Below are 49,322 nucleotides of genomic sequence, written 5' to 3'. Positions count from 1 at the left end.
GATGCCGTGCTCGCGGCAGACCTCCGCCGTCTTCAGGCCACGCTCCTGCTCAGCCAAAATCGCGATGATCTGTTCCTCGGTGAACCGTGATTGCCTCATGTCCGTCTCCTCTGTGACGGACTCTCCTATCAGATGAGGGAGTTTTCGGGGCTCAGGTCACTCCATCTGTTCCCTAAGCCCATATGAGCTCCGTTCCCAGCGATCTTCGGTAGGCCCACCTTCCCCACGATGACGTTCAGAAAGTCGTCACGGCGGATGGCAGAACCGTAGCAATAAAAGGAGAGTTAAGAGCGATGCGCGGAGAGCGGAGAGCGCAATTTCGTCATGACTGAAATCGGTTGTTCACTCCCGTCAAGGTAGGCATCCGACCCCTCAAGCGCCAATCACTTCTGGTGGAGTAGGCCTGATCTATCCGGCGGCAAGTTGGCGCAGCACGTATTGCAGGATGCCACCATTGCGGAAGTAGTCCATCTCGTTGTCGGTGTCTATGCGACAGATCAAGTTGCACTCCCGGATCGCACCGTCGGCGCTGGTAATCGTACATGCTACTTCCATACGCGGTGTCAGCCCAGTGGCCAGACCGCCGAACGAAAGTATCTCGCTGCCATCGAGGTCAAGGCTCATGCGGTTATCGCCATCCTTAAACTGCAAAGGTAGGATGCCCATGCCTACCAGATTTGAGCGGTGGATACGCTCGTAGCTCTCAGCAATAACCACGCCCACGCCGAGCAGATACGGCCCCTTTGCAGCCCAGTCGCGCGACGAGCCGGTGCCATATTCCTTGCCTGCCACAACGACCAGCGGCGTCCCGCTTTCGCCATAGGCCATGGCAGCATCAAAGATACTGGTCTGCTCGCCGGACGGCATCAGACGGGTCCATCCGCCTTCCGTGCCTGGCGCCATCTCATTGCGCAGGTGGATGTTGGCGAAGGTACCGCGCATCATCACCTCGTGATTGCCGCGCCGCGCGCCGTAGGAGTTGAAGTCTGCCTGTTTGACGCCGAGGCTAATCAGATAGTTGCCCGCTGAGCTATTGCGGGCGATGCTGCCAGCCGGCGAGATATGGTCAGTTGTCACCGAATCGCCCAGTATCGCAAGGATACGGGCGCCCGTGATATCGCCAATACCGCCGGGCTGCTCCGCCATGCCGAAAAAATAGGGTGGGTTGGCAACATAGGTGGAATCAGGCCAGTCGTAGGTCTGCGCCACGGACGTAGCTATCGCCTGCCAGTCCGCATCGCCCGAGAAGACGTCAGCATATTCGTCGCTATACATTTCAGGTGTAAGTGCCTCGGCTACTGCCTTTGCCACTTCGTCGCGGCTCGGCCAGATGTTGGCAAGCGTCACCGCATTGCCGTCTGCGTCTTCGCCGAGGGGGGTCGTGGTGATGTTCGTGCGCAAGCTTCCCGCCAGCGCATAGGCGACCACCAAGGGTGGGGAGGCAAGATAGTTGGTGCGCACCTGCTGGTGTACGCGGCCTTCGAAATTACGGTTGCCTGAAAGTACCGAGGAGACCACGAGATCGCCATCGTCGATGGCCTTACCGACGGCTGTGGGCAGAGGCCCAGAATTCCCGATGCAAGTGGTGCAACCATAGCCGACGAGATTGAAGCCAAGGGCATCAAGATCGTCCTGCAAGCCGGCGCGAGAAAGATAGTCGCTCACCACCTTGGAGCCTGGTGCCAGCGAGGTCTTAACCCAGGGCTTAACGTTGAGTCCCTTGGCACGGGCCTTGCGGGCCACTAACCCGGCACCGATCATGGCATCCGGATTAGAAGTGTTGGTGCAACTGGTGATGGCGGCGATGGTCACAGCCCCGTCTTCGAGGTCGTAGTCGGCACCCGCCACCGCTGCGCTCTTAGTGCTGCCTGGCACGCGGCCGAAGGCCTCGCTCAGCGTTTCGTCGAATGACGCTGCTGCGGCACTCAAGGCGACCCTATCCTGAGGCCGCTTAGGCCCAGCGAGGCTAGGCTCGACGGTCGAGAGATCGAATTCGAGTACCTTTGTGAATGCGGGCTCGGGTACATTTGCCTCGCGCCACATACCCTGGGCCTTAGCGTAAGCCTCAACCAAGCGGCAGCGCGCGGTATCGCGACCACTGAAGGCGAGAAAATCGATGGTCGCCTGATCTATTGGGAAAAAGCCGCAGGTGGCACCGTATTCCGGCGCCATATTGGCAATGGTAGCGCGATCGGCAATGCTCAGCGTATCAATGCTGGGACCAGTATATTCGACGAATTTGCCAACCACACCTTCAGCGCGCAACATGGCCGTGAGTGTCAGCGCCAGATCTGTCATCGTTGCGGTTTGCGGCAAGGATCCTGTCAAGGCTACCCCGATCACTTCCGGGATCAGCATTGAGATCGGCTGCCCGAGCATAGCCGCCTCGGCCTCAATGCCGCCAACACCCCAGGCTAGCACGGCGACACCGTTAACCATGGTGGTGTGGCTGTCGGTGCCAACCACAGTATCAGGATACGCGATGCTGCGCCCATTCAGATCCTCAGAAATCCAGACGGTCTGCGAAAGATATTCCAGATTAACCTGATGGCAGATGCCGGTACCTGGCGGCACAACACGGAAATTCTTGAAGGCCTGCTGACCCCAGCGCAGAAAAGCATAGCGCTCACGGTTGCGCTGCATCTCTATCTCGACATTCGCGGCAAAAGCGCTGTCGGAGCCAAAATTGTCGACTTGCACCGAATGATCGATGACGAGATCGACCGGCACCAAGGGATTGATGCGCTCGGGATCTCCACCGAGAGAGGCCACGGCATCGCGCATAGCCGCCAAATCAACCACCGCCGGCACGCCCGTAAAGTCCTGCATCAGCACGCGCGAAGGTCGATAGGCAATCTCGTGGCCGGTGCCCTCCCCGCTTGCCAAGGTGCGAATGTCATCTATGCCACCGCTGCCGTCATCGTCGAAGCGCAGCAGGTTCTCCAGCAGAACCTTCAGCGAGAACGGCAGCCGCGAGGGATCGCCGAGACCAGCCTCAGCAACCGCGGGGAGGCTAAAATAATCCACCTCCTGACCATCGATGGTAAAAGTGCGGCGAAGCGCGAGACTATCCCTACCAACACGTGACACGGCAAACCTCCGGGTAGCGCTTGAGGATCGACGGCCCTATTGGTTCATGGAGTCAAAGAATTCCTGATTGGTTTTCGTATTCTTCAGTTTTTCAAGCAAGAATTCCATGGCGTCAGTAAGGCCCATGGGCGTCAGAATACGGCGTAGCAGCCACATCTTCGATAAAGCGCCCTTCTCAACCAGCAGTTCTTCCTTACGCGTACCCGACTTACCAATATCGATCGAGGGATAGGTTCGCTTGTCAGAGAGCTTGCGGTCGAGCACGATTTCCGAATTGCCAGTACCTTTAAACTCCTCGAAAATCACTTCGTCCATGCGCGAGCCGGTATCGATCAGAGCGGTCGCGATAATGGTCAACGAACCACCTTCCTCGATATTGCGCGCGGCGCCGAAAAAACGCTTCGGCCGTTGCAGGGCATTGGCATCGACGCCACCAGTCAGCACCTTGCCCGAAGATGGCACGACGGTGTTATAGGCGCGCCCGAGTCGCGTGATTGAATCGAGTAGGATCACTACATGATGCTGGTGCTCAACGAGACGCTTGGCTTTCTCTATCACCATCTCAGCTACCTGCACATGGCGCGTTGCCGGCTCGTCAAAGGTAGAGCTAATCACCTCGCCCTTCACCGAGCGCTGCATATCAGTAACTTCTTCTGGGCGCTCGTCGATAAGCAGCACAATGAGATAAACCTCAGGGTGGTTCACCTCAAGCGAATGGGCAATATTCTGCAGAATAACGGTCTTACCAGTACGCGGCGGCGCTACGATAAGCGCACGCTGGCCCTTACCGATAGGCGCCACAAGATCAATGACACGACCGCTTTTGTCCTTAACCGTAGGATCGTCGATCTCTAGCGTGATCGCTTCGTCCGGATAGAGTGGTGTCAAGTTGTCAAAGTGGACCTTGTGGCGCGTAACCTCAGACGTTTCGTAGTTAACGGTATTGATTTTAAGCAGCGCGAAGTAGCGCTCCGCATCCTTAGGCTGCCGGATCTCGCCTTCGATGGTGTCGCCGGTGCGCAGACCGAAGCGACGGATTTGGCTCGGAGAGACATAGATATCGTCGGGACCCGGCAGATAATTCGCTTCCGGCGAGCGCAGAAAGCCGAAGCCATCCTGCAAGATCTCCAGCACACCTTCGCCGGAGATTGGTTGTCCTTGGTCGGCTAATTGCTTGAGAATAGCGTACAGCAAATCCTGCTTACGCATAGTATTCGCGTTCTCGACCCCAGCCTTCTCAGCATAGTCGAGAAGCTCCGTTGGAATCTTATTTTTTAGTTCCTTGAGGTTCATCGGTGCCTTGAATGGAGGCGTGTGCACAACGGGGGTGGGAAAGACAGCGGCAGTGATTCGTTTTCCGACTAACGCAGCGCAAGGCTGCCCATGGTCTCGAATCGCTAGCTGAGAGAGATCTTAGTCTGGAGTAGATGGTGCGCCCACTAGCGCAAACCCCGACGGCGCTCTTCTATCCTAGGCACTCAGCTAAGTCAAATCGCGCCTTAGAATGGTTTCGTGATAACGAGTATCACGATCCCGATCATCAATAAAGTCGGGACCTCGTTCGCGATACGGTAGAAACGTTGCGAGCGCTGATTGACATCGGCAGCAAAGTCTCGCCGCCAGCGAGCCATAGTCTCATGGATGACCGACATGGCAATAACCAGCACGAGTTTTACCTGCAGCCAATGCTCACTAATATCTATCATGGGCGAAGCCAGCAACAACAAGCCAAACAACCACGTCACAGCCATGGCCGGCGTCATGATAACCCGTTGCAGCCGCGACTCCATCACCTTCAGGGTCTCGGACAGTGCTGAGCCTGGCTCCGCCGTGCAGTGATAGACGAAAAGGCGCGGTAGATAGAGCATACCTGCCATCCAGGAGATTACGGAGATAATATGCACCGCTTTCAGCCAGGGATAGACGGTGCTGAGAAACTCGCTCATCGGATCCCCCCCGCCCGGCAGATACAACGCGACCATCTTTCTGGACATAGGCGCCCAGCATCCTGCAAGTTCGGCGCATCTACACGTGCTGCGCGCACAAGATTGGCCAACCCCTTGATAAAGGCAGGGTCCGTACCCAAAGCCGGGGCCCGTCTATAAGCAGTTACACCGCTGCTCTCTGCTAAAGCTCGATATTCAATATCAAGCTCGACAACGGTCTCCGAATGCTCCGAGACAAACGAGATCGGCATTACGACAAGCGACACACCGTCATTCCCTGCACGGCGAATTTCATCCTCTGTCGTGGGTCCAATCCAGCGTTGTAGGCCGACTCGGCTCTGATAACAAATTACCCAATCGAGATCGGCGGCACCAATAGCCTTGACCACCGCTCCAACCGTTTGTTCCACCTGCCACTGATAGGGATCACCACGTGCTATCACCGATTCCGGCAAGCCATGGGCGGAAAATAGTACTCGCGGCCTCTCGAGGCCTTCGAGAGCCATCGCAAGTCTCTCTGCGTGGGCATGTACCAAGCCATCCTCGGTCGGATAACAGCCAATAACCGCGCATGGCTGATCAAGGCCGTGACGTTGCCAGTCCACCAGCGATGACTCTGTGGTGGTAGTGGAGAACTGCGGGTAAAGCGGTAGCAATACAATCTCATCAGGTCGCCAGACGGCAACTTCCTTTGCCACAACCTCACTCATGGGGTGCCAGTAGCGCATACAGACAAAGACACGATAGCCGTCACCCAGTGTCTGCTCCAGCGCCTCTGCCTGCGCGCGGGTCAGTTCCAGTAATGGCGAGCATCCACCGATATGAGCATAAATCTCACGTGTGATCGGTGCGCGCTTTGTTGAAATTCGCTTAGCAAGCAGCCGCCTTAGTGGCCCGGGTAGTGAAATAATCGCTGGATCAGAAAAGAGGTTGAAAAGAAAGGGCTGGATAGCCTCTAGCGAATCTGGTCCGCCGAGATTAAAAATAATAACCGCTCTCTTCTTCACGTTGGACTACCCCGCACTAGCGAGATTAATTCAGCAACATTCTCAACAGGCGTGTCTGGCACTACGCCATGGCCGAGATTGAAAATAAAGCTGCGCCCAGCCATATCAGCAAGAATTTTACGTGCCGCCAAGGACATCTGCTCGCCGCCTACGACAAGCGATTGTGGATCCAAATTTCCCTGCACGGTAATGGCATCAAGCGCTGCACCCCATTTTGCCGGTATACTTGAATCCAAAGATAGTCCGTCAACACCTGTTGCCGTCGCATAGCCTTGATAGCCAATTCCAACTCCGCGTGGAAAAGCTATAATTGGCACATCGGGATAACGAGATTTAACACGTCGTGTGATCTCTGCCACTGGAGCCAAACAACAACGCTCGAAAGCCTCAGCCGGAACCACACCGGCCCAGCTGTCAAAAATCTGTAGTGCTTCAGCACCGGCTTTAACCTGTGCTATAAGATGCTCTGTCACCGCCTCGACAAGCAACATAAGCAAAGAAAAAAAACTATCTGTTTCGCTAACGGCCTGGCGCTTGGTAGTAGAAAAATCTCGGCTGGTGCCACCTTCAATCATATATGTAGCAAGTGTCCATGGCGCTCCGGCAAAGCCAATAAGTGTACAAGATTTAGGCAAGGCTGTAACAACCCGACGTAACGTTTCATAGACTGGCTCAAGATACTCGGTAACACTATCGACCGAGAGACTACTGTAGTCATCGATCGGCTTCAGCACTGGTCCCACACCTTCTACAAAACTTACATCAACACCCATGGCATCAGGTATTACGAGAATATCTGAAAAAACGATTGCCGCATCCATGCCATAGCGCCGAACCGGTTGCAGCGTCGCTTCAGAGGCGAGCTCAGGTCGATAACAAAAATTGAGAAAATCTACCGCCTCAGCCCGCAGCTCTCGATATTCCGGCAGATAACGTCCCGCTTGCCGCATTAGCCACACTGGTGGCTGTGATAACACTTCACCTCGTAACGCACATAACAGTGGCTTTCTCATTTTTCCACAGATCCTATGTTCTCTTTCTAGAATCTATTCTTAAATAGTAAGAAATATTGTTGTTGTAGATGGGCGAAAATCATGGGGATTATCTTTTATCCACAGATCTTGAGAAAGATTGGTGAATTGACATAGCTACAGTGGATAGTCCTGTTAGTAAGTGGCTCGAAGTCGCTATATATGTGAGTGTTAATTGTTGGGATAGGATTATTATGAAGCCACTTAACGGTGGGATTATCAACAGGGGGATAGTTTGAGCTATTCATGAGCAGTTTGTGCGTGATATCGGAAAAAATTGCGAGTTGCGCTAATGAGATCTAGATATCCCCAATCTCAGTGAAGTTATACACATGAGCGCGATACCCTTTCATCTGCATTTAATCTCAGATTCGACCGGTGAGACCGTAAGCACAGTAGCGCGTGCATCGATGGCACAGTTCTCAGTCGGTGATCCTGCGGAACATAGCTGGGCCTTGGTGCGTAGCTTAGAGCAGATAGAGAAGGTGTTGCAATCTATACGTTCCCATCCTGGTATTGTTCTCTACACTTTAGTCAAGCCGGAGCTTCGTCATGTACTGGAAGCTGGCTGCTACGAACTTAACGTACCCTGCGTTGACGTACTCGCAGGAGTTATGGACGTGCTAAGTAATACTTTGGGTACTGAAGTACAGCATACCCCTGGGCGCCAGCATGCTCTTAACAGTGAATATTATAATCGTATTGAGGCCATGCAGTTTGTACTTGCTCACGACGATGGGCATGCTATCGATAATCTGAATAAGGCTGATGTGATTCTAGTTGGTGTTTCGCGCACGTCGAAGACACCAACCTGCATCTATCTCGCCAATCGAGGTATTAAGGCTGCTAACGTACCTTTTGTCAGTAACTCGACTTTCCCTGAGGATAGTCTGGCCACGAGTACCGCTTTGGTTGTGGCCTTAACTACATCTCCGAGCCGTCTTGTGCAAATTCGTCGCAACCGTGTTATCGCTCTGAAAGATATGCGTAGTACCGAGTATACGGATCTTGATATGGTGCGACGTGAAATTAGCGATGCACGACGCATTTTCACACGTCATGATTGGCCAATAATTGATGTTTCTCGGCGGTCAATTGAAGAGACAGCTGCAGCGATCCTACAACTTTATCGCGCAATACCGGAAGAGATATGATTACCCTAGTGCTAGCTTCGGCTAGCAGCTCCCGCCACGTCCTTCTAAAAGCTGCTGGTCTTGGTGTAACAATCGATCCGGCGAACATAGATGAAAATTCTGTAAAGATGGAGATGGTGGCAGACGGTAGAAGTGCGGTAGATACTGCTTTGGTTCTGGCCATCCGCAAAGCTGCGGTGGTTTCGTCGCGACACCCTGGCGCCCTGGTTATTGGTGGCGATCAAATTCTTCACTGTGATGGGCGCTGGTTCGATAAACCCGAGACTACAGATCAGGCTAGGGCCCACTTAGTGACTTTGCGTGGTCGCCGACACGCCTTGGCAACGGCTGTCGCTGTGGTGCGGGATGGAGTGATACAGTGGCAGCATTGCGAGAGTCCCTATCTTATAATGCACGACTTTTCTGATGCTTTTCTTGAAAACTATTTAACCGCGGTAGGGGAGAAGGTCTGCTCGACTGTCGGTGCTTATCGCTTGGAAGAATATGGTGTGCATCTCTTTGAATCTATAGATGGTGATTATTTCACTATTCTGGGATTACCATTATTGGCACTCTTATCATATTTACGCGATCAGCAAATAGTAGAGTAATGATATATACGGGAAAAACAAAGCTTGCCGGTGTCATGGGCTTGTCGGTAAGCCATTCACGCTCACCGCGCTTACACGGCTATTGGCTCGAGCGTTATGGCATCGACGGTGCGTATCTACCTCTCGCAGTGTCAGAGGAGAGAATCGCTCAAGCAATTAAAGCACTGCCGGCACTAGGATTTGTCGGCTGTAATGTGACGGTGCCGCACAAGGAGAAGGCTTTTGCCGTGGTCGATAATATGGAGGAGACGGCACGGCGGATCGGCGCCGTCAACACTATTGTGGTTGAGAAGAATGGGAGCCTAACCGGTAGTAATACCGACGCTTATGGCTTCATAGCGAACCTTGGGGATTGCGTCGGCGAATGGCGGAATGATCAAGCCGCTTTGGTGCTCGGGGCTGGTGGAGCGGCCCGCGCGATACTTATTGGACTATTAGAGGCAGGCGTGCCGGCGCTACGCCTCACCAACCGCACGCGAAGTCGCGCAGAAGCTCTAGCGGACGAGCTCGCTGCGGGTATCGAGGTGGTAGCTTGGGACGCGCGCAGCGACGCTGTGGCCGGCTGTGGTCTGGTAGTGAATACTACCACCCTCGGCATGGTAGGCAAGGAACCGTTGGAAGTGTCGCTCGACGCGCTTGATGACGAGGCGGTTGTTGCGGATATCGTCTATGTGCCCCTTGAGACCGCTCTGCTGAGTACCGCGCGCGCGCGTGGGCTGCGCTGTGTTGATGGGCTCGGTATGTTGCTGCATCAAGCTCGCCCAAGCTTTGCTGCGTGGTTTGGGTGTGAACCCGAGGTTGACGAGGGCTTGCGGAACTTCATGTTGGCGGATCTGATGCCGTGAAAGCGCGGCGGCCTGTTGTGCTTGGTCTTACAGGCGGTATTGCTATGGGGAAAAGCCAAGCATCGGAGACTTTCCGCCGTCTCGGTGTAGCGGTGTTTGACGCCGATGCGACGGTGCACGAAATAATGGCGCCATGCGGACGGGGCTATGGCGCTGTGCAGGCGATGTTTCCCGGTGTCGTGGCCGAAAACGGCAGGATTGATCGCAAGCGTTTGGGCGCCATGGTGTTTGCCAAACCAGAAGACCTTAGACGCCTCGAAAGCGTCTTACATCCGTGGGTCAGTGAGGCGCGCGAGTGCTTTTTACGGCGAGCTAGAGCGCTCGGCGTACCACTCGTGGTGCTCGATGTGCCGCTGCTGTTCGAAACTGGTGGTGATAGCCGCTGCGACTATGTGGCGGTGGTCTCAGCGCCGAGCTTCGTACAACGCCACCGGGCCCTACGTCGGGCTGGCATGACCGAGGCCAAGCTCGCCGGCATTCTCGTGCGGCAGACGCCGGATGCGGAGAAGCGCCACCGCGCCGATTTTGTTATTCCTACCGGGCTCGGGCGCAAACTATCCTTGAGTGTGATCAAGCATATCTGCAAGATACTATCCGACCCCGGTCTGCTCAGACGTCTGGCAAGGAAACCGCGCGGTGCGTGAAATTGTTCTCGATACCGAGACCACCGGCCTTGATGCTCGTGGCGGCGACCGTATCATCGAGATCGGTTGCCTAGAGCTGATTAATCGAGCCGTCACTGGTGAAAGCTTTCACCATTACATCAATCCTGAGCGCGAGGTGCCGGCGGAGGCCGAGGCCATCCACGGCATCAGTACCGTTCATCTTGCGGGCAAGCCACTGTTCGGCGAAATTGTCGCAGAGATGGAAGCGTTTTTCGGCGATGCTAGGCTGGTGATCCACAATGCGAGCTTTGATCTCGGTTTTCTCAATGCGGAGTTTGAGCGCCTCGGCCACCCACCCATCGACACGGCACGTGCGATCGACACCCTACAAATGGCACGGCGAAAATTTCCCGGCGCGCCGGCGAGTCTCGATGCTCTGTGTAAGCATTTCGGCATAGACAACTCGGCTCGCACCCATCACGGTGCCCTGCTTGATGCGGCGTTGCTGGCCGATGTCTATGTGGAGCTAGTCGGCGGCCGTCAGGCGGGTCTCAATCTAGCGGAGACAGCTGCTGCCGAACCGGCCACCATAGCAGCTCGCAGCACCCGGCAGCCGCGCTCGCCTCGCTCCCACACCGCCAACGCTAACGAGCTCGCCGCCCATGACGCCTTTATCGAAACCCTGAAAAAGCCCGTTTGGCGACGGAACTGACTTGCGATGTCCTAATAACTTGCGATGTCCTAATAAAGGGACATCAGCTCCATTTTGTGTTTGCAACCTTGCCGATGTAGCTCAGGCATTATTTTGCTGACCGTTGCCGCCACTGGTTTCGGTTGCCGCCGCGTCCTGGGAGCGACGGTAGAGGGCCAGAAAATCGATCGGGTCGAGCATCAGGGGCGGGAAGCCGCCGTCGCGTGTGCAGTCGGCTAGCACCCGCCGGGCGAAGGGGAAGAGGTGGCGCGGGCACTCGATCATGACTAGCGGGTGCAGCTGCTCAGGCGTGAAGCCCGAAAGATGAAATACCCCGGCATAGGTCAGCTCCGCAACGAAGGCGACTTCGTCGCCACGCTTGGCACTGGCCGTGAGGATGAGCTCGATCTCGTGGTCGTCACCCTCCATGGATTTGCCGTTTACCGAGACCGAGATCTCAATCTGTGGGGCCGCGCTCTCGCGCAAGCTGGCTGGTGCGTGCGGATTCTCGAAGGATAGATCCTTCACATACTGGGTACGGATGAGAAGCTGCGGCTCAGCGCCGCCGGCGTGTTGTTGCTCGGCTGCCGCTTCGCTGGTCTCGTCGGCCATGGTTGATTTCCTGTTCTACAGAGGTTGGCGCTGGCTATCATGGATGAGGGAGGGAGACAACCTGATGAGGAGTGGAAAACAGCCTCGACCCTAGGCCACTAGCGTTTAGGCATGAGGGAAATGCGCAAATCGGACCAGGCGGTCGCCAGGGTGAGGTCGGAGGGCTGATGTCTCAGGTTTAGGCACGGCGCTGCACACCAGCGGCTTGATGGTGATCGGAACGTCGAGCGCTGCGGCTCTCCTGCGCCAGCTTGGGATCGCGGATTCTGGGATCGGTCGGCATCACGCCGGCGACGACATTGAGTTCGGATTCGCCATGCGGCGTCAGGATCATGACGAGCTGTCCTTGTCGCTTGGCGTGACGTCGCGGTACTTGCCTTCAAGTATATGCTCGCTGTGCAATCGCGATGCGGCGACACGCCTGCACAAATAGCCGAGCAGCAACCAAACCACTAGATAGCGCAACGGTGGCGCTAAGAGAAGCGCGCCAACCGTATCGCTGACAAAGCCGGGCAGGAACAGCAATATGCCAGCAAGCCCGAGCGCCAGGCCCTCGACTGTCTCGGCCACGGGCTCTTTGTTGCGGGCGAAGGCGGCGCGGATGCGTTTGGCCACGCCGGAACTCTGGATGCGCACGATGGCGACGCCGAGCACAGCCGTTAGTACTGTCACGACGACAGTGGCTGCGGCGCCGATCTCCTCGCCGATATAAACGAATCCTGCGATCTCGACCAAGGGCAGGCCGATAAGAAATGCTAAAAGCACCAACGCCACGCTTGTTCTCCTCTGTGCAAGCCCCCATGTGGGATACTTTACACGCCACCGCCAGTGGCTGGACCGACGGCGGCGGAAAGACTACAGTCAAGCTGCGCTGGCCGATAGCGCCTTAAGGGAGGCGTATTTCGCGCATGGCGACGGTGGCGAAGCCAGGTATGGCATGCAGGGACTACAGTTTTTCGACCTATTTATCTTCGCGATGATTGCGGCGTTCCTGGTGCTGCGTCTGCATCGCGTGCTGGGCCGGCGCACCGGCCACCATCCGCCGCCTGAGCATCACCGCCGTGATGCCGGCGAAGTGATACCGCTTCCCGATCGCAACGGACAGCGCGACGAGACGCTCGAAGAGGAGGGTGCACCGCCGCCGCCGCCGCGCCGCGGGCCGGCCGGTATGACCCAGATCAAGATCGCCGATCCTGGCTTCAGCGAGGGCCAGTTTCTCGACGGGGCGCGCTACGCTTTTGAAACAATACTGGAAGCGTACGCCAGCGGCGACAAACACAGCCTTAAGGCGCTGCTGGCTGGATCGGTCTACGAAGGTTTTGCTGACGAGATTGATCGTCGCGAGAAGGCCGGCGAGAGCCTCGAGACCACACTGGTTTCCTTTATCTTGGCTGATATTGTTGGCGCTGAGATGGCTGGCCGCAAGGCACAGCTGACGGTCAAGTTTCTGACCGAGCAGGTCAACGTGCTGCGCGACAGTGAGGGCGGTGTGATAGACGGCGATGCGGTGACAGTAGCGAAGATTACCGACATCTGGACCTTCGTGCGCGACACCCGCTCGAGCGATCCAAACTGGCAGCTCATCGACACCGACAGTGAGGACTGAGCGTCTCGCGGCATTGGTTCTGGCGGCGCTGCTTGCCGCCTGCACGCTCAAGGACAAGCTGCCGCTTGCCGAGCCTTCGTTACAGCTCACCCGCGTTTCCTTCGCCGCACTCCCCGGCTGGGGCTCTGACGACCAGGGCCAGGCGCTCGGCGCTTTGGCGCGCTCCTGTGATCGGCTGGCGAGCCTGCCTGACGAGCGCACCATGGGTATTGCTGGCCAGGTCGCCGACTGGCGGCCGATGTGTACCGCGCTGGCGGCCGGCCCGGCGGACGGGCGCGTGTTCTTTGAACACTGGTTTCGCCCGTATGCCGCCGCCGACGGCAAGAAACGCAAGGGTTTGTATACGGGTTACTACGAGGCCTCACTCAACGGCTCACTGACGCGAAGCGAACGCTACGCGACACCGTTACACCGGCGACCCGGAGAGCTGGTCATGGTCAACCTGGGTGATTTTCGCAAAGAGCTGGTAGGCGAGCGCATTGCCGGGCAAGTCGTCGATGGTCGCCTCAAGCCTTACGCCGATCGTGCTGCGATCGCCGCTGGCGCTCTCAATGCACGTGACTTGGAGATCGTCTGGGTGGACGATCCCGTGGACGCCTTCTTTCTGCATATCCAGGGCTCGGGCCGCATCGCGCTTGACGACGGGCGCATGTTGCGCGTTGGCTATGCAGCCCAGAACGGCCATCCTTACACTGCCGTCGGCCGCCTGCTGATCGCCCGTGGCGAGGTGACGCGCGAGGCCATGTCGATGCAGACGATCCGCGCTTGGCTCGACGCTAATCCCACCGGGGCTCAGGCGCTGATGAACGAGAACGCGTCTTATGTCTTCTTTGACGTGCTCGACGGCGATGGCCCGGTCGGCGCTCAAGGTGCGATGCTGACCGCCGGCCGCAGTCTGGCCGTCGATCGCCGCTTCGTGCCGCTGTCGACGCCGGTCTGGCTCGATACCACCACACCAGATGGGGCGCCGTTGCAGTCCCTGATGATTGCCCAGGACACCGGTGGTGCCATCCGCGGTCCGGTGCGTGGCGACGTCTATTGGGGTCATGGCGATGCGGCTGCTGATATCGCCGGGCGCATGAAGAGCGCGGGCCACGCATATCTGCTGCTCCCACGCGGGCTGGACGTCGAGTCCGCGCGGCGCTAGGTTCCGCCTCACCCGAGTTACCTGGTAAGGAACCATCGTTATGAACCGCGACGCGGTCGATGTCGGCCTCTTCGTGACCTGCCTGGTCGATCTGTTCCGACCCGGTGTCGGCTTTGCTGCCGTCAAGTTGCTGGAGACGGCGGGCTGTCGCGTGTATGTGCCTGAGAACCAGACCTGTTGCGGCCAACCGGCCTTCAATTCGGGCGACTTCAAGGGCGCGGCGAACATTGCCCGTGATGTCATAGCCACCTTCGAGAACTTCGATTGTGTAGTGGCGCCGTCGGGCTCCTGCGCGGCTCAAATCAAAGTTTATTTTCCCGAGTTGCTGGCGAGCGATCCCGTCTGGTCAGCGCGCGCCGAGTTGCTCGCCGAGAAGACCTGGGAGCTGGTCTCGTTTCTGGTCAATTGCCGCGGTGTTGAGGCGGTCGACGCTAGTCATCAGGGCACGGTCACCTATCATGATTCTTGTTCAGGCCTGCGCGAGCTCGGCGTTAAGGAGCAGCCGCGGAAATTGCTTGGCTCGGTCGTGGGCCTCAGTCTGAGTGAGCTGGAGGGAGCGGAAGAATGCTGTGGCTTCGGCGGCACGTTCTGCGTCAAATATCCTGAAGTCTCGGGCAAGATTGTCGGCCAGAAGACGGAAGCCGTCGCAGCTAGCGGTGCGCAGACTCTGCTCGCGGGCGATCTCGGCTGCTTGCTTAACATGGCCGGTAAGCTCTCGCGCGAGAACAGCGACGTCGAGGTGCGCCATGTTGCAGAGGTCCTGGCGGGCGAGAGCGGTCCGGCTATAGGACGCGGATGATGCAGGTCAACTCGTCCGCTTTCAAGGAGATCGCTCACAAGGCGCTGCACGATGACCAGCTACAGGAAGCGCTTGGCCTGCTGCGCACCAACTTCGGCGACGCGCGTGCCACTGCGGTGGAACGCCTGCCCGAGTTTGGGGCCCTGCGCAACGCCGGTCGTGATATCCGCAACCACACACTCGAGAACCTCGACCATTACCTTGAAGCGTGGGAGGTTAAGGCAACCGAACAGGGTGCCATCGTGCACTGGGCGCGTGACGGTGAGGAGGCACGGCGCATCATTCTGGGGCTCTGCCGCTCGGTCGATGCCAAGCTCATGGCCAAGAGTAAGACCATGATCTCGGAGGAGATTGCGCTCAATCCCTTCCTAGAGGATGAAGGCATCGAGGTCATTGAGACCGATCTTGGCGAATACATATTGCAGCTCGCAGACGAGCCGCCGAGCCACGTCATCGGCCCGGCTATCCACAAGACCAAGGAGCAGGTTGCCGACCTTTTCCGCGACAGCCACGCCGCGCTCGATCCCGCCCGCCGGCTGGTCGAGATTTCTGATATGGTGGGCGAGGCGCGCCAGGTTCTGCGCGAACGCTATTTCGAGGCCGATGTGGGCTTGACTGGCGCTAATTTTCTCATCGCCGAGACTGGCTCCTCGGTGATCGTCACCAATGAAGGCAACGGCGACCTCAGCCAGGGGCTCGCCAAGATGCATATCGTGCTCGCGACTATCGACAAGGTCATCCCGACCCTCAACGACCTCGCTACCGTGCTGCGCCTTTTGGCGCGCTCGGCCACGGGTCAGGAGATGGCGGCCTACACCACGTTGTCGACAGGCCCGCGGCGCACAGACGCGGAAGGGGGCCCCGAGTCCTGCCACGTGGTGATCCTCGACAACGGCCGTACGGGTTGGCTCGGCACGCCCTTCCAGGAGGCGTTGCGTTGCGTGCGCTGTGGCGCCTGCATGAACCACTGTCCGGTCTACGGCGCCGTCGGCGGCCATGCCTATGGCTGGGTCTATCCCGGTCCCATCGGCGCCGTGCTGACCCCGGCTCTGGTCGGCATCGAGCGTGCCCGCCACCTGCCCAATGCATCGACCTTTTGCGGTCGCTGCGAATCCGTCTGTCCCATGCGCATTCCCCTGCCCAAGTTAATGCGGGAATGGCGGCGCCAGGAGTTCGAAAGCAAGATACAACCACTCCGCCAACGCTTTGGTCTTGCCTTTTGGCGTTGGCTGGCGCAGCGTCCGGTGCTTTATCGCTGGGCAACCGCCATTGCCGTGCACGGCATGCGCTTGCTGGCTCGTGACGGCCGCATCCGCCGGCTGCCGCTGGCTGGCGCCTGGACCTCGGTGCGTGACATGCCGGCACCGGCGCGCCGCTCTTTTCAGAGCCAGTGGAAGGGTCGCAAATGAGCGCTCGCGACGATATTCTCGCCAAGGTACGGGCCGGCATCGGGCGCAAACCCGGTACCGACCGCGGCCCGCGCCCGGTGCCTGCTCCGATCCCCGCCCGCGGCCAGGTCGAGGGTGAGGCGCGCCTTGTGCTGTTTACCAAGCAGGCCGAGGCCGTCGCCGCAACAGTCGTGCGTATCCCTGATATGGCGGCGCTGCCGGCGGCCGTCTCTAATTATCTGGCAGGCCAGAACCTACCGGCGGCGATTATGGCGACGGCGGATACGGACTTCGACACCGTGCCCTGGAACACCCAGGCGATGCTGGAGATCACTCGCGGTACGCCGGGCATCGCCGATCAGGTCTGTCTGGCCCAAGCCGCGGCCGGCATCGCTGAGACCGGCAGCCTGGTCATGACCGCTAATGCCGATAACCCGCACATGGCAAGCTTCGTGCCTGAGACAGCTGTGGTGGTGCTGCGTGCGAGCCGCATCGAGGGCACTCTCGATGATGCCATGGCGCGGCTGCGGGTCACCGGCGACCTGCCGCGCGCTGTCAGCCTGATCAGCGGGCCCTCGCGCACCGGCGACATCGCCTTAAAAATCGAGCTCGGCGCCCACGGCCCGCGCCGCGTCCACATCGTGATCGTCGATGAGCCAGAGGCGGCGTGAGCGGGCCGGGCCCCCGCCGGGGCTGAGCCCTGAGGACCTAGCGCTGTGGCGCCGCGTCACGCGCGGCGACATACGCTTACCAGGCCGCGATGGCAACAACGAGGATGAGCCAGCGCCGGCAGCAAAAGGTGGTCGCCCGGCACGCCCGGTGAGCCAGCTGCCACCGGTGCAGCCGGGCCGCACGGCTGGGCTTGACAAGCGCAGCGCTCAGCGCCTGCGCCGCGGTCAGACCGCGATCGAGGCGCGGCTGGACCTGCACGGCCACACCCAGAGCGAAGCCCATCACGCACTGAATATCTTTATTGCCAGCCAGCAATCGGCCGGCCGCCGCTGTCTGCTGATCATCACCGGCAAGGGCGGGCACGGCGAAGGCGTGCTGCGCCAGGCGCTGCCGCGTTGGCTGGCCGAAGCCCCCAATGCCGGCCGTATTCTCGCCATCGAGCAAGCACAACCCCGCGACGGCGGCGGCGGGGCATTCTATGTTCTGCTAAGGAAGGCGTGGTAGTAAGGACGCGGAGGATTAGGGCGAACCATATCCGACTCAGATAAAGGAGCGGATCTAGATGCTTATTTCCGAACGGATTGCGGGTTCGTCAACGCTGGCCTGAAAGGCGACCTCTTAAATGATGCCGGCCGCAATCACAGAGGTAGCTTCGGTCTCGGAATACCACGCGGTGACAGAGCCCCCACAAGGAGTGATCACGGGCGAGTTGGTAGAGAAAAATGTATGCCGACCGGGGCCGGGCACAAGCCGAGGAGCTGCTGCGGAACGGTAATTGCTGGCACGCGCGGACTGCCCGACAGGGCGATATCGTTCGCTCACAGAATGAACTTGGTCAAATCCGCGTTGCGTACCAGGTCGCCGATGTTCTCTTCGACGAAGGCTGCGTCGATGGTGATGCTGGTGCTGGGCTTGTCGGTAGCGCTGAAGCTAATCTCTTCCAGAAGGCGCTCCATCACCGTGTGCAGCCGGCGGGCACCGATGTTCTCCACCCCGCTGTTGACCTCTGCGGCGAGGCTAGCGATGGTTTCGATGCCGTCGTCGGTGAAGTCGAGGGTGACCTCCTCGGTGCCGAGCAAGGCGGTATATTGCCGGATCAGGCTGTTCTCGGGCTCGCGTAGAATGCGCACGAGATCGTCCTTGTCGAGGGGATCGAGCGAGACTCGGATGGGAAGGCGGCCCTGGAGCTCGGGCAGCAGGTCCGCGGGCTTGGCCAGGTGGAAGGCGCCGGAGGCTATGAACAGAATATGATCGGTGTGCACTTGGCCGTGCTTGGTCGCCACCACAGTGCCTTCAATTAGCGGCAGCAGATCGCGCTGCACACCCTCGCGGCTGACATCGGCGCCCATCTTCTCGGTGCGGGCGCAGATCTTATCTATCTCGTCGAGAAAGACGATGCCGTTTTGCTCGACCGCAGTGATGGCCTCGCGCACCACGCGCTCCTCGTCGAGCAGACGGTCGCTCTCCTCCGCCATCAACACCTCGTAGCTCTCATCGATGCGCATACGCCGGGTCTTGGTGCGTCCGCCCATGGCTTTGCCGAGCATCTCGTTGATGTTGATCATCCCCATGCTGGCGCCAGGCATGCCGGGAATGTCGAAGGTCGGCATGCCGGGAATGCCGGCCTCCTGCACCTCGACGTCGATTTCACGCTCGGCGAGCGTGCCCTCGCGCAGCATCTTGCGGAACTTCTGGCGTGTCTCGGCGCTCGCCTTCTCGCCGCAGACCGCGTCGAGTACGCGCTCCTCTGCCGTCGCTTCGGCGCGTGCGCACACCGCGGCACGGTGACGCTCGCGGGTCATGGCGAGCGAGAGTTCGACGAGGTCGCGGACAATAGATTCCACATCTCGCCCGACATAGCCAACTTCCGTGAACTTGGTCGCCTCGACTTTGACGAAGGGCGCCTGGGCGAGGCGCGCCAGCCGGCGCGCGATCTCAGTCTTGCCGACGCCGGTGGGGCCGATCATGAGGATATTCTTGGGTAGCACTTCTTCGCGCAGGTCGTCATCGAGCTGCATGCGTCGCCAGCGGTTGCGCAGCGCGATGGCGACCGAGCGCTTGGCGTCGTTCTGACCGACGATGAAACGGTCGAGTTCGGAGACGATCTCGCGCGGGCTGAATTCGGTCATGCACTTTCTCCGAGGCTTTCGACGACGACTTCGGTGTTGGTGTAAACGCAGATATCGGCGGCGATACCCATGGCCTTGCGGGCGATGGTCTCGGCGTCGAGACCATCGATATCGATTAGGGCGCGCGCGGCGGCAAGCGCGAAAGGTCCGCCAGAGCCGATGCCGATGAGGCCGTCTGCCGGCTCCAGCACGTCACCCGTCCCTGTGAGCACCAGCGAGATCTCGGCATCGGCCACCGCCAGCATGGCTTCGAGGCGGCGCAAATAGCGGTCCGTGCGCCAGTCCTTGGCCAACTCCACACAGGCGCGGGTGAGCTGGTCGGGATACTGCTCCAGGCGGCCTTCGAGGCGTTCGAAGAGCGTGAAAGCGTCTGCTGTTGCGCCGGCGAAACCGGCCACGATGGCGCCATCGCCGAGGCGGCGCACCTTGCGCGCATTGGCTTTGATCACGGTCTGGCCGAAGGTCACCTGGCCGTCGCCAGCGATGACCACGGTATCACCTTTGCGCACCGACAGGATGGTGGTGCCGTGCCAAAGGCCATCATCTGTGGATGTCATTGAGAGCCTTTCCTGGAAAGCCCTTAGATTGGCTGTCCTGCGGCTTGGGTCAAGTGGCGGTTCCTGATACAAGGGCGGCGCGACAACTCAGGAGGCCCTGATGCGAAAGGCGACGCTTGAGCGCGCGACGCGCGAGACCAAGGTTCAAGTAACGCTCAATCTCGACGGCTCAGGCCGTTATGAGGTGGCGACCGGAATCGGTTTCCTCGATCATATGCTGGAGCAGCTTTCGCGCCACAGTCTGATCGATCTGGAAGTTAAGGCTGAAGGCGATTTGCACACCGACCAGCACCACACCACCGAGGACACCGGCATCGTCATTGGGGCTGCCGTGGCAGAGGCGCTTGGCGACCGCGTCGGCATCCGCCGCTGGGGTGAGGCTATGGTGCCGATGGACGAGACCCTGACGCGTGTTGCCATTGATCTCAGCCAGCGGCCCTACTTGGTCTGGCGAGTCGTACTGCCGCGGCCCAAAGTCGGCGAGGTGGACACCGAGTTGTTCAAGGAGTGGTTCCAAGCCTTCGCCCAGGCTGCTGGCGCCACGCTGCACGTGGAGAACCTCTACGGTGAGAACAGCCACCACATTGCCGAATCCTGCTTCAAGGGCCTTGCGCGGGCTTTGCGCGCGGCCGTCGAGATTGATGAGCGGGCGGCGGCCAAGGTGCCCTCGACGAAGGGGGTATTGGGTTCGGGTGCATCCCACGGCTAAGCCATGGCCACACGCCTTTACACTTATCACATGAAGGCCGGTAAAACATCGCCGGGTGAGGCGCTCGCACTGCGCGAGGGCTTTGCCTGGGGCGGCTTCTTATTCGGTGCACTGTGGGCGGTCTATTACAGGCTGTGGCTGGCTGCGTTGGCGCTGGCGGCGGGACACTTGGTGATCCAGGCCGCTGTCGGCGAGGGCTGGCTGCCGCTGGAAGTTGGTGCTACGGCGCTCTTGTTGCTTAACGTGTATGCTGGCTGTAGTGGCAATGATTGGCGGCGCGAAAAATATGAACGTAGTGGCTGGGTGATGGTGGGGTTGGCCTCGGGCCGCGACCAAACCGAGGCAGACCGCCGGTTCTTAGACGCCGTCTTCCAGCGCCGACCTGCACCGCAGATGGTGTTAGGATCATGACCGTCGCGATCATAGATTATGGTTCGGGGAACCTGCGCTCTGCGGCCAAGGCTTTCGAGCACGCCGCGAACGGCGAGCGTATCGTGGTCACGGCAAATGCCGACGAGGTTGCTGTGGCCGACCGCATTGTGCTGCCTGGCGTCGGCGCCTTTGCCGACTGCTTGGCGGGGATCGAGGCGGTGCCCGGCATGCGTGATGTCCTGGAAGAGGGAGTGTGTGAGGCGGGCAAGCCCTTCTTCGGCATTTGTGTCGGTATGCAGCTGATGGCGCGCCGTGGGCTCGAGCACGGCAGCCATGACGGCTTCGGCTGGATTGATGGTGAGGTGGCGCATCTCGAGCCAGACGATGCGGCAATCAAGGTGCCGCATATGGGCTGGAACGCGTTGACAGTAGAACATGAGCATCCGGTCTTCACTGGCATCGACCCGGGTGCTCACTGCTATTTTGTGCATAGCTATGCACTCGATGTTGTCGACGGTGAGGAACGCTTGGCGACAGTCGAACATGGCGGTGCCGTGACGGCGGCGATCGGACGTGATAATATGGTCGGCACCCAATTCCACCCTGAGAAGAGTCAGCAGGTTGGGCTTGCCGTGATCTCAAACTTTCTCGCTTGGAGGCCGTGATGGCGGAGTTATCCGTCAGCGAGGTGGAGCGCTTCGCCCGCGGCGAGCTGGCGGACCTCTGCGCCGCCACGGTTGCGGCGATCGAGGGCGGTATCGGCTTCGGCTGGGTCACGCCGCCGCCGCGGCAGAGCCTGGAGGCCTATTGGCGCGGTGTCATCCTGGTGCCCGAGCGCGTGCTGTTGCTCGGCCATGTGGATGGCTCGGTGGCGGGCTCGGTGCAGCTCATTAAACCGTCAGCGAATTTTGAGGCAGGGCATTTCGCGACGCATATCGACACTCATTTCGTGGCCCCCTGGGCGCGCGGTCACGGCCTTGCCCGACTACTGCTGGAGGCGGCGGAGACCGCGGCGTGCGATGCAGGCTTCCGCGTCATGCGACTTGACGTGCGCGTGATCCAGGAGCGCGCGATCAAGCTCTACGAATCATGCGGCTACGAACGCTGGGGCGTGCTCGACCGCTACCACGAGGTCGATGGCGAGATGATCGCCGGCGCGTTCTATATCAAGAATCTCTGATGGCGCTGACGCTGTACCCGGCGATCGATCTCAAAGACGGTGCTTGCGTGCGTCTCGTCCAGGGGGACATGGACCGCGCTACGGTGTTCTCCGATGACCCCCCGGGCCAGGCTCGCGCCTTCGCCGCCATGGGTTTTCGTTGGCTGCACGTGGTGGACCTGAACGGCGCCTTCGCCGGCCGTCCGATCAATAGCGAGGTGGTTTCCGACATTATCGCCGTGGGCGGTCTCAAGATACAGCTCGGCGGCGGTATTCGCGACCTCAGGGCGATCGAGCATTGGCTTGAGGCGGGTGTGACACGGGTCATCCTCGGCACCGTGGCCCAGCGCGATCCGACCCTGGTGCGCGAGGCCTGCCGGTTGTTCCCTGACCAAATCGCGGTTGGTATCGACGCCCGCGGGGGCATGGTCGCGGTAGATGGCTGGGTCGAGGTGACTGAGACCAGTGCTCGTGATCTGGCACTTGTTTTCGAGGACGCGGGCGCTGCCGCCATCATCTATACGGACATCGAGCGCGATGGTGCTATGAGTGGTATGAACGTGGAGGCCACTGTAGCGTTGGCACAAGCTGTGACGACACCGGTGATCGCGTCTGGCGGCATCACCTCGCTGGCCGATCTCGAGGTGCTAAAGACAGTCGCAGCAACCGGTATCGAGGGTGTAATTTCCGGTCGTGCGCTGTATGATGGCCGCCTATCTCCGCGCGATGCGCTAACGTTCTTAGCACGCTAAATAATGTTAAAAGTGCGCATCATTCCCTGCCTTGACGTCAAAGACGGGCGGGTGGTTAAGGGGGTCAACTTCGTCGATCTGGTCGATGCCGGTGATCCAGTCGAACAAGCGCGTCTCTATGACGCGGCGGGTGCCGACGAGCTTTGCTTTCTCGATATTACCGCCTCCTCTGACAATCGGAATATTATTCTCGACGTGGTCGCGCGCACCGCTGAGCAGTGCTTCATGCCGCTCACGGTCGGCGGTGGGGTGCGCGCGGTCGACGACGTGCGCCGCCTGTTGCTCGCGGGTGCTGACAAAGTCTCTATCAATACGGCTGCGGTCAACCGACCTGAGCTGGTGGCGGAAGCTGCGACTAAGTTTGGCTCGCAATGCATCACCGTCGCCATCGATGCCAAAGGCCGGGGCGACGGCTTCGAGGTCTTCACCCATGGCGGACGTAATGCCACTGGTATCGACGCGGTGGAATGGGCCAGCCGGATGGTCGATCTCGGCGCTGGTGAGATCCTGCTTACCTCGATGGATCGCGACGGCACCCGCATGGGTTTCGACGTGCGCCTGACCCGCGCAATCGCCGATGCTGTACCCGTGCCGACTATCGCCTCGGGCGGCGTCGGCACTCTCGACCACCTCATCGAAGGTGTCACTGAAGGTCACGCCAGCGCCGTGCTGGCAGCGTCGATCTTCCATTTCGGCGAATATTCGATAGCCGAGGCTAAGGCGCATATGGCCAATGGCGGCGTGGCGGTGAGAGAGGTGTGAGCTCGTTTTGATGAGCTTAGAAGTGACGGCTCATTCCTACCAAGAATCAAATGCGACGAGCATATGGACGGACAAAGACGGGTAATTGCTTAGTCTGTGGCAACCATCGACTTATGGTGTAGACCACATTTCGAAATGTGGCCGACTGCATAAAGAAGGGAGAAACGGCCATGTCGCAAGAAACACCAACACCGGATGATCAAGTCGCCAGAATTTTTGAATGGCGGCGTGGTTTCAATGCCATGCATCTGATCGATATCGGCGTCCGCCTGGGGCTGTTCGAGGCGATCGAGGCGGAGCCGGGTATCTCGTCCGGGGCGCTGGCCGAGCGGCTTTCTCTGCATGTGCCTTATGTCGAGACTTGGTCCGTCACGGCCTATTCCTTCGGGCTGCTCGAGGCCGACAATGAGACGCGCAATTGGCGCCTTGGCCCTCACATGGACCAGATTCTCGCCAAGCCTGGGCACCCGCGCTATCTCGGCGCCTATGTGCGCCTCGGCACCGATCACGCGACAGAGGACCACCGCTTCTGCCTCAAGGCCTTCCGCGATGGCGCGACGGTACCCTTTCAGGGCCGCAGCGAGGCCTTCGGCATGGCCGTTGCGGACTCGACTACTGGTTTGCAGGTGCTTAGCACGCGCAAACTGTTGCCTGAGCTAGACGGTCTCAAGGACCGGCTTGACGCGGGTGGGACCGTGCTCGAAGTCGGCTGCGGCATGGGCCGCCATCTGTTGCAGATCACTAAGGCATTCCCCGAGGCTAAATGCGTCGGTGTCGATATCGACCCCACTGGCATGAAGGCCGCGCGCGAGGCTATTACCACCGCCGGTTTGGACGATCGCGTGCAGCTAATCGAAGGCAATGTCGCCACAGCCGTGCTGGAAGGTGCGGCTGATGCGGTGGTCATGGTCGAGGTGCTTCACGAGATCGGGCAACCCATGCGCCAAAGTGTCATCAACGCCTGCTATCGTGCGCTTGGGCCGGGTGGCTGGCTGATGATTATCGACGAGACCTATCCGACGACGCTTGCCGAAGCCCGCGAGAAGGACTTCCTTTTCCCCGTGCAGACCGGCTTTGAAGAGCTCACCTGGGGCAACATCGTGCCTACCCGCGAGGAGCAGGAAACTTTGCTACAAACGGCGGGCTTCAGCGCCAACATCCAGCGCAGTATCATCGGCGAAGGCTTCACGGTGTTGGCGGTAAAAAAATAAGGAAGATGTCTTTGCCCAAGTCCGCGTATTGTTGCCTCTCGGGTAAGGTGCGAATCCGTCTGGTCTAATAGGCCTCTGGTGTACTTTTCCGAACACGTTGCTGGAGACCTTTTCTTACGACGTAGACCAGCCCCCACAAAGCATGGCGCGGCCGGGTGCGTGCGCCAGGGCCGGTATCAGCACCAGGCTGTCACCCGAGCAAGTGGCGTGCCTTGATGCCGACCACACGCGCTTGCTTGCGAACCGCTTCCCGACCAACCCGGTCTCGGGGCTGACCGCGTCTTCGCCATCCTCGCCTGGAGATGACACCCGCAGATAAATCTGTTAGCCAGCCTCGTATGGACAACAGCATACTCGACCGCATCGCTTTCAATGACGACGGTTTGGTTTCGGTGATCGCGCAGCAGCACGACACGGGCGAGGTGCTGATGCTCGCCTGGATGACGCGCGAGGCAGTGGCCGAGACGCTGGCGACGGGGCGTATTTGCTATTGGTCGCGGAGTCGTGGCGCCCTGTGGCGCAAGGGCGAGAGCTCGGGTCATATCCAGCGGCTAATCTCGCTTAGGGTCGACTGCGATGGCGATGCACTACTGGCCTTGGTCGACCAGACCGGCGTCGCCTGCCATACCGGCCGGCGCAGCTGCTTTTTCACCGCGCTTGACAACGGCGCCGCAGAGATCACGCCGGTGCTGGTGCCGCCGGAGACGCTCTATGGCTGACGCGGCGGACATTCTCGCGCGCCTGCAAGAGGTGATTAAAGCGCGCAAGGGCGGCGATCCTGAGACCTCCTATGTCGCCAAGCGCTTCGGCCAGGGCAGGACCAAGATAGCTCAGAAGGTCGGCGAGGAGGCGGTTGAATGCGCTATTGCCGCAGTCTCCAGCGACCGTGAGGCGGTGGTGGCGGAAAGTGCCGATTTGCTCTTTCACCTGATGATTCTGTGGGCTGATGCTGGGATCGCGCCGGACGACGTGCTCGAAGAGCTGGCGCGGCGCGAAGGCGTTTCTGGTATCACCGAGAAAGAGAGCAGAGAGCCCTGATGGCCTATGACGACAGCAATATTTTCGCACGCATTCTGAGGAACGAAATCCCGGCAGATAAGGTCTATGAGGACGAGCACGTGCTCGCCTTCCACGACGTTGCGCATCTGACACCGGTGCATGTGCTGGTGGTGCCCAAGGGTCGCTATGCGGACATGACCGCGTTCACCAAAGAGGCAAGTCCGGCCGAGGCAGCGGCGGTGTTCGCGGCCATCAAGGCCATCGTGGACCAGCACGACATCGCCGAAGGCGGTTACCGGGTGGTCAGCAATTGCGGCGAGCACGGTGGCCAGGAAGTTCCACACCTGCATTTCCATGTCATGGGCGGCCGCCAACTCGGCGGCATGCGGCGCAGCTCGTAAGAGGAGAACGCACTATCTGGCTGCACCCTTGACGGTATTGCCGGTTGCTCACCATCGTAAAAAGGGGCAGTCCGCCACCGCGACTTTAGTCAATCAACTCGCTGACTTCCGTCACCGCCGCACAAAGGCGGGTGATATCGCCAGGTTCGCTGAGGCGGTGATCGCCCGCCTTGACGAGCGTCACGGCGACGCGCTCGCTTTCCAGTGCCTCGGCGATGGTAAGCGCGGTCTGCCAGGGCACCGCCGTGTCCTGCATACCGTGCAGGAGGCGCACTGGAATTTCCAGCGCGATCGGCCCGTGAAGTAGGCAGCGGGCATTACCGTCGTCGATCAGCGCCTGTGTGATGATGTAGGGTCCGTCATCGTACTCAGACGGCATTTCCACCCTGCCCTTATGCAATAATGCCAGGCGCTGCTCGTCGTCGAATTCCTCTTCCACCATGCGCCGTGTGAAGTCGGGTGCGGCAGCGATGCCGACCAGCCCGGCGACGCGTTGACGCCGGGCAAGCGCCGCCAGCAGCATTATCCAGCCGCCCATGCTGGAGCCAACCAGCAGCACCGGTGCGTCGTTAAGCATGTCGATGACAGCCAGTGCATCGTCGACCCAGCGCCCGATGGTGCCGTCGGCGAACGCGCCCGAGGATTGCCCGTGGCCATGATAGTCGAAGCGCACGTAGCCCTGGCCGCGCTCGCGGCAAAAGGCCCCCAGCGCCTGCGCCTTGGTGCCTGTCATGTCCGACATGAAGCCGCCACAGAAGATCACCATCGGTCCGTTGCCAGGGCTTCGGTGATAGGCCACGAAGTGGCTATCCGGGCGCTTCAGTTGATCTGGCTCAGGATCGGTTATGGTCGTAGCTCCCCATGCGGGCTATCTATGGTGTTGAGGAAAGCGCGCGGTTGCGCGCAGGTCAAGGGCAGAGGCGATGGCTGGAGGGCGATGCGTACTGCAAGTGCTGCCGGCGATGGGCGCCGGTGGCGTGCCGCGCGGGACCATCGAGGTGGCGGCAGCGCAGATCGCGGCCCGTTGGCAGGCGCTGGTCGCCTCCGCGGGGGGTCCTGGTGTTGATGCGCTCGAGGCCGCAGGCGCCGAGCACATCGCCTTGCCGCTCGACAGCAAGAACCCTTTTGCTATCGCCGCCAATGCTCGTCGGCTCGAAGCCCTGATCCGCCAGCGCCACATCGACCTGGTTCATGCGCGCAGCCGTGCACCGGCCTGGAGCGCGCTCATGGCGGCACATGGTGCTGGCGTCCCCTTCGTTACCACCTTCCACGGCACCTACGGCCATGCCAACGCTTTCAAGCGTCGTTACAATATTGTTATGACCAAGGGCGACCGGGTCATCGCTATCTCCGAGCACATCGCACGCCACATGCAGAAAATCTATGGCACGCCGCCGGAGCGCATCTGCGTGATTCCCCGCGGCGTCGATCTGTCCGTGTTTGATGCGGCCAAGGTGGCGCCCGAGCGCGTCACCGCCCTGCGCCAAACCTGGGGTGCGGACGATGCCCCAGTGGTCCTGCTGCCGGGCCGGTTGACGGGCTGGAAAGGCCAGACAGTGCTGATCGAGGCGGCTCGACTGGCCAAACAACCCATGCGCATTGTGCTAGCTGGCGATGCGCAGGGCCGCGGGCGCTATGTGGCGCGGCTACGTGAGCAGATTGCGGTAGCGGGGCTTGCAGACAGTGTGGTCATACCCGGCGACGTGAGCGATATGGCAGCAGCTTGCCTCGCTGCTGACGTGGTGGTCTCGGCCTCAATCGATCCGGAAGCCTTCGGCCGCGTTGCCATTGAGGGCCAAGCTGTAGGCCGCCCGGTAATCGCTACGGCCCATGGTGGCTCGCTCGAGTCCGTGGCAGATGGCGAGACCGGCTGGTTGGTGCCGCCGGGCGATGCTACAGCCCTAGCGACAGCGCTTGAGCGGTGTCTCGCCATGCCCGAGGCGGCCCGGGCAGCCATGGGTGCCGCCGGGATCGCTCGCGTCCGGGCGCGCTTTACGGCCGAGAAAATGTGCGCCATGACGCTAGCCGTCTATCATGAGTTGTTGGAAATTTAATTGGTGACAGTTATTAATTTCGTTTCATGCCGCCGAGGAGCCGCCTGTGTCAGCAAACAGTAACTGCTACTAATTAAGTGCGGCGCTAAAACATGGCTGAGAGGATCCTCGTCATCAAGCTTGGCGCGCTCGGCGACTGGGTGCTGGCGACGGGGCCGTTCGCTGCCATCCGCGCGTATCATCCTGGGGCCGAGATCACGTTGCTCACCGTTTCTGCCTTCGCGGGCTGGGGCGAGGCCTGTGGTTGGTTCGACCGGGTATGGTTGGACGAACGCCCCGGCTGGATGCGGCCAGGCGTCTGGCTCGCCATGCGGCGGCGATTGGTGGCGGCCGACTTTGAGCGGGTCTACGACCTGCAGACCTCGGACCGCTCCAGCCTCTATTTCCGTCTGTTTGCCCGCGGTGTGCGGCCCGAATGGTCGGGCATTGCGGCCGGCTGCTCGCACCCGCATGGTAACCCTGAGCGCGATGCTATGCACACCCTCGACCGGCAGGCCGAGCAACTGGCGATGGCTGATATCGCCGAGGTGCCGCTGCCGTCGCTCTCCTGGCTCGATGCCGATATCTCGTTGCCGAGTACGCCTTACGCCCTGCTGGTGCCCGGCGGGGCTCCCCACCGTCCGACCAAGCGCTGGCCGCACTACGCGGCGCTGGCAAAGGCGCTGGCCGAGCGCGGCACCCTGCCTGTGCTGATCGGTGCTGAGGCCGAGCAGGATACCCTGGCTGTCATCGCGGCCGAAGCCTCTTGCGAAATCCAAAACCTTTGTGGTGCGACCACCCTGGACCAACTTGCCCCCCTCGCGCGCAGCGCCGCACTTGCCGTTGGCAACGACACCGGGCCGATGCACATCCTCGCCGCCTGCGGCACGCGCTCTGTCGTCCTCTTCAGCGCCGCCTCCGATCCCTCGCTATGTGCGCCCCGCGGCGAAAATGTGACCGTGCTGCAAATGGCACAGCTTGCCGACTTGCCGCCCGAAAAAGTCCTGGCTGGCCTCGCTTGACAGGGTCGCGCACGGCACCCATTGTCCGCGCCGAGATGGCAACAATTTCCGAATCCACACTCCGAGAGATCGCTATTACTTTGCCGGACGGCTCCGTCCGGGCTTTCCCGCGTCCGGTTACCGCCGGAGAAGTGGCAGCCACCATCGGGCCCGGGCTGGCCAAGGCGGCGATCGTTGCGCGCGTCAACGGTGCGCTCTGGGATCTCAACCGCGAGATCGAGGCTGATGCCGAACTGACGATCGTTACAGCCAAGGACGCGGAAGGGCTTGAAGTGTTGCGCCATGACGCCGCGCATGTGCTGGCCCAGGCTGCAAAGGAGCTTTGGCCCGATATTCAGGTAACTATCGGCCCGGTGATTGAGGACGGCTTCTATTATGATTTCGCTCGCGATGAGCCCTTTACTCCGGAAGATCTGGAGCGCATGGAAAGGCGCATGCGCGAGATCGTCGATCGCGACGAGCCGATAGCACGTAAGGTTTGGCGCCGGGACGACGCCATTAACTTTTACGAAGAGATCGGCGAGACGTACAAGGCACAGATAGTCCAGGAACTTCCCGATGACGAACTCATCACGATCTACAAGCAGGGCGAGTTCACTGATCTCTGCCGTGGCCCACACTTGGCGTCCACGGGCAAGCTCGGAAAGGCATTCAAGCTACTCAAGCTAGCCGGCGCTTATTGGCGCGGCGATTCGCGCAATACCATGCTGCAACGCGTTTACGGCACGGCCTGGACGTCCGAGAAGGAGCTTAAGGCCTATCTGCACCGCCTTGAAGAAGCCGAGAAGCGCGATCACCGCCGGCTCGGCCGCGAGATGAATCTCTATCACTTTCAGGAGGAAGCGGCGGGCAGCGTCTTCTGGCACCCTAAGGGCTGGACGCTATATTGCGCCGCCCGGGAGTACATGCGCCGTCGCCTCGACGCCGCTGGCTATGTTGAGGTACACACGCCAGAGCTCGTCGACCGCGTGCTCTGGGAGCGCTCGGGCCACTGGGAGAAATTCCGCGAACACATGTTCACTGCCGAGTCGGAAGACCGCGTGCTGGCGCTCAAGCCCATGAACTGCCCCTGCCATGTGCAGGTCTTTCGCCAGGGCATCAAGAGCTACCGAGACCTGCCGCTCCGCATGGCCGAGTTCGGCGCCTGCTACCGCAACGAGCCCTCGGGCGCACTGCACGGGCTGATGCGAGTGCGCGCCTTCGTTCAGGACGACGCCCACATCTTTTGCACCGAGGACCAGATTTCGTCTGAGACCGTGGAATTCTGCACCCTGTTGCTCGATATTTATCGCGACTTCGGTTTCGAGGACGTGACCGTTAAGTTTGCCGACCGCCCGCCCGTGCGCGCGGGTGATGACGCTGTCTGGGATCGTGCCGAGACGGCGTTGCAAGAGGCCTGCCGGGTGGCGGGCCTTGAGCCCGTGCCGAACCCCGGCGAAGGCGCATTTTACGGACCGAAGCTCGAGTTCGTGCTACGCGATGCCATCGGCCGCGACTGGCAATGCGGCACGCTGCAGGTCGATTTCGTCTTGCCGGAAAGGCTCGACGCCAACTATATCGGTGAGGACGGTGGCAAGCACCGTCCGGTCATGCTGCACCGGGCGATCCTCGGCTCCTTCGAGCGCTTCATCGGCATTCTGGTGGAGAACTATGCCGGGCGCTTGCCCATGTGGCTGGCTCCAACCCAGACTGTGGTCGCCACCATTACCAGCGAGGGTGACGCCTTCGCGACCGAGGTGCGCGATGCTTTCGCCACCGCCGGCCTGCGCTGCGAGATCGACTTGCGCAACGAAAAAATCAACTACAAGGTCCGCGAGCACAGCCACGCAAAAGTACCGGTAATCGCGGTCGTCGGCGCCCGCGAGGCGGCCGAGCGCACAGTCTCAATCCGCCGCTTGGGCGAAAAAAAACAGGAAGTGCTTGCTCTTGACGATGCGAAATCGATACTTGTCGGCGAAGCTGCCGATCCGCTGACGCGGGCCGGCAAGATCTAACGAGGTGTTTTTGCCCGGAGCTGTCGAAGTCGTGTCGTGGCTCTTGGGAGGGAGGGGCCGCCGGGTTTTGCGCGTGCCTTGATGCTAACAACGAGAGGAGCAGGCCGATAGTCAGATTCCATCCGCCCGTACCCCCGCAACGCGAGGGGCCACGCGCCAACGACCAAATTCATGCCGACCCGGTGCGCCTGGTCGACGATGCCGGTGAAATGATAGGGGTGTTGTCCCTCGGAGACGCCCAAGCCCGCGCCGACGCTGTCGGGCTTGACCTGGTGGAGGTCTCGCCAAACGCTGCGCCGCCGGTCTGCAAGATTCTCGATTACGGCAAGTACAAGTACGATGCGCAGAAGCGCGCCGCAGAAGCGCGCAAGAAGCAGAAGACCATAGATATCAAGGAGATCAAGATGCGTCCCGGCATCGATAACCACGATTACGATGTCAAGATGCGCCGTATCGTCGAGTTCCTCGGAGAAGGCGATAAGGTTAAAGTAACACTACGCTTCCGTGGCCGCGAGATGGCCTATCAAAACCTTGGCATGCAGGTGCTAGACCGGGTCCGTGACGAGCTCGACGAACTCGGCAAGGTCGAGCAATTTCCAAAGATGGAAGGGCGCCAGATGACCATGGTGATCGCCCCGAGATAAGGAGCGTACGCCGGTCTTCGCGTTCCTCTCTTTGTCGCTTATACTACCTCGTGGCGACACGGGATGGCCGGTCTTGGGAAAGTTTACCGGCACATGGCCCTGGCACCACTTATTGGGGATTGGGTCAACCGGTCGGAATTCGCAGCTCGTAAGTGTATCCGAAGACCCCGCCTGAACAGGTCCCGCCAAGGCCAATGGGTGACGGCCACGTGCAAGCTGAAAAGCTTGTGCAAACTTCGTTTGGGGCCTCTGCCGGTGCTTTAAGAATGTCTTGCAGAGGCGCGCTCTGCCAGCTATAAACCGCCGCCTGTGCCCGGCGGCCAGCATGGTCGGCCGGGTTTTTTTCGCCGGCCCAGATTCGCCGGTATAGGCGTTTCGTTGAGGTAAAGAGCAATGCCCAAGCTCAAGACCAAGAGTGGCGCCAAAAAGCGTTTTCGCCTGACGGCGAGCGGCAAGGTCCGCATGAACCAGATCGGCAAGCGCCATGGCATGATTAAGCGCACCAAGAAGTTCATCCGCAACCAGCGCGGCTCGACTATCATGTCAGACTCCGACGCGCGAATCGTCAAGCGCAACTTTCTTCCTTACGGCTGAGCGAGCGGAGAGGGCCCATGGCACGAGTCAAGCGCGGCGTTACCACCCACGCCCGTCACAGGAAGGTGATCAAGGCGGCTAAAGGCTATTACGGCCGCCGCAAGAATACTTTCCGCATCGCCAACCAGGCGGTGGAGAAGGCCGGCCAGTACGCCTACCGCGACCGCCGCAACCGCAAGCGCGCCTTTCGCCGTTTGTGGATTCAGCGCATCAATGCTGGCGCCCGTCTGCACGGCCTCACCTATGGCGAGTTTATGCACGGTCTGACCAAGGCCGGCATCGAGCTAGATCGCAAGGTGTTGGCCGATATCGCGGCACGCGACCCGGGTGGTTTTGAGGCCCTGACCACGGCTGTGCGCGAGGCCATCGCCAAAAGCTAGAACGCCACGCACGAGTCCGCTAGTTTTGGGGGGCGTTCCAGTTGGAACCGCCCCTTTTTCGATGGTCCTCAGGCTTAATACGGGACACGACATGACGATCAGCGAGACCGCCGCACGGGTGCGCGAGGAATTCACCGCCGCGATCGCCGATGCGGTGACCCTGGAGACGCTTGAACAAGTGCGCGTCGCCGCCCTCGGCAAGAAGGGCCCGGTGAGCGACTTGATGCGTGGGCTCGGCGGCATGAGTCCGGAAGAGCGTAAGGAGGCAGGCCCCCTGCTCAACAACCTCAAGCGCGAGCTCGGCAAGGCCATCGAGGCGCGGCGCGGCGCATTGAAAAAAGCGGCGCTTGATGCCCGCCTTGTCGAAGAGCGCATCGATGTGACCGCGCCCGTACGCCCTGAGACTGTGGGCAGCGTTCACCCGGTAAGCCAGGTGCTCGACGAGATCACCGAGATCTTCGCCGACATGGGGCTCGAGGTGGCGGAAGGCCCCGACATCGAGACCGACTTCAACAATTTCACAGCGCTGAACATCCCGCCCGAGCATCCGGCACGGCAGATGCACGACACCTTCTATTTCCCCGAACAAGACGACGGCTCCAAGCTTGTCTTGCGGACCCATACCTCGCCGGTACAGATTCGTACCATGATGGGTGGGCCGCCGCCGTACCGCATCGTCATTCCAGGGCGCACCTATCGTTGCGACTACGACATGACCCACACGCCCATGTTTCACCAGATCGAAGGTCTGGTGGTTGATCGTGAGACCCATATGGGGCACCTCAAGGGTTGCCTGATCGACTTCACCCGCGCTTTCTTCGAGGTTGCCGACCTGCCGCTGCGCTTCCGCCCCTCCTATTTTCCCTTCACCGAGCCCTCGGCCGAAGTGGACATCGGCTGCACCACCTCTGGCGGCAAATTTCGTGCCGGCCACCAAGGCAATGACGATGACGGCTGGATGGAGATCTTGGGTTGCGGCATGGTGCATTCGCGCGTGCTCGCAAATTGCGGCTTGGACCCGGGCGAGTATCAGGGCTTCGCTTTCGGCATGGGCATCGACCGTCTGGCGATGCTGAAATATGGCATCCTCGATCTGCGCGCCTTCTTCGACTCCGATCTGCGCTGGTTGCGCCATTACAGCTTCGCGGCACTCGACCTGCCGAGCCTGGGCCAAGGTTTAAGTCGATGAAGTTGACCCTAAGCTGGCTCAAGGAGCATCTGGAAACGGAGGCCTCGCTTGACGAGATATCCTCGGCGCTGACCATGCTAGGCTTGGAAGTCGAGTCGATAAATGACCGCGCGGCCGAGCTCGCACCTTTCACGGTCGCCTATGTCGAGACGGCGGAGCAGCACCCCAATGCCGACCGCCTGCGTGTGTGCAAGGTCAACACGGGCACGGAAGTGTTGGACGTGGTTTGCGGCGCGCCCAATGCGCGCGCCGGCATGAAAGTCGTCTTCGCGGCCATTGGCACACATATTCCCGGCACCGACATGGTGCTGGAGAAGCGTGCCATCCGTGGAGTCACGGGCTTCGGCATGCTCTGCTCCGAGCGTGAGATGGGTATTTCGGACGACCATGAAGGCATCATCGAGCTGCCTGACGACGCTGAGATCGGCGCGCCCTTCGCACCGCTGGTGGGTCTCGATGATGCGCGCATCGATATTGCCATCACCCCCGACCGCGGCGACTGCTTGGGCGTGCTCGGCATCGCCCGGGACCTGGCCGCCGCTGGCATCGGCAAGCTGATCACGCCGGCGATTAAGCCGCTGCAGGGGGATTTTGCAAGCCCGATCCTCGTGCGGCTCGACTTCACGCAAGAGACTGCCGATGCCTGTCCGCTGTTCGTCGGCCGCTATATCCGCGGGGTGAAGAACGGCTCGAGCCCTGACTGGTTGCGGCGGCGCTTGCGCGCGGTGGGTTTGCGGCCTATCTCGGCGTTGGTCGATATCACTAATCTCGCTACGTTCGACCGGGCGCGGCCGCTGCACGTGTTTGATGCTGACGCGCTGGTCGGTAATATTCACGTGCGCCTGGCCCGCGCGGGTGAGCGCTTGGCTGCGCTCGACGATAAGACCTACGAGGTTGACCCTGAGATGACGGTGATTGCCGACGACGACGGTCCGGTAGCGCTCGCGGGCGTGATCGGCGGCGCACCCACAGGCTGCACGGCGAAGACCACTAACGTCTTTCTCGAATCCGCCTATTTCGATCTCGTTCGCACGGCAACGACCGGACGCAAGCTACAGATCGAATCGGATGCACGCCACCGGTTTGAGCGTGGCATAGACCGCGAAGGCACTGTGTCCGGCGCGCAATATGCCACACACTTGATCCTCGATATTTGTGGCGGTGAGGCCAGCGAACTTGTCATTGCCGGGGGTGCGCCGGGGGATAAGCGTGAGATCAGGTTCCGGCCCGGGCGTGTGCACGCACTGGGTGGGCTCGATGTGCAGTGCGACGAGAGTACGGCTATTCTCCACTCCCTCGGCTTTGCGCCGCAAACAACCGCCGAGGATATTACGGTCCGCGTGCCGACCTGGCGCCACGATATTGACGGCGAAGCCGACATCGTCGAGGAGGTTCTGCGTGTCAAGGGCTTCGATACCATTCCCGCGGTCTCTCTGCCGCGGGCACACGCTGTGGCACGGCCCGGGCTCGACGGGCCCAAGCGGCGCGTGCGCCAATCCCGGCGCACGCTGGCCGCGCGCGGGCTCAATGAATGCGTTACCTGGTCGTTTCTCTCGGGCGAACAGGCGGCGTTGTTTGGCGGCGGCAAGGCGGTTCTGGCGCTTGCCAATCCGATCTCCAGCGAGTTAACCGATATGCGTCCAAGTACGCTGCCCAATTTGCTTGCCGCCGTGGCCCGCAATCGGGCACGCGGGTTCGATAGTTTCGGGATGTTCGAGGTCGGGCCGATCTACGCTGACGACACGCCGGAAGGCCAGGGCGTGGCAGCGGGTGCCGTGCGTTGTGGCCAGAGTGGCCCGCGCAACTGGCTCGATGTGCCGCGTTCGGTCGATGCCTTCGACACCAAAGGTGATGCGCTTGCCCTGCTCACCACGCTCGGCATTCCAACCGACCGAGTCAACGTCACGGCCGATGCTCCCGACTGGTACCACCCCGGTCGCTCCGGTGTGCTGCACTTGGGGCCGAAGACCGTGCTCGGCCATTTCGGCGAGCTGCATCCGCGCATCCTTGGGGCCTTCGATGTCGAGGCACCTATCGCCGCCTTCGAACTGTTCCTCGACGCCTTACCGCGACCGAAACTCAAGGCGACTCGTGCCCGCCCGCCATTCACGGTCTCCGACCTGCCGACGGTTTCGCGCGACTTTGCTTTCCTGGTTGATGAAGGTGTGCCCGCCGAAGACGTACTGGGCGCTGTGCGCCAAGTCTCTGCTAAGAACTCGCTCAAGCTACCATTCTCGGATATCACCCTGTTCGATATTTATGAGGGCGAGGGCATGGCCGAAGGCAAGAAGTCCGTCGCCTTCTCCATTACCCTGCAACCTACAGAGCGCACGCTGACCGATGACGAAATCAAGACCGTCGCCGACGCCGTGATCGCGCAGGTGACCAAAGCCACCGGCGGCGAGCTGCGGGGATAAACACAGGCGGATCATGACCGATCTCGCACACATCCGTAATTTTGCCATTGTGGCGCATATCGACCATGGCAAGTCGACCCTGGCCGACCGGCTGATCGAGCGCTGCGGCGGCTTGGCAGCGCGGGAGATGTCGGCGCAGGTGCTCGATTCGATGGATATCGAGCGCGAGCGCGGCATCACCATCAAGGCGCAGACGGTGCGCCTCACCTATACGGCAAAGGACGGCAAGACCTATATCCTCAATCTCATCGATACGCCGGGGCATGTGGACTTCTCCTACGAGGTCTCGCGGAGCCTGGCGGCCTGTGAGGGCTCGCTGCTTGTGGTAGATGCGAGCCAGGGGGTTGAGGCGCAGACCCTGGCCAACGTCTACAAGGCGATTGAGCAGGGCCACGAGATCGTCACCGTGCTCAACAAGCTAGACCTGCCGGCAGCAGAGCCCGAGCGTGTCAAGACGCAGATCGAGGAAGTGGTGGGGCTCAACGCCTCCGATGCGCTCGCCATCTCGGCCAAGACAGGTGAGGGCATTGACGAGGTGCTCGAAGCGCTGGTCACGCGCCTGCCGCCGCCCGACGGCGATGTCTCGACGTCCCTCAAAGCACTGCTCGTCGACAGCTGGTACGACGCCTATCTTGGTGTTGTGGTGTTGGTGCGCGTGCTTGATGGTGAGCTTCACAAGGGCCAGAAGCTGCGCTTCATGGCGACCGGCACGACGCATCAAGCCGAGCGCGTCGGCGTGCTGACCCCGAAGGGCGTGCAAGTGGAGGCGCTCGGCCCCGGGGAGGTCGGCTTCATCACCGCCGCTATCAAGACGGTTGCGGATACGCAGGTGGGCGATACCATCACCGACGATCATGTACCGACAGCAGAAGCGTTGCCCGGCTTCAAGCCCAGCGTGCCCGTGGTCTTCTGCGGTCTCTATCCCGCAGACAGTGCCGATTATGAGCGCCTGCGTGACAGCCTCGCCAAGCTACGCCTTAACGATTCGAGCTTCGAGTACGCGCCCGAGACCTCGGCCGCGCTGGGCCTGGGCTTTCGCTGCGGCTTTCTTGGCCTGTTGCATCTCGAGATCGTACAGGAGCGCCTCGAGCGCGAGTTCGACCTTGATCTCGTGACCACGGCACCGAGCGTCATCTATCAGGTGCACCAAACCAACGGGCATGTGATTGAACTGCACAATCCCGCCGACCTGCCCGACCCGGTACGGATCGACCACATCGACGAGCCCTGGATCTGCGCCACCATCTTCGTGCCGGGCGACTATCTTGGCGCTGTGCTCGGCCTTTGCACCGACCGCCGCGGCGAGCAGGTCGAGCTGACCTATGTTGGTAACCGCGCCATGGCGGTTTACCGCCTGCCGCTCAACGATGTGGTGTTCGACTTCTACGATCGCTTGAAGTCGGTGAGCCGCGGCTATGCCAGCTTCGACTACGAGCTCGACGGTTACGCCACCGGGGATCTCGTCAAAGTATCGATCCTGGTCAATGGCGAGAGCGTCGATAGTCTCGCCTTCATGGCCCATCGCGCACGCTCCGAGAGCCGCGGCCGGGCGTTGTGTGAGCGACTGAAGGCGCTGATTCCGCGTCAGCTCTTCAAGATCGCCATCCAGGCAGCGATTGGTGGCAAGGTGGTGGCGCGGGAGACCGTTAGTGCCCTACGCAAGGACGTTACGGCAAAATGCTATGGCGGCGATATTACCCGCAAGCGTAAGCTTCTGGAAAAGCAGAAGCGCGGCAAGAAACGCATGCGCCAGGTCGGCAACGTCGAGATCCCCCAGGAGGCCTTTCTCGCGGCGCTCAGGATCGAGACCTAATACCAAGGCTCAATGATAAAGAGCCATTGTGATAGCCCGAAGCGGCTTTTCAGGTAGGACCGGCACACCAGTCAATTCGGGGGTACCGTTTTTAAGCGCCGCGACGCATCTAAAGAGTTGCTTCGAGCAACCGCGGGTCGCCCCAAGAATATCAGGCAAAGACGTGGACTCGGCCATTAGCTTGCCGCACACGAAAAGCATCAGGCCGAGCGCGGTCAGCCTTGCGGTCTTCTTGATCAGGGCAGTCATGCGCTCGACGGCCTTGGCCGCGTCCTCGCCGCCGGGTAGCCACGCGATCATGTGGCAATTGTACGCTGCGGCAAGAATCGCCAGCAACGCCAGAAATCGAATACGAATTGAACCCAGACTTCGGCGTTCATGCTCTCCCCTCGCCAGACAAGGTGCATAATGGCTGGAACTATCGCTGGTGCGCGAGCACCGGAGCAAGTGATGGTGCTTGCATTGATGTCTTGACCGCCGGCCTTGCTTGCGATACCCGCGCCCCATGCCACAAGCGGATCTCTACGTCTCAAGCCGTGGCGAGGCGCCCCGCCTCGGTTTCTCCAACACCTTGTTTGCCGGCCTGGCTGCGGATGGCGGCTTGTATGTGCCCGAGGTCTGGCCCACCCTGCCGCCGGCCATACGCGCACCCTTGCCCTATGCCGAGGCCGCCCAGGCGGTCATGTTGCCTTTTGTCGGCGACGATATTGCGCCCGACGTGCTGGCCCGCTTGGTAACCGAGTCCTACTCCACCTTCGACCATGCCGAAGTTGCGCCACTGGTCGAGATCGGCCACGACGAATGGCTGCTCGAGCTATTCCACGGACCCACCCTCGCCTTTAAGGACCTAGCGCTGCAGCTGCTCGGGCGCTTCTTCGACCACTTTCTTGGCGAGCGCCAGAGCCGCGTTACCATCATCGGTGCCACCTCGGGCGATACTGGCTCGGCGGCGATCCATGCTTTCCGCGGGCGTGACAATCTCGATATCTTCATTCTGCACCCGGAAGGCCGTGTCTCGGAGGTGCAGCGCCGTCAGATGACCACCGTTGTAGACGCCAACGTGCACAATATTGCCATCGACGGTACCTTCGACGACTGCCAGGCGCTGGTGAAGGCGATGCTCGCTGATGTGCGCTTTCGGGGCGACCTCAATCTGTCGGCCGTTAATTCGATCAACTGGGCGCGGATCATGCCGCAGATTGTCTACTATATCACTGCTGCCGCTGCGCTGGCCGGTAGGGGGCCAGTGACCTTCGCCGTGCCGACGGGAAATTTCGGCGACGTCTATGCCGGCTATGCAGCGCAGCGCATGGGTCTCGATGTGGCACGGCTGATCGTTGCTACCAACCGCAACGATATTTTAGCGCGGGCGCTGGCCGACGGCGACTATCATGTGGGTGAGGTCGCGCCCACAATGTCGCCGAGCATGGATATCCAGGTCTCAAGCAATTTTGAGCGTCTGCTGTTCGAGCTCTACGATCGCGACAGCACCAAGATCTGTGCGCTGATGGCGGAACTGGTGGCGGACGGCGGCTTCACTATTGCAAGGCCGCAGTTGACGCGGGCGCAGCACATATTCTCGGCAGCGCGGGTCGACGAGGAACAGACCCTGGCAACGATGGCTGAGGTGCATGGCGCGACCGGTCTGCTGGTCGACCCCCACACCGCGGTCGGCATTTGCGCCGGTCGGGGGCAACGAGAGCCCGGCAGCCCCCTTGTGATCTTGTCGACAGCGCATCCGGCTAAGTTTCCCGAGGCCGTGGAGAGAGCCACCGGTCGCCGCCCCGAACCGCCACCGGCCCTGGCGGCGGGGCTGGCTGGCGAGGAGCGCTGCGATAGCTTGCCGCGTGACCCGGCCCAAGTGCAGGCCTATATTCGCGCCAAGGCAACGCTGTAGGAGAGATGTGAGTGAGTACGGGACCGGAGGTGCGCACAGCGCGCCTGAGCAACGGGCTGCGCCTAGTCAGCCAGGAGATGCCGACGTTGGAGACCGCTGCGCTCGGAGTCTGGGTAAACACGGGCGGGCGCCACGAGAGCGCGGCGCTGAACGGCGTTTCGCACTTGCTTGAGCATATGGCCTTCAAGGGTACAGAGCGCCGCGATGCCTATGCTATCGCGACCGAGATAGAGGCTGTGGGTGGCCACCTCAACGCCTATACCTCGCGCGAGCAGACCGCCTATTACGCTAAGGTGCTAAAGGAAGACCAGGCGCTGGCCATGGACCTGCTGGGCGATATTCTCTGCCACTCGCAGCTCGCTGATGACGAACTGGCTCGCGAGAAGGACGTGGTGATCCAGGAGATCGGCCAGGCTCACGATACGCCCGACGATATCGTCTTTGACAATTTCCAGGAAGTCGCTTATCCGGGCCAGGCCATTGGCCGCCCGGTGCTGGGCTCGGCCGATGGTGTCGCGGCGCTGGGGCGCGAGGATTTGTTCGGGTATCTCGGCGAGCGCTATACCGCCGCCGACATGGTGCTCGCGGTGGCGGGCAATATCGATCACGACAAGCTGTTGGACTGGGCTGGGGAGGCCTTCGGCGGCATCGCGCCGGGGCCGGGGCCGGGTTGTGAGCGGGCCCGCTACGTGGGCGGTGAGTTTCGCGGCAGGCGCGATCTCGAGCAGCTGCACATGGTGCTCGGTATCGACGGCATCGCTTACAACGACAACGATTTTTACGCCCTGCAGGTGCTTTCTACTCTGCTCGGCGGGGGCATGTCCTCGCGCCTCTTCCAGGAGGTGCGGGAGAAGCGCGGCCTTGCCTATTCCGTCTTCACGTTTGCCGCTAGCTATGTCGATGGCGGGCTGTTCGGTGTCTATGCTGGCAGTGGCGGCGAGGAGGGACCTGAACTGCTCGAGGTGGTCTGCGACGAGCTGCGCAAGGCCTGCGACGGCATCGGTGAGGACGAAGTGGCGCGCGCCCGCGCTCAGCTCAAGTCGGGCCTGCTGATGGCGCTGGAAAGCTGCTATTCGCGATGTGAGCAGCTGGCCCGCCAGACATTGATCTACGGGCGCGTCAAGTCGGTGGCTGAGACCGTGGCGGCCGTGGATGCGGTCGATGCGGCGGCGGTCGAGGCCTGCATGTGGCGTCTGCTGAGCGGCGCCGCTCCGACCTTCGCGGCGCTTGGGCCGGTGGCGGAACTCCCGGCCCTGGAGACGCTTGCGGCACGACTCGCCTGAGCCCGGCTGGCAGGAGGTGCGCGCCGCGTGATAAGTTTGTCTCGTCGTTGCTGAGGAGCATGGGCATGAAGGGCCTGGTGAAGTCGCTAAGCGAGCTAATGCGCAGCCGACCGCTGCCGGCAGGGCGGGTCTATCTGCGGCCACCTGCGCGCTCAGACTGGCGGCGCTGGGCGGCCCTGCGTGAGGAAAGCCGCGCCTTCTTGCAACCCTGGGAGCCGACCTGGGCGCCCGATACGCTGACCCGCAAGGCCTTCGCGCGGCGCCTCAAGGCCTATGCTATGAACGCCCAGGCCGATGTTGGCTACGCGCTGCTCATGTTCCGCGCCACCGACGGTGCACTGGTCGGGGGCATCTCGCTCAACCATGTACGCCGCGGCAACAGCCAGAGCGCTAGCATCGGCTATTGGATGGGCCAGCCCCATACCGGCCAAGGCTATATGACCGAGGCCGTTGCCGGCGTGCTGCCTTTCGCTTTCGACCGGCTGCGCCTGCAACGGCTATCCGCCGCTTGCTTGCCGCACAATACGGCCAGTCGGCGGGTGCTGGGAAAGGTCGGCTTCACGGAGGAAGGTTTTGCCCGGCGCTACCTGCGTATCAACGGCGAATGGCGCGACCATGTGATCTATGCCATGCTTAATACTGATGCCCGGCCACTGACGGCGGCCGAAGCGCCCAAGCGCGCGGCGCGGCGCTTCAAGGCTGAGGTCAATGAAGTTCTGGCCCGCACTGCGAGCCTTAAGCTCGGCGCTGGCGGAAGCTGAGCTGATATCTCGCAAACGCCCGATCGACAAATGAAAGTCTCAGTTGGGTTTGGTGGGAAATAAATCTTTCCCCGCAGCACAGAGTGGTGACAGTTACTTGTTAAATACGTGGGGTTTCAGATAATTTTGAATATCGAGATAATCATTAATTTTAACATATTGATAATAAATCGAACATTCATGAAAAATAAGAAACCGCCACCAGATATAAGGCTCAGGCATGCCCGGCTTCGCCAGAGAGCAGGGCGAGGTCGATGCCGACCTTGGCGACAGCGCTTTGCCATTTACTGTCGTGCTCGCGACCGAAGACGAGGTCGTGGTCGGCCGCCACATGTAGCCAGCCGTTCTGCTGGATTTCGTCGTCGAGTTGGCCGGGCGCCCAGCCGGCATAGCCGAGCGCCAGCATGGCTTTGCCCGGGCCATTGCCGCGGGCGATCGAGCGCAGCACGTCGATGGTCGAGGTCATGGCAAAATCTTCGCTGACGCGCAGCGTTGCATCACTGACATAGTCTGGGGTGTGCAGCACGAAGCCGCGCGCCGATTCCACGGGACCGCCGAAATGTACTTGGACGCGGTCGTCGAGACCCTCGTCGGCGCCCGATAGCTGCATTTGCTTCAACAGATCGGAGAAAGACAGCGCGTCGACCAGCTTGTTGATCATCAGACCCATGGCGCCGTCGGCATTATGGGCGCACATGTAGACGACACCGTGCTCGAAGCGCGGGTCGCTCATCTGCGGCATGGCGATAAGCAGATGTCCCGGGAGATAGCCTTCCTGGTCGCTCAAGCCTGCCTTTGCCTCCACCATGTTGGCACGAACGCCGGGTTGCGCGATTGTGCAAGGGCTTTACCCCGTGTGCTGGGGCGATCCTGTGTATAGTCTCACACAATGACGTGGACACAAAAACACTTTCGCGCAAGCTTGGGGGTGCTTCTGCTGTTCGGCGCCGGGCCGGCGCTTGCCGCCTCTTCGCCCTGGGCCAGCAGCGACGTCAGCCAAGTGCGCCTACTATCCGCGACACTGGCAGTTGGCGATGCGGCACGGCTGCAACTCGGCCTGCAGTTCCAGCTCAATCCGGGCTGGAAGATTTATTGGCGCAGCCCCGGCGATTCTGGCTCGCCGCCGCGCCTCGATCTGGCGGGATCTGAGAACATCGTCGAGACGGTGCTCCACTGGCCGGCGCCACAACGCTTCCACGAGGCCGCTGGACTGGAGACCGTGGGCTACAAGAATCAGGTGGTGCTGCCGCTAACCGTGATTCCGGCACGCCCTGGCGCGCCCGTAACTGTTCGCGCTACGGTTGACTACCAGGCCTGCGAGGTGGTCTGCGTGCCGATGACAGCGGTGCTCTCCCTCACGCTCCCGGTGGGGCCGGCGGCGCCGTCGCCTTTTTTCCAGCTTATCGAGCGCAACGCCGCACGCGTTCCCGGCGTGCCCGAAGCGGCGGCCGTCGAGATTGCGGCAGCCGGCGCGGTGGGGCAGCCACCGGCGCAGACGTTACTTGTGGTAGCGCGCTCGCCGGTACCATTCTCGGCACCGGATTTGTTCGTCGAGGCCTCGAGCCGCTATCGCCTGTCCGCAAGCGTCGCCAGCCTGTCGGGCGACCGCACTGAGGCGCGCCTTCAAGTGGCGGTGGAGGCACGGGGCGACCGCGACCTGGTTGGCCAGGAAGTCGCCGTCACTTTGGTTGATGGAGACCGCGCCGTTAGCTTTCCTTTGACCGTTGCCGCGGTTTCTGCGCCGCCGGTCGTGAGCACTGCCAAAACCTCGCTATGGGCCATCCTTGGGCTTGCCCTGTTGGGCGGTCTGATCCTCAATCTGATGCCCTGCGTACTGCCTGTGTTGTCGCTTAAAATCCTGGGAGCCATCAGCCATGGTGGCGGCGAGCGGCGCCGGGTCTCGCTCGGCTTTCTGGCTTCGGCCGCGGGTATCGTCGCCTCGTTTTTGCTGCTCGCCGCCACCGCGGTCGCGGTCAAGTTGGCCGGCGGCGCAGTCGGCTGGGGCATCCAGTTCCAGCAACCGCTGTTTCTCATCTTCCTAGTGCTGGTGGTGGGGCTGTTTGCCTTCAACCTCGTTGGTCTGTTCGAGATGCGCCTGCCGGGCTGGCTTGGCGATCTCGGCCTGGCGGCTGGCAGCCAAGGGAAGAGCGCCGGTGGCCTGGTCGGCAACTTCATCACCGGCGCTTTTGCGACGCTGCTGGCGACGCCCTGCTCGGCACCCTTTCTCGGCACTGCCGTCGGTTTTGCCTTGGTCCGCGGGGCGCCCGAGATCTTCGCCGTATTTGTGGCCCTCGGGATCGGTATGGCAGCCCCCTATCTGCTCGTCGCCGTCTTTCCCGGCCTGGCTACTGGCCTGCCACGGCCGGGGCCGTGGATGCTGCGTTTGCGCTGCATTCTGGCCCTTGCTTTGGTGGCGACGGTGGTCTGGTTGCTTTGGGTGCTTGAGGGCGTTGCCGGGCTCTCGGTCGCGTTCGGGGCCGCCGTTGCGGTGGTCGCGCTCGGGGCGCTGTGCTGGCTGCGCCAAGCGCGCCCGGAGAAGGCGCGTGCTGCACTTGGCGCGATGGCGTTGGCACTGATCTTCGCCTTTGCCGTGCCGGGCTGGCTGTTGACTGCCGGCGGGCGCGGTGGCGACGAGATGACAGCCGTATCCTGGCAACCTTTCGACATTGTCGCGATCGGGGAGGCGGTAGCAGCCGGCAAGACGGTCTTTGTCGATGTCACTGCCGACTGGTGCGTCACCTGCAAGGTCAATAAGCGCCTGGTCATTGCTGATGCGGCGGTGCGTGCGCGCTTAGAAGGGTCCGCTGTGGTCTGTATGCGCGCTGACTGGACGCGGCCTGATCCGGCCATCGCCACCTATCTGGCGAGCTTCGGACGCTACGGCATTCCCTTTAACGTGGTCTACGGCCCGGCCAGCCGCTATGGCCTGGTGCTGCCGGAATTGCTAAGCACGGGAGCCGTGCTTGAGGCGCTGGACGCTGCGGGAGACGTATAACCCAAATCATTTTGGGGTTTGGGCCGCGAGCATTGATCGTCTATGACTCTCAACCGACCGGCAGTGGGTCAGCGAGCCAGAGAGGGCATATTTATGACGATCAAGGTAGGTGACACGGTTCCGTCCATCACCCTGCGGCAGATGACCACGGATGGCATCAAAGAGGTATCCACCGACGAGCTTCTGGGTGGCAAGAAAGTGGTGCTATTCGCCTTGCCGGGCGCCTTTACGCCGACCTGCTCGTCCAAACACGTGCCGGGCTTTATCGAGAATGCCGAGGCGCTCAAGGGCAGGGGTGTCGAGGCCATTGCCTGTGTCTCCGTCAACGACGCCTTCGTCATGGATGCCTGGGGCAGGGATCTCGGTGTCGGCGATTCGGTGCTGATGCTGGCTGACGGCAATGCTGACTTCACCCGCGCCGTGGACTTGATGCTTGACGGCAGCGGCATCGGCTTTGGCGTGCGCTCGCAGCGCTATGCCATGATCGTCGACGACGGCGTGGTCAAGCATCTCGCGGTCGAGGATGGCACCGGGCTGGATGTCTCCGCGGCCGAGAGAATTCTGGCGATGCTTTAAAAGCGAGTGCGGCCCGCGCCTTAAGTCGATGGTCGCCATTCGCCATATCCGACAAGCCAGTCAAGGGTCCATGGCCGACCTAAGATAGGCGCTTCGTATTTTTGACTGGCGCGCCAAAAATGCGACTCACTCACCATCAACTTAAGGCGCCCTCTGCGGATCTTTCGTTCTCTCGACCTATTTTGGTTTGACCTGCTCGACGCCGAGACGGGCGAGGGTATCGGCACGCTCGTTGCCTTCGTCGCCGTCGTGGGCCTTGACCCAGAGCCAGGTGATGTCGTGTCCGGTCACCAGCGTATCGAGGGACTGCCAAAGGTCGACATTGGCGACCGGCTTGCCCGCTTTTGTGCGCCAGCCATTGGCTTTCCAAGTGGTGACCCATTCGGTGATGCCGTTGCGCAGATAGGTCGAATCCGTGTGTAGGTGCACCTGCATGGGCCGCGTTAGCGCGCCTAACGCCTCGATTGCGGCGGTCATCTCCATGCGGTTGTTGGTGGTCGCGGGCTCGCCGCCGTAAAGCTCCTTCTCCGCCTCGCCATAGCGCAGCACGACACCCCAGCCGCCGGGACCCGGATTGCCCGAACAGGCGCCGTCCGTATAGATCTTGACGACCTCGTCGTCCGCCATCTCAGTCGAGTCCGTATTCGCCGCTGCCGGCAACGCTGCGGTGGAAGCGGAGGATGCGCAAGAATTCCATGGGGTCCTTGGGCGAGACCAAAGCGTTCTCCGATATGTGCAGCCAGTCGTGTAGGCGGGTGAGCAAAAAGCGCATGGCTGCGCCGCGGCAAAGCAACGGCAATGCCGTTAGCTCGGCCGGCAAAAAGGGACGCAGGCTGCGGTAGGCCCGCAGCAGATGTCGTGCCTTGGTTACGTTAAAATCACCGTCGACCTCGAAGCACCAGGCATTGAGGCAGATGGCGATATCGTACGCGAAGAAATCGTTGCAGGAAAAATAGAAGTCGATCAGGCCGCTGACTGCGCCGTCCGCGAAGAAGACATTGTCGGGGAAAAGGTCGGCATGGATGACCCCTTGTGGCAGATCGCTGGGCCAGTCCGCTTCGAGCGCCGTGATCTCGCCGTCGATCTCGTCGGCTAACCCCGGGCTCACCTCACTGGCGCGAGCCCGCGAGTGCTCGAACAACGGCCGGAAGCCGACAATGGAGAGGTCGTTGGCGCGCTGGCCGTCATAATCCTGCCCGGCCATGTGGAAGCGGGCCAGCGCTTGGCCCAACGATTGGCAATGCTCGGGCCAGATGCGCCGTGGCCAGACCCCGTCGAGGAAGCTTACGATCACGGCCGGCCGCCCGACCAGCTCGCGCAGCGTGGTGCCATCACGTGTCGCTAGCGGTGTTGGGCAGGCGATGCCGCGGGTCGAAAGATGGTGCATTAGGCCGAGGAAGAAAGGCAGGTCGTCGCGCGCCACGCGCTTCTCGTAGAGCGTCAGGATGTGGCGGTCTCGATCGGTGATGAGCAGGTAGTTCGAGTTCTCGACGCCTTCGGCAATGCCAATGACAGAAACTAGCTCGCCGATATCGTAATCAGCGAGGAAGGCGCGTAGCTCCGCGTCGGCTATGTCGGTGTAGACAGCCACGCCCGCCTTGTACGCCAAAAAGCCCGGTCTGGGGAGGTGTCTGTGCTTGTCTGCCGCCGGCCCTGTGCGATACTCGGGCCGAACTCGCCTAAGAAAAATGATTCATGACCAAGCCGCGCATTGCGCAACGGGGTCCCAACAAGGTTAAGGTGAAAATGGGCAAGTCCTATGCCTGGTGTGCCTGTGGCCGGGGCGCCGAGCAGCCGTTTTGCGGTAGCACGCATAAGGGAACTGATATCAGGCCGATTGTTTGGAAGGCGACCAAGGATGAGACCATGTGGCTATGCGGTTGCAAATATACGGGAATGGTGCCGGAATGCGATGGTAGCCACGAGGCAGTCTGACCATGCCCAGATGCTTAGTATTTTTGCTCCTGCTTCTGCCGCTGCTTGTAGCGTGCGACCCCATGGCCATCTTCAGCGGCGAATCAGTGCAACTGCCCTGCCCGCAGGTGCGCGTGCTGGCCGAGGGTGAGCGCTACGCTCGCTTCCGCGACGGCGTCGTTGATCTCAACGGTTTGGAGATAGAGGCCAGCTTCCTGTCGCTTGAAGTCACGTGCGAGTATGACGACGACGATGATCCGGCCAGCCGCATGGTGCTCGATCTCGACCTGGTGGTTGGCGTCGAGCGTGGTCCCGCGGCCCTGGCCAAAGGCGATCAAGTGCCCTATTTCGTTGCTCTGATTGGCCCTGACCGTCGGGTTGTCGAGCGCATTCGCTTCGATGTCGCGGTGGCCGCACGGGTGCCGGGACAGCTGTTCACGCTGTCCGAGCCCGAAGAGATCCGCCTGGTCTTTCCCGCTGGCGCCGCTGTCGCACCCTGGCAATATGAGGTGGTGGTGAGCTTCCTGCTCGACCGTGGCCAATTGGAGTTCCAGCGCCGCAATCAAAACTGAGCTACGCTTGACGTTGGTTGTGAAGGTCGTACACTTCGCACATCCCTTGCGGGAGAGATCGGCTGCGAGCCGGCGCCGAAGGAGCAACCGCCCCGGAATCTCTCAGGCAAACGGACCGCAAGGGCCGCACGACCTCTGGAAAGTAGGCATCGGTGCACCACGCGCCACAGCCTCACCGAAGGTGTAAGCCTCGAGCGGGTGAAGCTCTCAGGTTTCGAGACAGAGGGGGCATGGGTCACGGCACGCCGTGGCACCCCCTGGCTCGGAGGCGCCGGTGCGCAATAGCGATCTAGCTCCCCAGACGGAATTACGGCGTACCCCATTGTACGGTCTGCATCAGGCGCTTGGTGCGCGTATGGTTGGCTTCGCCGGCTGGGACATGCCGGTGAAATATGGCGATGGCATTCTCGCCGAGCATGCCCACGTGCGCGAGGCGGCCGGTCTATTCGATGTCTCCCATATGGGCCAGGCTTGGCTGGCGGCGGACGGGGACGTGGCCAGGCTGCTGGAGACTCTGGTGCCGAGCGATATCCGCGGGCTAGCGCCCGGGCGTATGCGCTATTCCCTGCTGCTGGCTGAGAACGGCGGTATTATCGACGACCTCATGATTGTTCGCCCGCCTGAAGGCGAGCGGCTGCTGCTTATTGTCAACGCGGCCAACGCGGCCCAGGACTACGCCCATATCAGCGAGCGCTTGAGCGATCGCGCCAGCCTCGAGCCCGCCGAAGGACTTGGGTTGCTGGCGCTGCAGGGCCCGCAGGCGGTGATGGCGTTGGCGCGGCTTTGTCCAGCCGCTGCCGAGCTCGGGTTCATGGGCAATGCGCGGCTCGCCATTGACGGCATATCCTGCCTCATCTGCCGCTCGGGCTATACCGGCGAGGACGGCTTCGAGATCTCGGTTCCCGGCAACCGCGCCCGGGCTCTGGCGGAGCGTCTACTGGCGTTGTCGGAGGTTGGTCCGGCTGGGCTCGGCGCGCGCGATTCGTTGCGCCTCGAGGCGGGCC

Annotated in this window: 54 protein-coding genes and 1 riboswitch; of the genes, 38 read left to right on the top strand and 16 right to left on the bottom strand. The window is 61.1% G+C overall.

Features of this window, described 5'->3' with window-relative positions; all coding sequences use genetic code 11:
• The 6 genes from QF629_10965 to hemE form a co-directional block, all read right to left on the bottom strand.
• Positions 1-99 (bottom strand): transposase (locus tag QF629_10965; protein ID MDP6014049.1); only part of this gene is annotated, 99 nt, incomplete at its 3' end.
• A gap of 309 nt (positions 100-408) precedes the next feature.
• Positions 409-3,090, bottom strand: coding sequence for an aconitate hydratase AcnA (gene acnA, locus QF629_10960; GenBank protein ID MDP6014048.1), 2,682 nt, complete (start codon positions 3,088-3,090; stop codon positions 409-411).
• A gap of 36 nt (positions 3,091-3,126) precedes the next feature.
• Positions 3,127-4,383, bottom strand: a complete 1,257-nt coding sequence (rho, locus tag QF629_10955; protein MDP6014047.1) for a transcription termination factor Rho — start codon at positions 4,381-4,383, stop codon at positions 3,127-3,129.
• A gap of 206 nt (positions 4,384-4,589) precedes the next feature.
• The gene (hemJ, locus tag QF629_10950; protein MDP6014046.1) at positions 4,590-5,036 is read right to left on the bottom strand and encodes a protoporphyrinogen oxidase HemJ; all 447 of its coding nucleotides are present in this window, start codon (positions 5,034-5,036) and stop codon (positions 4,590-4,592) included.
• Positions 5,033-6,043 carry a ferrochelatase gene (hemH, locus tag QF629_10945; protein MDP6014045.1) on the bottom strand — a complete coding sequence of 337 codons (1,011 nt, stop codon included), beginning with the start codon at positions 6,041-6,043 and terminating at the stop codon, positions 5,033-5,035. Before hemH ends, hemJ begins: the two co-directional genes overlap by 4 nt.
• Complete coding sequence (gene hemE / locus QF629_10940) at positions 6,040-7,056, bottom strand: uroporphyrinogen decarboxylase (GenBank protein MDP6014044.1); 1,017 nt, start codon at positions 7,054-7,056, stop codon at positions 6,040-6,042. The genes hemH and hemE overlap by 4 nt, the downstream gene beginning before the upstream one ends.
• A gap of 350 nt (positions 7,057-7,406) precedes the next feature.
• Here hemE and QF629_10935 point away from each other — a divergent pair, with 350 nt between their 5' ends.
• The 5 genes from QF629_10935 to dnaQ are packed head-to-tail and all read left to right on the top strand — an operon-like array spanning position 7,407 to position 10,980.
• Positions 7,407-8,228: a pyruvate, water dikinase regulatory protein gene (locus tag QF629_10935; protein MDP6014043.1), complete on the top strand. Its 822-nt coding sequence runs from the start codon at positions 7,407-7,409 to the stop codon at positions 8,226-8,228.
• Positions 8,225-8,818: a Maf family protein gene (locus QF629_10930; GenBank protein ID MDP6014042.1), complete on the top strand. Its 594-nt coding sequence runs from the start codon at positions 8,225-8,227 to the stop codon at positions 8,816-8,818. The genes QF629_10935 and QF629_10930 overlap by 4 nt, the downstream gene beginning before the upstream one ends.
• 2 nt (positions 8,819-8,820) lie before the next feature.
• Positions 8,821-9,663, top strand: a complete 843-nt coding sequence (locus tag QF629_10925; GenBank protein MDP6014041.1) for a shikimate dehydrogenase — start codon at positions 8,821-8,823, stop codon at positions 9,661-9,663.
• On the top strand, positions 9,660-10,307 hold the full coding sequence (gene coaE, locus QF629_10920; protein MDP6014040.1) for a dephospho-CoA kinase: 648 nt from the start codon (positions 9,660-9,662) through the stop codon (positions 10,305-10,307). The genes QF629_10925 and coaE overlap by 4 nt, the downstream gene beginning before the upstream one ends.
• Complete coding sequence (dnaQ, locus tag QF629_10915; protein MDP6014039.1) at positions 10,300-10,980, top strand: DNA polymerase III subunit epsilon; 681 nt, start codon at positions 10,300-10,302, stop codon at positions 10,978-10,980. Before coaE ends, dnaQ begins: the two co-directional genes overlap by 8 nt.
• Before the next feature lie 81 nt (positions 10,981-11,061).
• Here the strand turns inward: dnaQ and secB are convergent, their stop codons facing one another.
• The 3 genes from secB to QF629_10900 form a co-directional block, all read right to left on the bottom strand.
• Entirely contained in the window at positions 11,062-11,571 is a 510-nt protein-coding gene (gene secB, locus QF629_10910; protein ID MDP6014038.1) for a protein-export chaperone SecB, read from the bottom strand.
• A gap of 178 nt (positions 11,572-11,749) precedes the next feature.
• Positions 11,750-11,905, bottom strand: coding sequence for a hypothetical protein (locus QF629_10905; GenBank protein MDP6014037.1), 156 nt, complete (start codon positions 11,903-11,905; stop codon positions 11,750-11,752).
• Complete coding sequence (locus tag QF629_10900; GenBank protein ID MDP6014036.1) at positions 11,902-12,345, bottom strand: FxsA family protein; 444 nt, start codon at positions 12,343-12,345, stop codon at positions 11,902-11,904. The genes QF629_10905 and QF629_10900 overlap by 4 nt, the downstream gene beginning before the upstream one ends.
• Before the next feature lie 163 nt (positions 12,346-12,508).
• Here QF629_10900 and QF629_10895 point away from each other — a divergent pair, with 163 nt between their 5' ends.
• The 6 genes from QF629_10895 to QF629_10870 are packed head-to-tail and all read left to right on the top strand — an operon-like array spanning position 12,509 to position 17,687.
• The gene (locus tag QF629_10895; GenBank protein ID MDP6014035.1) at positions 12,509-13,177 is read left to right on the top strand and encodes a Tim44/TimA family putative adaptor protein; all 669 of its coding nucleotides are present in this window, start codon (positions 12,509-12,511) and stop codon (positions 13,175-13,177) included.
• Entirely contained in the window at positions 13,167-14,324 is a 1,158-nt protein-coding gene (locus QF629_10890) for a murein transglycosylase A (GenBank protein MDP6014034.1), read from the top strand. The genes QF629_10895 and QF629_10890 overlap by 11 nt, the downstream gene beginning before the upstream one ends.
• Before the next feature lie 40 nt (positions 14,325-14,364).
• Positions 14,365-15,123: a (Fe-S)-binding protein gene (locus QF629_10885; protein ID MDP6014033.1), complete on the top strand. Its 759-nt coding sequence runs from the start codon at positions 14,365-14,367 to the stop codon at positions 15,121-15,123.
• Positions 15,123-16,532 carry a lactate utilization protein B gene (locus QF629_10880; protein ID MDP6014032.1) on the top strand — a complete coding sequence of 470 codons (1,410 nt, stop codon included), beginning with the start codon at positions 15,123-15,125 and terminating at the stop codon, positions 16,530-16,532. The genes QF629_10885 and QF629_10880 overlap by 1 nt, the downstream gene beginning before the upstream one ends.
• The gene (locus QF629_10875) at positions 16,529-17,182 is read left to right on the top strand and encodes a lactate utilization protein (protein ID MDP6014031.1); all 654 of its coding nucleotides are present in this window, start codon (positions 16,529-16,531) and stop codon (positions 17,180-17,182) included. The genes QF629_10880 and QF629_10875 overlap by 4 nt, the downstream gene beginning before the upstream one ends.
• On the top strand, positions 17,163-17,687 hold the full coding sequence (locus QF629_10870; protein MDP6014030.1) for a Smr/MutS family protein: 525 nt from the start codon (positions 17,163-17,165) through the stop codon (positions 17,685-17,687). The genes QF629_10875 and QF629_10870 overlap by 20 nt, the downstream gene beginning before the upstream one ends.
• Before the next feature lie 314 nt (positions 17,688-18,001).
• Here QF629_10870 and hslU read toward each other — a convergent pair whose 3' ends face one another.
• Both hslU and hslV read right to left on the bottom strand, forming a co-directional pair.
• Positions 18,002-19,312, bottom strand: a complete 1,311-nt coding sequence (gene hslU / locus QF629_10865; GenBank protein MDP6014029.1) for an ATP-dependent protease ATPase subunit HslU — start codon at positions 19,310-19,312, stop codon at positions 18,002-18,004.
• Positions 19,309-19,869, bottom strand: a complete 561-nt coding sequence (hslV, locus tag QF629_10860) for an ATP-dependent protease subunit HslV (protein MDP6014028.1) — start codon at positions 19,867-19,869, stop codon at positions 19,309-19,311. Before hslV ends, hslU begins: the two co-directional genes overlap by 4 nt.
• A gap of 100 nt (positions 19,870-19,969) precedes the next feature.
• Here hslV and hisB point away from each other — a divergent pair, with 100 nt between their 5' ends.
• The 10 genes from hisB to QF629_10810 all read left to right on the top strand — a co-directional run bounded on the left by hisB (position 19,970) and on the right by QF629_10810 (position 26,234).
• Positions 19,970-20,578 (top strand): imidazoleglycerol-phosphate dehydratase HisB, encoded by a 609-nt coding sequence (hisB, locus tag QF629_10855; protein ID MDP6014027.1) that lies wholly within the window; start codon positions 19,970-19,972, stop codon positions 20,576-20,578.
• Between the two features lie 3 nt (positions 20,579-20,581).
• Entirely contained in the window at positions 20,582-20,989 is a 408-nt protein-coding gene (locus QF629_10850) for a DUF2628 domain-containing protein (protein MDP6014026.1), read from the top strand.
• Entirely contained in the window at positions 20,986-21,615 is a 630-nt protein-coding gene (gene hisH / locus QF629_10845; protein ID MDP6014025.1) for an imidazole glycerol phosphate synthase subunit HisH, read from the top strand. Before QF629_10850 ends, hisH begins: the two co-directional genes overlap by 4 nt.
• On the top strand, positions 21,615-22,130 hold the full coding sequence (locus tag QF629_10840) for an N-acetyltransferase (protein MDP6014024.1): 516 nt from the start codon (positions 21,615-21,617) through the stop codon (positions 22,128-22,130). The genes hisH and QF629_10840 overlap by 1 nt, the downstream gene beginning before the upstream one ends.
• A 5-nt stretch (positions 22,131-22,135) precedes the next feature.
• Positions 22,136-22,861, top strand: a complete 726-nt coding sequence (hisA, locus tag QF629_10835; GenBank protein MDP6014023.1) for a 1-(5-phosphoribosyl)-5-[(5-phosphoribosylamino)methylideneamino]imidazole-4-carboxamide isomerase — start codon at positions 22,136-22,138, stop codon at positions 22,859-22,861.
• Positions 22,862-23,623 (top strand): imidazole glycerol phosphate synthase subunit HisF, encoded by a 762-nt coding sequence (hisF, locus tag QF629_10830; GenBank protein MDP6014022.1) that lies wholly within the window; start codon positions 22,862-22,864, stop codon positions 23,621-23,623. It begins immediately after the preceding gene.
• Between the two features lie 170 nt (positions 23,624-23,793).
• A complete protein-coding gene (locus QF629_10825) occupies positions 23,794-24,834 on the top strand; it encodes a class I SAM-dependent methyltransferase (GenBank protein MDP6014021.1) in 1,041 nt (346 codons plus the stop codon).
• 338 nt (positions 24,835-25,172) lie between these two features.
• Complete coding sequence (gene hisI / locus QF629_10820) at positions 25,173-25,553, top strand: phosphoribosyl-AMP cyclohydrolase (protein ID MDP6014020.1); 381 nt, start codon at positions 25,173-25,175, stop codon at positions 25,551-25,553.
• The gene (locus QF629_10815; protein MDP6014019.1) at positions 25,546-25,872 is read left to right on the top strand and encodes a phosphoribosyl-ATP diphosphatase; all 327 of its coding nucleotides are present in this window, start codon (positions 25,546-25,548) and stop codon (positions 25,870-25,872) included. Before hisI ends, QF629_10815 begins: the two co-directional genes overlap by 8 nt.
• A complete protein-coding gene (locus QF629_10810) occupies positions 25,872-26,234 on the top strand; it encodes an HIT domain-containing protein (protein MDP6014018.1) in 363 nt (120 codons plus the stop codon). Before QF629_10815 ends, QF629_10810 begins: the two co-directional genes overlap by 1 nt.
• A gap of 85 nt (positions 26,235-26,319) precedes the next feature.
• Here QF629_10810 and QF629_10805 read toward each other — a convergent pair whose 3' ends face one another.
• Positions 26,320-27,033, bottom strand: coding sequence for an alpha/beta hydrolase (locus tag QF629_10805; GenBank protein MDP6014017.1), 714 nt, complete (start codon positions 27,031-27,033; stop codon positions 26,320-26,322).
• A 124-nt stretch (positions 27,034-27,157) separates the two neighbouring features.
• On the opposite strand from QF629_10805, the gene QF629_10800 reads away from it, so the two are divergent.
• The 9 genes from QF629_10800 to lepA all read left to right on the top strand — a co-directional run bounded on the left by QF629_10800 (position 27,158) and on the right by lepA (position 38,320).
• Positions 27,158-28,288, top strand: coding sequence for a glycosyltransferase family 4 protein (locus tag QF629_10800; protein ID MDP6014016.1), 1,131 nt, complete (start codon positions 27,158-27,160; stop codon positions 28,286-28,288).
• A gap of 92 nt (positions 28,289-28,380) precedes the next feature.
• On the top strand, positions 28,381-29,289 hold the full coding sequence (locus tag QF629_10795; protein MDP6014015.1) for a glycosyltransferase family 9 protein: 909 nt from the start codon (positions 28,381-28,383) through the stop codon (positions 29,287-29,289).
• Positions 29,290-29,324: 35 nt separating this feature from the next.
• Positions 29,325-31,283 (top strand): threonine--tRNA ligase, encoded by a 1,959-nt coding sequence (gene thrS, locus QF629_10790; protein ID MDP6014014.1) that lies wholly within the window; start codon positions 29,325-29,327, stop codon positions 31,281-31,283.
• Positions 31,284-31,390: 107 nt separating this feature from the next.
• Positions 31,391-31,927: a translation initiation factor IF-3 gene (gene infC, locus QF629_10785; protein MDP6014013.1), complete on the top strand. Its 537-nt coding sequence runs from the start codon at positions 31,391-31,393 to the stop codon at positions 31,925-31,927.
• Between the two features lie 393 nt (positions 31,928-32,320).
• The gene (gene rpmI / locus QF629_10780) at positions 32,321-32,521 is read left to right on the top strand and encodes a 50S ribosomal protein L35 (GenBank protein MDP6014012.1); all 201 of its coding nucleotides are present in this window, start codon (positions 32,321-32,323) and stop codon (positions 32,519-32,521) included.
• 17 nt (positions 32,522-32,538) lie between these two features.
• Positions 32,539-32,901, top strand: coding sequence for a 50S ribosomal protein L20 (gene rplT / locus QF629_10775; GenBank protein MDP6014011.1), 363 nt, complete (start codon positions 32,539-32,541; stop codon positions 32,899-32,901).
• Positions 32,902-32,992: 91 nt separating this feature from the next.
• Positions 32,993-34,090 (top strand): phenylalanine--tRNA ligase subunit alpha, encoded by a 1,098-nt coding sequence (pheS, locus tag QF629_10770; protein ID MDP6014010.1) that lies wholly within the window; start codon positions 32,993-32,995, stop codon positions 34,088-34,090.
• Positions 34,087-36,507, top strand: coding sequence for a phenylalanine--tRNA ligase subunit beta (pheT, locus tag QF629_10765; protein MDP6014009.1), 2,421 nt, complete (start codon positions 34,087-34,089; stop codon positions 36,505-36,507). The genes pheS and pheT overlap by 4 nt, the downstream gene beginning before the upstream one ends.
• Before the next feature lie 13 nt (positions 36,508-36,520).
• Complete coding sequence (gene lepA, locus QF629_10760; protein MDP6014008.1) at positions 36,521-38,320, top strand: translation elongation factor 4; 1,800 nt, start codon at positions 36,521-36,523, stop codon at positions 38,318-38,320.
• A gap of 9 nt (positions 38,321-38,329) precedes the next feature.
• Here the strand turns inward: lepA and QF629_10755 are convergent, their stop codons facing one another.
• Positions 38,330-38,656 (bottom strand): hypothetical protein, encoded by a 327-nt coding sequence (locus tag QF629_10755; GenBank protein ID MDP6014007.1) that lies wholly within the window; start codon positions 38,654-38,656, stop codon positions 38,330-38,332.
• A 169-nt stretch (positions 38,657-38,825) separates the two neighbouring features.
• Here QF629_10755 and thrC point away from each other — a divergent pair, with 169 nt between their 5' ends.
• The 3 genes from thrC to QF629_10740 all read left to right on the top strand — a co-directional run bounded on the left by thrC (position 38,826) and on the right by QF629_10740 (position 42,261).
• The gene (gene thrC, locus QF629_10750; GenBank protein MDP6014006.1) at positions 38,826-40,217 is read left to right on the top strand and encodes a threonine synthase; all 1,392 of its coding nucleotides are present in this window, start codon (positions 38,826-38,828) and stop codon (positions 40,215-40,217) included.
• Between the two features lie 11 nt (positions 40,218-40,228).
• Positions 40,229-41,500 (top strand): pitrilysin family protein, encoded by a 1,272-nt coding sequence (locus QF629_10745; GenBank protein ID MDP6014005.1) that lies wholly within the window; start codon positions 40,229-40,231, stop codon positions 41,498-41,500.
• Positions 41,501-41,598: 98 nt separating this feature from the next.
• Positions 41,599-42,261, top strand: a complete 663-nt coding sequence (locus QF629_10740; GenBank protein MDP6014004.1) for a GNAT family protein — start codon at positions 41,599-41,601, stop codon at positions 42,259-42,261.
• A gap of 214 nt (positions 42,262-42,475) precedes the next feature.
• On the opposite strand, the gene QF629_10735 is transcribed toward QF629_10740, so the two are convergent.
• Positions 42,476-43,069, bottom strand: a complete 594-nt coding sequence (locus QF629_10735; GenBank protein ID MDP6014003.1) for a YqgE/AlgH family protein — start codon at positions 43,067-43,069, stop codon at positions 42,476-42,478.
• A gap of 81 nt (positions 43,070-43,150) precedes the next feature.
• Between QF629_10735 and QF629_10730 the strand changes: the two genes are divergently transcribed.
• Positions 43,151-45,256: a protein-disulfide reductase DsbD family protein gene (locus tag QF629_10730; protein ID MDP6014002.1), complete on the top strand. Its 2,106-nt coding sequence runs from the start codon at positions 43,151-43,153 to the stop codon at positions 45,254-45,256.
• A 93-nt stretch (positions 45,257-45,349) separates the two neighbouring features.
• Complete coding sequence (locus QF629_10725; GenBank protein ID MDP6014001.1) at positions 45,350-45,832, top strand: peroxiredoxin; 483 nt, start codon at positions 45,350-45,352, stop codon at positions 45,830-45,832.
• Between the two features lie 177 nt (positions 45,833-46,009).
• Here QF629_10725 and rnhA read toward each other — a convergent pair whose 3' ends face one another.
• Complete coding sequence (rnhA, locus tag QF629_10720) at positions 46,010-46,459, bottom strand: ribonuclease HI (protein MDP6014000.1); 450 nt, start codon at positions 46,457-46,459, stop codon at positions 46,010-46,012.
• 1 nt (position 46,460) lies between these two features.
• Complete coding sequence (locus QF629_10715) at positions 46,461-47,423, bottom strand: homoserine kinase (protein MDP6013999.1); 963 nt, start codon at positions 47,421-47,423, stop codon at positions 46,461-46,463.
• 104 nt (positions 47,424-47,527) lie between these two features.
• On the opposite strand from QF629_10715, the gene QF629_10710 reads away from it, so the two are divergent.
• The 3 genes from QF629_10710 to QF629_10700 all read left to right on the top strand — a co-directional run.
• Positions 47,528-47,767, top strand: coding sequence for a CDGSH iron-sulfur domain-containing protein (locus QF629_10710; GenBank protein ID MDP6013998.1), 240 nt, complete (start codon positions 47,528-47,530; stop codon positions 47,765-47,767).
• A 62-nt stretch (positions 47,768-47,829) separates the two neighbouring features.
• Positions 47,830-48,318, top strand: a complete 489-nt coding sequence (locus tag QF629_10705) for a hypothetical protein (protein MDP6013997.1) — start codon at positions 47,830-47,832, stop codon at positions 48,316-48,318.
• A gap of 39 nt (positions 48,319-48,357) precedes the next feature.
• Positions 48,358-48,446, top strand: a riboswitch (glycine riboswitch).
• 146 nt (positions 48,447-48,592) lie between these two features.
• The coding region (locus QF629_10700) for a glycine cleavage system protein T (GenBank protein ID MDP6013996.1) at positions 48,593-49,322 on the top strand (730 nt) is incomplete at its 3' end.

Source organism: Alphaproteobacteria bacterium (assembly GCA_030739735.1).
GTDB lineage: Bacteria > Pseudomonadota > Alphaproteobacteria > UBA7887 > UBA7887 > UBA7887.
The sequence above is the reverse complement of the archived record's forward strand: the minus strand, read 5'-3'. Positions and strand labels throughout refer to the sequence as shown.

Excerpts from the sequence above, each read along its gene's own strand:
- QF629_10875 (MDP6014031.1), top strand. The coding sequence starts at position 16,529 with ATGAGCGCTCGCGACGATATTCTCGCCAAGGTACGGGCCGGCATCGGG.
- QF629_10905 (MDP6014037.1), bottom strand. The coding sequence starts at position 11,905 with ATGATCCTGACGCCGCATGGCGAATCCGAACTCAATGTCGTCGCCGGC.
- rho (MDP6014047.1), bottom strand. The coding sequence starts at position 4,383 with ATGAACCTCAAGGAACTAAAAAATAAGATTCCAACGGAGCTTCTCGAC.
- QF629_10810 (MDP6014018.1), top strand. The coding sequence starts at position 25,872 with ATGGCCTATGACGACAGCAATATTTTCGCACGCATTCTGAGGAACGAA.
- QF629_10730 (MDP6014002.1), top strand. The coding sequence starts at position 43,151 with ATGACGTGGACACAAAAACACTTTCGCGCAAGCTTGGGGGTGCTTCTG.
- hslV (MDP6014028.1), bottom strand. The coding sequence starts at position 19,869 with ATGACATCCACAGATGATGGCCTTTGGCACGGCACCACCATCCTGTCG.
- QF629_10725 (MDP6014001.1), top strand. The coding sequence starts at position 45,350 with ATGACGATCAAGGTAGGTGACACGGTTCCGTCCATCACCCTGCGGCAG.
- QF629_10885 (MDP6014033.1), top strand. The coding sequence starts at position 14,365 with ATGAACCGCGACGCGGTCGATGTCGGCCTCTTCGTGACCTGCCTGGTC.
- hisB (MDP6014027.1), top strand. The coding sequence starts at position 19,970 with ATGCGAAAGGCGACGCTTGAGCGCGCGACGCGCGAGACCAAGGTTCAA.
- QF629_10710 (MDP6013998.1), top strand. The coding sequence starts at position 47,528 with ATGACCAAGCCGCGCATTGCGCAACGGGGTCCCAACAAGGTTAAGGTG.
- lepA (MDP6014008.1), top strand. The coding sequence starts at position 36,521 with ATGACCGATCTCGCACACATCCGTAATTTTGCCATTGTGGCGCATATC.
- hisI (MDP6014020.1), top strand. The coding sequence starts at position 25,173 with ATGGACAACAGCATACTCGACCGCATCGCTTTCAATGACGACGGTTTG.
- hslU (MDP6014029.1), bottom strand. The coding sequence starts at position 19,312 with ATGACCGAATTCAGCCCGCGCGAGATCGTCTCCGAACTCGACCGTTTC.
- QF629_10815 (MDP6014019.1), top strand. The coding sequence starts at position 25,546 with ATGGCTGACGCGGCGGACATTCTCGCGCGCCTGCAAGAGGTGATTAAA.
- QF629_10705 (MDP6013997.1), top strand. The coding sequence starts at position 47,830 with ATGGCCATCTTCAGCGGCGAATCAGTGCAACTGCCCTGCCCGCAGGTG.
- hemJ (MDP6014046.1), bottom strand. The coding sequence starts at position 5,036 with ATGAGCGAGTTTCTCAGCACCGTCTATCCCTGGCTGAAAGCGGTGCAT.
- QF629_10800 (MDP6014016.1), top strand. The coding sequence starts at position 27,158 with ATGGCTGGAGGGCGATGCGTACTGCAAGTGCTGCCGGCGATGGGCGCC.
- QF629_10850 (MDP6014026.1), top strand. The coding sequence starts at position 20,582 with ATGGCCACACGCCTTTACACTTATCACATGAAGGCCGGTAAAACATCG.
- QF629_10895 (MDP6014035.1), top strand. The coding sequence starts at position 12,509 with ATGCAGGGACTACAGTTTTTCGACCTATTTATCTTCGCGATGATTGCG.
- QF629_10735 (MDP6014003.1), bottom strand. The coding sequence starts at position 43,069 with ATGGTGGAGGCAAAGGCAGGCTTGAGCGACCAGGAAGGCTATCTCCCG.
- QF629_10840 (MDP6014024.1), top strand. The coding sequence starts at position 21,615 with ATGGCGGAGTTATCCGTCAGCGAGGTGGAGCGCTTCGCCCGCGGCGAG.
- hemE (MDP6014044.1), bottom strand. The coding sequence starts at position 7,056 with ATGAGAAAGCCACTGTTATGTGCGTTACGAGGTGAAGTGTTATCACAG.
- QF629_10870 (MDP6014030.1), top strand. The coding sequence starts at position 17,163 with ATGAGCCAGAGGCGGCGTGAGCGGGCCGGGCCCCCGCCGGGGCTGAGC.
- thrS (MDP6014014.1), top strand. The coding sequence starts at position 29,325 with ATGGCAACAATTTCCGAATCCACACTCCGAGAGATCGCTATTACTTTG.
- QF629_10930 (MDP6014042.1), top strand. The coding sequence starts at position 8,225 with ATGATTACCCTAGTGCTAGCTTCGGCTAGCAGCTCCCGCCACGTCCTT.
- pheT (MDP6014009.1), top strand. The coding sequence starts at position 34,087 with ATGAAGTTGACCCTAAGCTGGCTCAAGGAGCATCTGGAAACGGAGGCC.
- rpmI (MDP6014012.1), top strand. The coding sequence starts at position 32,321 with ATGCCCAAGCTCAAGACCAAGAGTGGCGCCAAAAAGCGTTTTCGCCTG.
- QF629_10825 (MDP6014021.1), top strand. The coding sequence starts at position 23,794 with ATGTCGCAAGAAACACCAACACCGGATGATCAAGTCGCCAGAATTTTT.
- QF629_10880 (MDP6014032.1), top strand. The coding sequence starts at position 15,123 with ATGCAGGTCAACTCGTCCGCTTTCAAGGAGATCGCTCACAAGGCGCTG.
- hisH (MDP6014025.1), top strand. The coding sequence starts at position 20,986 with ATGACCGTCGCGATCATAGATTATGGTTCGGGGAACCTGCGCTCTGCG.
- QF629_10935 (MDP6014043.1), top strand. The coding sequence starts at position 7,407 with ATGAGCGCGATACCCTTTCATCTGCATTTAATCTCAGATTCGACCGGT.
- thrC (MDP6014006.1), top strand. The coding sequence starts at position 38,826 with ATGCCACAAGCGGATCTCTACGTCTCAAGCCGTGGCGAGGCGCCCCGC.
- QF629_10795 (MDP6014015.1), top strand. The coding sequence starts at position 28,381 with ATGGCTGAGAGGATCCTCGTCATCAAGCTTGGCGCGCTCGGCGACTGG.
- rplT (MDP6014011.1), top strand. The coding sequence starts at position 32,539 with ATGGCACGAGTCAAGCGCGGCGTTACCACCCACGCCCGTCACAGGAAG.
- QF629_10740 (MDP6014004.1), top strand. The coding sequence starts at position 41,599 with ATGCGCAGCCGACCGCTGCCGGCAGGGCGGGTCTATCTGCGGCCACCT.
- rnhA (MDP6014000.1), bottom strand. The coding sequence starts at position 46,459 with ATGGCGGACGACGAGGTCGTCAAGATCTATACGGACGGCGCCTGTTCG.
- secB (MDP6014038.1), bottom strand. The coding sequence starts at position 11,571 with ATGGCCGACGAGACCAGCGAAGCGGCAGCCGAGCAACAACACGCCGGC.
- pheS (MDP6014010.1), top strand. The coding sequence starts at position 32,993 with ATGACGATCAGCGAGACCGCCGCACGGGTGCGCGAGGAATTCACCGCC.